Origin of the sequence: Vibrio sp. Y2-5, assembly GCF_014596725.1 — a bacterium.
Classification (GTDB): Bacteria; Pseudomonadota; Gammaproteobacteria; order Enterobacterales; family Vibrionaceae; genus Vibrio.
The window spans coordinates 172160-229830 of sequence record NZ_JACVEG010000006.1 but is presented as its reverse complement, the minus strand read 5'-3'; the positions used below and the strand labels follow the sequence as shown (position 1 = coordinate 229830).

Here is a 57671-nt window from a genome sequence, read left to right as displayed (position 1 = left end):
CACTAAGCCAAGACGAAGACGTTCTTGATACTTGGTTCTCTTCTGCACTTTGGACGTTCGGTACTCTTGGCTGGCCGGAGAAGACTGACGCACTGAAAGTATTCCACCCATCTGAAGTATTGGTGACAGGCTTTGACATCATCTTCTTCTGGGTTGCTCGTATGATCATGATGACCATGCACTTCATCAAAGATGAAGACGGCAAACCACAAGTTCCATTCAAAACGGTTTACGTTACTGGCCTGATCCGTGACGAAAACGGCGACAAGATGTCGAAATCGAAAGGTAACGTGCTAGACCCTATCGATATGATCGATGGTATTGATCTTGAGTCACTGGTAACCAAGCGTACCGGTAACATGATGCAGCCTCAGCTTGCTAAGAAGATCGAAAAGAACACACGTAAGACTTTCGAAAACGGTATCGAACCGTACGGTACTGATGCACTGCGCTTTACTCTTGCAGCAATGGCTTCTACGGGCCGTGATATCAACTGGGATATGAAGCGACTTGAAGGTTACCGCAACTTCTGTAACAAATTATGGAACGCGAGTCGTTACGTAATGATGAACACAGAAGAACAAGATTGTGGCTTCACTGCGGGTGCAGAACTTGAGTACTCACTAGCAGACAAATGGATCGAGTCTCAGTTTGAACTGGCAGCCAAAGCCTTCAATGAGCATATCGATAACTACCGCTTAGATATGGCGGCTAACACGCTATATGAGTTCATCTGGAACCAATTCTGTGACTGGTACCTAGAACTGACTAAACCAGTATTATGGAAAGGCTCTGAAGCGCAGCAACGTGCAACACGTCGCACGCTAATCACTGTGCTAGAGAAGACTCTGCGTCTGGCTCATCCAGTATTGCCATACATCACTGAAACTATCTGGCAAAGCATCAAGCCACTGGTAGACGGTGTTGAAGGCGATACAATCATGCTTCAAGCTCTACCTCAGTACGATGCAGAGAACTTCCATCAGGAAGCTCTGGATGACATCGAATGGGTGAAATCATTTATTACTGGTATTCGTAACCTGCGTGCAGAGTACGATATCAACCCGGGTAAACCACTTGAAGTTATGCTGAAAGCAGCAAGTGAGAAAGATGCTGAGCGTCTGGAAGCGAACAAGCAAGTACTGGTTTCTCTGGCGAAACTTGAAAGCGTACGCGTACTGGCAGCGGGTGAGACAACTCCAGCATGTGCGACTGCTCTTGTTGCTAAATCTGAGCTGATGATCCCAATGGCTGGTCTTATCGATAAAGATGCAGAATTGGCGCGTCTAGCGAAAGAAGTAGCGAAGACTGAAGGCGAAATCAAACGCATCGAAGGTAAGCTAAGTAACGAAGGCTTCGTAGCTAAAGCGCCTGAAGCGGTTATCGCAAAAGAGCGTGAAAAGCTTGAAGGCTACAAAGATACGCTAGCGAAATTGGAAGAACAGAAAGCGACTATCGCTGCTCTATAATCTCAGCTAGAACAAAAAATAGTAAGGCAGCCAATTGGCTGCCTTTTGTTTTTGAGAACGTTCACTTCTATATTATTGCTGTCATTCCAGCGAAGGTGGTTATGACAAATGTTGAACCTAAACCACTCGGTTCTGCTCTTTCCCTTCAACGAACGCTTCAATGTTACTGACCAGAATTTGTGCGAGCTGACTGATGGCAGAATCACTCCCCCACGCGACATGGGGTGTAAGTAATAAGTTGGGCAGATCCATATTCGCTAACAGCGGATTATCAATATCTGCTGGCTCTTGAGTAAAGACATCCACACCAGCCCCTGCTATTTGGCGTTTTTTGAGTGCATCCACCAGCGCAATCTCATTCACTAATCCACCGCGACCAGTATTAATCAGAATCGCGTTAGGCTTCATCTGAGCAAACTCTTGCTCGTCAATAATATTGCGCGTCTCTTCACTTAATGGACAATGCAGTGTTATCACATCCGCCTGCTTTAACACCGTTTCAAATGGTAGGTAGCCCTCTCGGCACTCTTCTGCACCTTTACGCTCTGCAAACACAACATTCATACCCAGAGCTTTGGCTAACTGAGCCGTTGCCTGACCTAAAGCTCCACCGCCAATAATGCCCATTGTTGAGCCCGCGATATCACCAATAGGATGAGTAAAGAAACAGAACTGCTTATTACGTTGCCATTCTCCCGCAGCAATATCGTGATGATAGCCCATCAGATTACGACGAAGAGAAAATATCATCCCCACGACATGCTCTGGCACAGAACGAGTGGCATAACCCTGAACATTACAAACAGCAATATTGTTCGCTCGGCAATACTCAATATCGACGTTATTCACACCTGTGGCAGAAACCGCAATCAGCTTAATATTTGGCAACAGCGCCAAAACATCACCGGAGATGACGACTTTGTTGGTTATGACGATATCTGCGTTGTATATGCGCTCAAATACCTGTTCAGGGCTAGTAAAATCGTACTCTTGCCACTCATGTTCTACGGTTAGGCGGGGTAACTCGATATGCTTGGGGATGGTTGCGCGATCTAGGAAGACAATTTTTGGGGCTGACATAGTTTCTCCTTTATTACCCTTTCTCGTTGAACCTGCAGCGTTCTAGCCTGCAACGCAAACGAGTTCGGGTAGCTACCTAGATTCAAGTTCTCGGTAGCGTTTTATAATCCGGTAATTTTCTCTCAGGATCGAAGTGCTGCAAAATTTCTTCCTGTGCTTCGGGATAAAAGTCACAAGGTACAAAAATACTTCGTAGCCAGTGGCTGCGAGGGTGATAGAAACTCAACTCAGCAGCGTGCAGTTCCAAACGGTCTGTAAAATCAATCGCTTCTTGAGGTGCGTAAAACTCATCGCCAACAATCGGGTGCCCCAATGCCATCATATGAACACGCAATTGGTGAGAACGACCAGTGATAGGAAGCAAACGCACTACTGTGGTTTTCTCTTCACGCTTCACGACATGGAACATGGTTTGAGAGGGCTTACCGTTTTCAAAACAAACCATCTGTTTCGGACGATTTGGCCAGTCGCAAATTAATGGAAGGTCAATCATACCCTCGTCCTGCTCAACAATACCCCACACACGGGCATAATAGATTTTATGCGTCAGGCGATATTGAAACTGCTTCTTCAAGGCCGATTCCATATAGGTATTTTTGCCAAACAGCATTAAACCGGATGTCGACATATCTAAACGATGCACGACTTTCACATCAGGATATTGTTCAACTAGGCGACTCCACATGCTGTCATAGTGCTCTTCCAGTCTACCCGGAACGGACAGCAATCCAGACGGTTTATTAACCGCAATAATGTAGTCATCCTCATATACCACATCAATCCACGGATCCGTTGGTGGGTGGTACTCAGTCATCGCCATGAAAGTCATCTCAAATAAAAAAAAACGCCGCATTATAGCAGCTAAACAGCCCGCTGTTAGCTGCAAAATGACGTAACCATTTTCACGCCAAATGTCTCAACCTTACGGAATACGAAAAAAGATCTAAAAGGTTTGTAAATATAAATTGACACAAAAAGTAGCTGTGATATTGATGTGTAGTATTGACATTAAAGTCATCCTGACCAGCCAAGCTGGCAGGCTATAAAAAATATTAAACACAACATCATAATTCTAAGGAATAACAAGAATGGAAAACGCCGTATCATATCCATCAGAACAACGGCTATCTTTGTCTCAATTAATGCGCTCATTAGGGCCAGGGATAATGATGGCTGCAGCGGCTGTTGGTGGCTCACATCTCGTTGCATCAACCAAAGCTGGCGCTATTTACGGTTGGCAATTAGCGATACTGATTCTGCTGGTAAACTTATTTAAATACCCATTTTTTAAAGCAGGCGTTCAGTACACAATGGGCACAGGTGAAAGCCTTGTCGAAGGTTATGCGAAGCTCGGTAAACCGTACCTTTGGGTATTCACTATCCTTGCTGTTTTCTCATCAGTGGTAAATACCGCAGCACTTCTGATGTTCAGCGCAAGTTTACTTAGCTACTTCGTACCGTTTGACCTGTCACTTCCAGTACTATGTGGCATCGTATTAGTGACTTGCTTAGTCATTCTTTTTGCTGGTCATTACAAAGCGTTGGACACGTTGTCAAAAGTCATCATGGCTGTGCTAACCATTGCTACCTTACTGGCAGTCGTTATTGCGGCGACAAATTCTGCCCCAGTAAGTACTGTAGCTGCGGAAACGCCTTCTCCATGGACGATCGCTGCGATTGGTTTCCTAGTCGTAACAATGGGTTGGATGCCGGCACCAATTGAAATATCAAGCCTTACTTCTGTATGGCTAAAATCTCAATGCCGCCATCAAAAAGTCACTGCTCAATCTGCACTGTTTGACTTCAACGTAGGTTACATCGGTACTGCTATTCTAGCGGTTGTGTTCCTAGCTCTAGGTGCGTTAGTACTGAATGGCACAGGTGTAGAACTCTCTAAATCTGGTGTTGGTTTCTCACATCAGCTTGTTGGACTTTACGCATCCACCATTGGTGAATGGTCTCGTTACCTGATTGCGGTTATCGCTTTCTTCTGTATCTTCGGTAGTACGATCACGGTGATTGATGGTTACTCGCGTGTTATAGCGGAATCTCAACGTCTGATCAAAGAAGATAAAGAGCAGAGCCCGAAAGTCCTTCAAGCTTGGATGATTGTTGTATCAGTAGCAGCACTGGCTATCATAGTGTTCTTCGCATCTGCACTCATGCCAATGTTGAACTTTGCAATGATCATGGCGTTCATGACAACACCGATCTTTGCTCTGCTGAACTACATTCTGGTCACTAAAACACCATTACCAAAAGAACTTGCGGTTGGTCCGAAACTGAAAGCTCTGTCGATTCTAGGTTTAGTCTACTTGTTTGGCTTCCTAGCACTGTTTGTTTGGTGGAAGTGGATCATGTAATTTATCTGCCCTCTTTACACCTTGGATTTCACACCCTTTAGGTAGAGAGCGATAAATAGAAAAAAGGCCTTCTGACGAAGGCCTTTTTGATTTTTGTGAATTTTTCTTAGTTGTGTGCAACCACAATCAATCGAAGAGAATCGAGCTGAAATTGAGCCTGAGTGATGTACCCAGAAAGCTCATTAATTTGCTGTTCGATCACTTCAATCTCTTCATCACGAATGTTCGGGTTGACTGCTTTCAACGCCTGTAAACGCTCAAGCTCAGAGTTAAGGCTGTGTTCCATCTCTTTCTGTGCTTGCTCACGAATCGATTTCACTTCTTCAACGGCAAACGCTTCACTTGCTGTGATTAGGTTATGTACATCATTTTGTACACTGCTGACCAGCTTGCTCGCCAAATGGCGATTCACAGGGCTTAGTTGACGGTTAAAGCCTTCAAACTCAACTTGGCTTGAAAGATTATTACCACGAGCATCCAAAAGAATACGAATCGGTGTTTTCGGTAAGAAGCGAGAAATACCGCTGCGTTTCGGTGCTTGGGCATCGACTACGTACACTAGCTCCAACAAAATCGTACCCACTGGCAGAGATTTGTTCTTTAGCAAAGATACCGCAGACGTACCCACGCCTTCACTCATCAGAAGATCAATACCACCTTGGATCATTGGATGCTCCCAACTGATAAAGTGCATATCTTCACGTGACAAAGCAGTATCGCGATCAAACGTGATCGTCGCACCTTCATAAGGCAGCCCCGGATAGCTTGGTACCATCATGTGTTCAGATGGCGTCACAACAAGCGCATTTTCACCATGGTCATCTTGATTCAAACCAATGGTATCAAATAGGCTTAAAGCGAAAGTCACTAGATTGGTATCACCGTCTGTCGCAGCAATTTTCTCTGCGATATCCAACGCTTTCTCACCGCCATTGGAGTGCATTTCTAACAGACGATCGCGACCATGTTCTAGCTGAGATTTCAGCGCTTTGTTCATTTTCGCTGATTCTTCGATGATCTCATCAAGATCATCGCTGCCGCCAGCAGCCAAAACTGGAACTAGGCGCGACACAAACTCATCATAAACGGCACGACCTGTTGGACACGTTTCAGCAAATGCATTCAAACCTTCATCGTACCAACGAGCCAGAATCCCTTGCGATGTGCCTTCAAGATACGGAACAAAAATATCAATGTCGCGCTGTTGACCGATACGATCCAAGCGACCGATACGTTGCTCAAGCAAGTCAGGGTTAAATGGCAGATCAAACATCACCAGTTGGCTTGCAAACTGGAAGTTACGACCTTCAGAGCCGATTTCGCTACAGATAAGAACCTGAGCACCGCCCTCTTCTTGCGCGAAATACGCAGCCGCTTTATCTCGTTCGATGATCGACATTCCTTCATGGAATACCGTTGCACGGATGCCTTCACGTTCACGAAGCGCTTGCTCTAATTGCAGTGCGGAACTTGCGCGTGAAGCAATCACTAGGATCTTCTCACTGCGTTTCTCTTTCACTTTTTCAATCAGCCAGTTAACACGTGAATCAAACTGCCACCAGCTTGAGTTCTCACCTTCAAATTCTTGGAAGATCTCTTCTGGATAAAGCATTTTCATCGCACGAGCTTCAGGGCTGATCTTGCCGCCAATCAGTCCGGACACACGCATAGACGTTTCATACTGCGATGGAATTGGCATCGGCATTAAATGCACATTACGCGTTGGGAAACCTTTCACTGCAGCACGAGTGTTTCTAAATAACACACGCCCCGTACCGTGGCGGTCCATTAAGTTATCGACTAACTCTTGGCTTGCAGAAGCTTTCTCTTCATCGCTTGCCTGACTTTCCAGAACGCGGAATAGCGGTTCTACGTCTTGTTCAGAGAGCAGTTCGGTGATTTGGTTTTTCGCTTCATCACTAAGCTTCTGACCTGAAAGCAAAGCACTCACTGCATCTGCGACAGGCGCATACTGCTCTTCTTCTTGAACAAAGGCGTCATAATCATAGAAACGGTCGGCATCAAGTAGACGTAAACGCGCAAAGTGACTTTCACGACCAAGCTGCTCAGGTGTTGCGGTTAGAAGAAGCACACCCGGTGTGCGTTCAGCTAAACCTTCAATAACCTGATATTCACGGCTTGGATTATCCTGAGACCACTCAAGATGGTGCGCTTCATCGACAACCAGTAAGTCCCACTCAGCTTCTAAGGCTTGTTCAAAACGCTGACGGCTCTTACGTAAAAAGCCCAGCGAGCATAATACGTACTGTTGAGTTTCGAATGGGTTATCAGCTTCAGCAAACGCTTCAACACAACGCTCTTCATCAAAGATAGAGAAATGCAGGTTAAAGCGGCGCATCATCTCTACCAACCATTGGTGCTGCAATGTTTCTGGAACCACAATCAGAATGCGTTCAGCACGACCAGAAAGTACCTGTTGGTGGATGATCATGCCGGCTTCAATAGTTTTACCCAAACCCACTTCATCAGCCAACAAAACACGTGGTGCATAACGACGGCCCACTTCATGAGCAATATACAGCTGGTGAGGGATCAAACCTGCGCGCATGCCACACAAACCACGCATCGGACTCTTGTGTTGTTGAAACTGATTAGTTAGAGAGCGGTAGCGCAACACGAAGTTATCCATACGATCAATCTGACCTGCGAACAACTTATCTTGTGGCTTGTTGAATCGAATTTGATTACTCAGGAAAATTTCACGCAGAGCAACACCTGACTCTTCCGTATCTTCACGAGTTCCGAGGTAGGTGAGCAAGCCCTGATCTTCAACCACTTGCTCAACTTTGAGTGACCAGCCTTCTTGGCTATCAATAACGTCGCCAACATTAAATGTCACTCGTGTTACTGGTGCGTCATTGCGAGCGTACACTCGGTTTTCTTCTGACGCTGCAAACATAAGAGTAACAGTTCGCGCATCCATTGCTACGACGGTACCTAAACCTAAATCGCTTTCCGTATCGCTAATCCAGCGTTGCCCCAAAGCAAAAGTCATTAATCGACTACCTCATCAATTTGGATTGGATAATTATAAATAGAAATCTGCCACATAGAGAATTCAGCTCCTAATTATGATCGCTTTAGGAGAGTGCAGCAGAAAAAGGTCGCTAATCTTACTTGATGGCGTGATGCAGGTCACGCTCAATCCCCGCATTTTTTATTCTAGTGTGTGCTGACATCAAACTGTAAGAAACCAGTGGCATTTCTTAGATAAGACGTTGCTATACTCAACTCAGATAAACAGATAAAACCGAGTGAAAATTTGGCACAAAGTCTGCTTATCAAAACAGTGAGTATCAACTCGGGTTTGCAGTAAGTCGCAAGAGATCGAAAGCCTACCCAAAGTGTACGATTCATTGCGACCTCTATTGCCGACATCCTATGAAAGCAAGCTATACGATAGCAAGGAGACGCTTATGGGCGATACCGATCGGAAACTGTTTGTACTGGATACCAATATCCTACTTCATGAACCTCTAGCCATTTACTCCTTCCAAGAACATGATGTGGTCATTCCTATGACCGTCCTCGAAGAACTCGACCGAATCAAAGACAGCAAACGCGACGTTGCGCGCGATGCTCGTGTGGCGATTAGAGCGTTGGAGAATTTGTTCCACGATGCAACACCAGATGAGATATCAGAAGGGATCCCTTTTACCAAACAAAGCAGTGCGACCGGCACCATTTCAATCTTAGCCGACTATGATGTCCACGAGAGCGTAAAAGCTTTCACCGACAAAGAAGGCGACAACCGTATACTTAACGCTGTACTCCATTTACAGAACAAACGCGCCCCTCGCTCAGTTGTTCTTATTACCAAAGACATCAACATGCGTCTGCGTGCCAAAGGCGCTGGCGTACGTTATGTTGAAGACTATCGTACTGACCAACTGATTGATGATGTCCAGTACCTCACCAAAGGTTTCCAGACCAGAACAGGTAATTTCTGGGATGATATTGAGAATGTAGATAGTTATGCACTCGAAGGCAAAACCTATCACAAACTCGATCGTGAACCGTTTGAACCTACTTATATCAACCAATATGTGATTGACGAAGAGAGTGATTTTGCTGCGCGAGTAGAAACCATCTCCGAAGACAAAATTACTCTGCTAGACAAGAGCCGCGAGCGCATGATGCATCGCAAAGCTTGGGATATCACACCAAAGAATATCTATCAGGCCATGGCGTTAGATGCTCTGCTCGATCCTGAAATTGATTTGGTGATTCTGACGGGGGCTGCAGGTAGTGGTAAAACATTGCTTGCGATGGCTGCGGCACTAGAGCAAACCGTAGAGAAGAAGATGTTCGATAAGATCATCGTCACTCGTAACACACCGGATATTGGCGAATCTATCGGTTTCTTGCCGGGTACAGAGGAAGAAAAAATGATGCCTTGGCTGGCAGCGGTCACCGACACGCTTGAGGCTTTACACAAGAATGACCACTGTACTGAAGGCTCTTTAAAATACATCGTTGATAAAGCCAATATTCAGTTCAAATCGATTAACTTTATGCGCGGACGCTCAATACAAGACGCATTTGTGTTACTGGATGAGTGTCAGAACCTTACTGCTTCACAAATCAAAACCATCATCACTCGCTGTGGTGAAGGCACTAAGATTGTGTGTTCAGGTAACCTTGCTCAGATCGATTCACCATACCTAACCCCTGTGACATCGGGGTTAACTTACATGGTTGAGCGCTTCAAAAACTTTGAAGGCAGCGCCAACATCCACCTCAACGGTGTCGTTCGCAGCCGCTTGGCTGAGTTCGCTGAAGAGAATTTATAAGCACATTTGGCGAGATGTTAAGCACGTCTCGCCACTTATTTAAAATAACTATTCACTTTTATAGCATTTCTATGTTTAACTAGCCCTACTCGTTATTTGTATCTAAGGACTGAGTCATGGCTTTCAATTTACGTCACCGCAATTATCTTAAACTGCTTGATTTTACGCAGAAAGAAATCCAATTCTTACTGGATCTCTCTGCTGATTTAAAACGAGCAAAAAAAGCGGGCACTGAGCAAAAAAAACTAATCGGAAAAAACATCGCGCTCATTTTTGAAAAAGCCTCTACTCGTACTCGCTGTGCCTTTGAAGTTGCTGCTTTTGATCAAGGCGCACAGGTCAGCTACCTTGGCCCTTCAGGTTCGCAAATTGGCGACAAAGAATCGATGAAAGATACCGCTCGCGTATTAGGCCGTATGTACGACGGCATTCAATATCGCGGCTTTGGTCAAGAAATTGTAGAAGAGCTCGGCAAGTATGCAGGCGTACCAGTCTGGAATGGCTTAACCGATGAGTTTCACCCAACTCAAATTCTGGCAGACTTCTTAACCATGCAAGAATACTCTCGCGGTAAATCACTCAGCGAAGTTAAGTTCGCTTACCTCGGTGATGCTCGTAACAACATGGGTAATTCACTGATGGTTGGCGCGGCGAAAATGGGTATGGATATCCGCTTAGTTGCACCAAAAGCGTACTGGCCAGATGCCGAGTTGGTGCAAACATGCCAAGACTTAGCAGCAGAAAGCGGCGCAAAAATCACGCTCACTGAAAATGTTGCGGAGGGCGTCACAGGTTGTGATTTTCTTTACACCGACGTTTGGGTCTCTATGGGTGAAGCACCAGAAGCATGGGATGAACGTGTCGCCCTAATGAAGCCTTATCAGGTCAATATGGATGTGATTAAAGCCACTGGCAACCCACATGTTAAATTCATGCACTGCTTACCAGCTTTCCACAACGATGAAACCACTATTGGTAAGCAAGTAGCTGAGAAGTTTGGTATGAAAGGCTTGGAAGTCACCGAAGATGTGTTTGAATCTGACTATTCAATTGTGTTTGATGAAGCAGAAAACCGCATGCACACCATTAAAGCAGTGATGGTTGCAACGCTGGGCGATTAGCGAGGTGATAAATGACGTAATCGCTTGCGTCACTAAAAACAAAGCGTATAATTCCCAGCAATTTGTCTAGGGGGACCCAATGAAATTGATGCATATTGACTATCGTGCAGCTAAAAATTTCGGTAAGCAATTACGCTTACAGGGCAAACTGTTTTCCCCCGTTGTTGAATTTTAAAGCCTCCCTTATTGGGGGGCTTTTTTGTACCAATACCGATAATTAGATATTCAAAATATTGCGCAGATAAAATCACTGAGAGCAAGGCAGAATTTGTGTAACTAGTCATGCTAATTACATAAATTCTAACGTAGCTATCGGTGATTTTAGCAAGTAAGAATGATTAGATAATTGTTGGTATTGGTACCGCCACTTTAAGAAAATGATAGGGAAGAAGATCATGGCTAACTCGCTTTATAATAAGCACATCATCTCCATTTCTGAGCTTTCAAGACAAGAATTGGAATTGATTGTTCAAACTGCCGGCCAGCTTAAAGCTGAACCAAAACCTGAGCTGATAAAAAACAAAGTCGTTGCAAGCTGTTTCTTTGAGCCGTCGACTCGTACGCGCTTATCATTTGAAACGGCGATTCAGCGTATCGGTGGCAGCGTCATCGGTTTTGACAATGGCGGTAACACCTCGTTAGCAAACAAAGGGGAAACACTGGCGGATTCCGTTCAGATTATTACCTCTTATGTGGATGCATTTGTTATGCGTCACCCACAAGAAGGTGCAGCACGTCTTGCTTCTGAGTTTTCTAATGGCGTTCCTGTCATCAATGCGGGCGACGGTTCAAACCAACACCCTACTCAAACGCTTCTCGATTTGTTTACTCTGTATGAGACTCAAGGTCGACTAGACAATCTGAACGTGGCTTTTGTCGGTGACTTAAAATACGGACGCACGGTGCATTCACTTGCTCAAGCTCTGGCTAAGTTTGATAACAACCGTTTCTTCTTTGTGGCACCAGACGCATTAGCGATGCCTGATTACATCTGTGAAGAACTGGATGAAGCGGGAGTGGAATACAGCTTACACAGTGATATGGAAAGCGTGATCCCAGAACTCGATATCCTATATATGACTCGCGTACAAAAAGAACGTTTTGACCCATCTGAATACTTACACATTAAGTCAGCTTTCGTTCTAACCGCTGCAATGCTTGAAAATGCCCGTGAGAACATGAAAGTTCTTCACCCGCTTCCTCGTGTTGACGAAATCACCACCGACGTAGATAAAACACCTCACGCTTATTTCTTCCAACAAGCGAACAACGGTGTTTATGCGCGCGAAGCACTGTTAGCCCTAGTTTTGAACGAATCACTGTAATCGGAGTCTGTCATGAGTAAAGAAACCAAACTACAAGTCGAAGCCATCAAAAACGGCACAGTGATTGACCATATTCCGGCACAAGTGGGCATCAAAGTTCTCAAACTGTTTGATATGCACAATACCCAGCAACGAGTAACTATTGGTTTAAATTTGCCATCGTCTGCTCTTGGGCATAAAGATCTGCTAAAGATTGAAAACGTGTTCATCAACGAAGAACAAGCGAACAAACTTGCGCTTTACGCTCCACACGCAACGGTAAACCAAATCGAAAACTACCAAGTGGTGAAAAAGCTTGCTCTGGAACTACCTGAGAAAATCAACAGCGTGTTTGCCTGTCCAAACAGCAACTGTATTTCTCACAACGAACCGGTAGAAAGCAGCTTCAGTATTGTTGAAAAAAATAACGATATTCGCCTGAAGTGTAAGTACTGTGAGAAAGTGTTCTCCCGCGAAATCGTGACTGAGCGCGAAGGTTAATCAAGCCTTTACCTATCAAGGTATAAAAGGCAAACTGCTAGGGTCTGTTATTTGGGTGATGTTCACACCGCAAGTAGACAGACCTTTTTAATTCGAATAATCAATGGAATAAGAACCATGACAAAAGTTTTGCACACAGAATCTGCTCCAGCGGCAATTGGTCCATACATTCAAGGTGTTGACCTTGGCAATATGGTTTTAACTTCTGGCCAAATCCCAGTTAACCCAGTAACGGGTGAAGTTTCTGACGATATCGCAGTCCAAGCGCGTCAATCTCTAGACAACGTAAAAGCTGTGGTTGAAGCTTCTGGCTTAACAGTTGGCGATATCGTAAAAATGACTGTATTCGTAAAAGACCTAAACGACTTTGGCACAGTGAACGAAGTTTACGGTAAATTCTTTGACGAGCACAACGTCGCTCACTACCCTGCTCGTTCATGTGTGGAAGTGGCTCGCCTACCAAAAGATGTAGGTATCGAAATCGAAGCGATTGCCGTTCGTAAATAATTTTATTTGAGCAATCAACACCGCGCTATAGGGTGTGATTGAACAAACAAAAAGGGTTGCCTAGGCAACCCTTTTTTACTCATCATTAATAAACGCTATTTTCTCGCGTTACGCTGAGCGATTTCTTTATCAAGCTCTTCCAGCTTCACTTTCATCGCTTCATGACACTGATTTGAAAGTGCACGAACTGACTTGTCTTTGTATTCTTCGACAGTCACAGGTGGCAGCATTTCAACAATCACGTGGCCGTTATCCCAACGATTTAAACGTAGTTTATGGGTTGAACTACAAACGATAGGAATCACAGGAACTTGAGCGCCCATTGCCGCATGGAACGCGCCAGTTTTAAATGGTAATAAGCCACGACCGCGAGAACGAGTACCTTCAGGGAACATCCACACTGATACGTCACTGTTTTTAATGCTATCAACCACTTGGTTGATTGTACCTTTCGCTTTTGTTTTGTTTGCTCGGTCAATCAGAATATTACCCGTCAACCAGTACAGTTGGCCGAACAGTGGCATCCACGCGAGGCTTTTCTTACCCACGGTAACCACTTTCGGTGTCACCGCAGCTGAAACAGTGAAAAGATCCCAGTTGTTTTGGTGGTTCGCGATGTAAATCGCCTGTCCACGCTTGTAAGCATCTTCTGGAATACGAAGTTCCAGCTTAATACCAAACACTTTCGACATCGCTGCAAACATGCGGCCAAAAGTGAATACATGCTTCGGGTTACGCGGGCTTAATAAGCAGTAACCACATCCGAATACAAACATCACTACAGCAAAAATAGCGACAGCAATGATACGAAATAATGCAATCATCTGTTTTCTCCAAAGGAGCTTTACAACCCAAGTTCGAACAAAAATCAAAGCTCAGGTCAAAATAAAAAGCCGAAATCAACAGACTTCGGCCGATATACCAAAATGAAAATTAGCTTGCGTCATGAACGCGCTGAATATTCGCGCCAAGTGCCGAAAGCTTATCTTCAATACGCTCGTAACCACGATCAATATGGTAAATGCGGTCAACAATGGTTTCGCCGTGAGCAATACAACCCGCAATCACTAGGCTTGCAGAAGCACGTAGGTCTGTCGCCATCACTTGTGCACCGCTTAACGATTCCACATCGCCGCAAATGACTGTGTTACCTTCGATTTCCGCTTTCGCGCCCATGCGCATCAGCTCTGGAACGTGCATAAATCGGTTTTCAAAAATGGTTTCAGTAATCACACCGCCACCCTTTGCCATCATATTAAGCAAAGTGAACTGGGCTTGCATATCGGTTGGGAAACCCGGATGAGGAGCTGTGCGAATAGATACCGCTTTCAACTCACGTTCCGTCATATCTAAGCTGATCCAATCTTCACCCGTTTCGATATCAGCACCCGCTTCTTCAAGCTTAGCAACAACCGCTTCCAGCAATTTGGCGTTGGTTTTACGACAAACGATTTTGCCTTTAGACACCGCCGCAGCCACTAGGAAAGTACCTGTTTCAATACGGTCTGCTACAACGGTATGCTTACCACCACCAAGAGACTCAACGCCTTCGATAGTAATAGTGTCAGTACCTGCGCCAGAAACTTTCGCACCAAGTTGATTTAAGAACTTAGCGGTATCGACGATTTCAGGTTCACGCGCTGCGTTATCTAAAATGGTTTTACCTTCAGCCAATGTTGCTGCACACATGATAGTGATCGTCGCGCCGACACTGACTTTATCCATGACAATGTGCGCACCTTTAAGGCGACCATCAACACTGGCTTTTACGTAGCCGTCTTCTAAAACAATCGTTGCACCCAACTGCTCAAGGCCATGAATGTGAAGATCCACAGGACGAGCACCGATAGCACAACCGCCAGGTAGTGATACTTGGCCTTCACCAAAACGGGCAACCAATGGACCTAAAGCCCAGATAGAAGCACGCATTGTTTTTACTAAATCGTATGGAGCACAGAATTGATTAATCTGGCTAGGATCGACGTGAACAGAACCATTGCGTTCTACTTTAGCACCCAAGCGCTTAAGCAGTTCCATTGTGGTATCAATATCACGCAGGTGAGGTACATTGCTCACCTCTACTGGCTCAGTAGCCAGAATAGACGCAAATAAAATTGGCAGTGCTGCGTTTTTAGCACCAGAAATGGTCACTTCACCTTGTAGCGGCTTATCTGACCCAATAACTCGAAACTTATCCATTCACTAACCTTAAAGTGACATCAATTTTTTATCGCGAGCCCACTCTTCAGGCGTGAACGCTTTAATAGAAACGGCATGAACATCGTTGCGCTTAATATATTCCATTAATGGACCGTATATTAGCTGTTGTTTCTTCACACGGCTCATTGATTCAAAGCATTCATCCACAGCGATAACTTCGTAGTGGCTGCCTTCACCTTTACAATGGATCTCTTGAAGGTTGAGTGCTTGATCTAAGATTTCTTTAAGTTGTGTGCTATCCACAATTCACCCCGTTGGAAATTTGTATATGTTGAGACATCAACTCTTCAATATTGCTCAACTGAAATAGTGTGCCCAGCTCTTCTGGCACAAAGCTGAGCATTATATGGCAATTTCGTTTTTTTGCATGCTCTATTAGGTGAATCAACATCACCATACCAGCAGAATCAATACGTTCGACATTCTGTAAAGAGACTTCAAACTGCTCAGATTCTGGCTGCCATTGCTGCAATGCTTGCCATAAGAGCGGCACCTTATCACGATCCAGCGCTCCGGTCAGCTTCGCTATTTCTGAATTAACCACCTGCCATTGCGGATGCATCATTGGGTTTTGCTCTCAAAACGAATCGGTTGTGTCGACAATTCTTGCAATTCTTTTGCAACAGCCAGGATACCTTCTTGGCGGATTTTTCCATTCCATTCAGATTGTTTGCTCGTCAGGAAACTGATGCCTTCAGCTATCATGTCGAATGCCTTCCAATCACCGGATTTTTCTTTGCGTAACTTAAATTCCAGCTTAATGTTTGGACGCGGAGCATCAATAATATCCACCTTAATACTTGAAATTCGGCGGCCATCTTCAAGCTGTGGCTCTGGGCCAAACTCGATTTCTTGGTTGGTATACTGAGTCAAAACCTGCGCGTAGTTTGTGACTAAATAAGCTCTGAATGCTGAAATAAACTCACCCACATCCTCTCTTTTCGCACCTTTCAAATTTGAACCAAGAAGTTTTAGTGCCGCATATTGCTCGTTAATGTAAGGCATCAGCTCTTCTTCAACGATCTCTTTTAAGTAATCTGGATTTTCTTGAATCTTTGGTTGCTCTGCTTTCAAACGTTTAAATGATTGCTCAGCAACTTGCTTCATCATTTTATAAGGGTCGGTGCGGTCAATTTCTTGGGCGTTCACTGTCCACGAAAAGAGTACTACCAACAATGTAGTGACATAACGTTTCAACATGTTTACTCCTTGCTCGCCTTACTTTCTGAACCGCCGACGCTATACAGCACCTGACCAATCAAATCTTCTAAAATGAGTGCTGATTTCGTATCTTCAATCAGATCGCCATCTTTCAACATCTCTTCATCTTCAAATATAAAGCCTGGAATGAGGCTGATGTACTGTTCGCCGATCAATCCCGCAGTCAAAATGTGTAAGCTCGAATTGTCAGGAAACTGATTGTATTGACTATCAATAGCCATAGTCACTACTGGAAGTAAGCTACTCTTGTTCAACACGATGGATGAGACTCGTCCCACCACAACGCCACCCACTTTGACTGGCGCTCGTACTTTTAAGCTACCAATGTTGTCAAACTCTGCTCGGAGTGAGTAAGTATCGTTTGAACCGAGACCTTTCACGTCAGCGACTTGAAAAATCATTACCAGAATTGCGCAAATCCCCGCTAGCACAAAACTGCCTACCCAAAATTCTAGTTTACGTGTTTGTTGCATGATTAGTTCCCAAACATCAATGCAGTCAATACAAAGTCTAGCCCTAATACAGCTAGAGACGAATGCACAACAGTTCTTGTCGTTGCTCGACTGATCCCTTCCGAAGTTGGAACCGCGTCATAACCATTAAACAGTGAGATCCAAGTAACGGTGATGGCAAACACCACGCACTTAATCAAACTGTTACCAATATCTTCACCCAGTTCCACCGATGCCTGCATAGTGGACCAGAAGCTACCGTGATCTATACCTTTCCAATCAACACCAACCAACTGACCGCCCCAAATGCCTACCGCCATAAAAATCATGGCGAGAAGTGGCATTGAAATCAAACCGGCCCATAATCTTGGTGCGATCACTCGCTTTAGAGGATCAACTGCCATCATTTCCAAGCTAGAAATTTGTTCAGTGGCTTTCATCAATCCAATTTCAGCCGTCAGCGCAGAACCTGCTCGGCCAGCAAATAAAAGTGCGGTCACCACTGGCCCAAGCTCACGTAACAATGAAAGTGCAACCATTTGTCCTAAGCTGGTTTCGGCTCCGTAATCAACAAGAATGACATAGCCTTGCAGACTGAGAACCATACCGATAAACAGCCCTGATACGACAATGATCGCTAAAGATTGAACACCAATGCTGTAGAGCTGTTTAACAAGAAGTGGGAAATTTTTGATCGGATGTGGTCGCCCAAACAGCGCCCCTGAAACCATTAAACTTGCTCGGCCAAATGATTCGCAAATGGCAAAAAAGCGGCGCCCTAATTGGCTAACTCGTTGTAGTAAATCAGCCAACATGGAAAAGATCCTTTTCGATTGGTTGAACAGGATAACGAAATGGCACAGGACCATCCGCTTCACCTTTTAAGAATTGCTGAACACGAGGATCTTCCGTTTTGTACAAGTCTTGCGGCGTACCTTGAGCGATCACTTTACCTTCGGCCAATAAGTACACCCAGTCTGCAATGCTCATGACTTCCGGTACATCATGGGAAACCACAACAGAAGTCACACCCAGTGCTTGGTTTAAATTTCGAATCAATTCAACCAATACGCCCATAGTGATAGGATCCTGACCAACAAAAGGTTCGTCATACATAATAAGTTCAGGATCGAGAGCAATAGCGCGAGCCAGTGCAGCCCGTCTTGCCATACCGCCGGAAAGTTCACTAGGCATCAAATAAGCAGCGCCCCGAAGTCCGACAGCTTCAAGCTTCAAAAGCACTAAGGTTCGAATCAAAGACTCATCGAGATCAGTGTGTTCTCGGATAGGAAAAGCGACGTTGTCGAAAACGTTGAGATCAGTAAACAGAGCACCAGATTGGAAAAGCATGCTCATTTTCTTACGCGCTTTATATAATTTATTTCGACTTAACGTTGGAATATTACTGCCATCAAACCAGATTTCCCCCGTTTCAGGGTACAGTTGACCGCCAATAAGTCTTAAAAGCGTTGTTTTACCAATTCCTGATGGCCCCATGATGGCGGTAATTTTACCTTTAGGGACTCGAAGACTGATGTCATCAAAAATGATTCGGTTAGATCGGGAAAAGGTTAGATTTTTTATAGTGACTAAGTCAGTGTCAGACATACTGGCTATTCGCTGCTGTAAGATTCTCATCCATGTGATAGGCCATGATAAGCATATTCATCCTAAATTAAAAGCACTGTTCAATTGCAGGTACATTGAAACCAAAATCAGACGTTAGTTCCAGTTTTATCGGTCAATTTATTGATAAATGGCTCATCTTTTCTTTTTACATCAAGCGTAGGCGCATTTTTTCATTACCTCTACATTTGTATACAAATTTGCCCAAGACGAAGAACAATAAATTAGAACTTCGACTTCCCTTTTCCCTATCAAAGCGTCAAAATCGGCGGTTAAACATTTTAGTCGCTGATTAAGTATAGGAATCACCATGATCGAAGCAGTTGCGTTTCTAATTGTAGGTCTAATTATTTTAGTTTGGAGTGCCGATAAACTTGTCTTCGGTTCTGCAGCTTTAGCGCGCAACTTCGGAATCTCACCACTGGTCATCGGTATGACAATTCTGGCCATGGGCTCTTCTGCTCCAGAAATGATGGTTTCAGCGACAGCGGCACTCGATGGAAAAACAGATACGGCTGTGGGTAACGTCCTGGGTTCCAACATTGCGAACATCGCCCTGATTTTGGGTATTACAGCATTGATTAAACCTCTTGCTATCAGCTCTCCAGTGCTTCGCCGAGAATTTCCTTTGATGATCGCCGTTACTCTGTTGGCGGGTGCGATCATGTGGAACAACCACCTAGGATTTTATGAGGGCGTATTGCTGTTCGTTCTGTTCGGTGTATTTATCCTCGCAATGCTAAAAATTAGCCGTAACGAACAGACAAATGGCGATACTCTACTAAAAGAACAAGAGTCTGAAGTTCCCGATGGCGTAAGCAATCCTAAAGCAGCCATGTGGATCGCGATTGGTTTGATTTTACTGCCTGTCTCGGCGGGTTTACTTGTCGACAATGCTGTTATTATCGCTAAATATTTTGGAATGAGCGATCTTGTGATCGGCTTGACGATTATCGCCGTCGGCACCAGTCTTCCTGAACTTGCCGCTTCTGTAGCCGGCGTTCTTAAAGGTGAAGACGATATGGCGGTGGGTAATATTGTCGGTTCAAACGTATTCAATATCTTAGCGGTAATGGGGATTCCGGGTATTTTGAACCCTTCCGTTCTGAGTGAACACGCGATGGGACGAGACTTTTGGGTCATGCTTGGCGTCTCTCTCCTGCTAGTAGTGATGGCGTTAGGCAAATCTCGCAGCATAAATCGCATTGAAGGTGCAATTCTTTGTATCACCTTTTTGGCGTACCAAACTTATCTATTTATGAATATGGCAGCGTAATTGGAGCATAATATGTCTAATAACTTTGACTACCGCAGTGTTGCTCAGCAAGTGCTGACAACGGAAATCGAAGCATTACAGCAGCTAGACCAATACATCAATGACGACTTTGTCCGCGCCTGTGAAATGATGCTGGACAACAAAAATGGCAAAGTTGTGGTTATGGGTATTGGTAAATCCGGCCATATTGGTAAAAAAATAGCGGCGACACTGGCCAGTACTGGCACTTCAGCATTCTTTGTTCATCCTGGTGAAGCTTCTCACGGCGATTTGGGTATGATCGAACATGGTGACATCGTTTTAGCGATATCAAACTCTGGAGAGTCAGCTGAAATTCTCTCCTTGTTTCCAGTACTGAAACGTTTAAACAATCGCATTATCAGTATGACTGGTAACCCTCAGTCAAACATGGCAAAACTGTCAGATATCCATTTACAAATCACGGTACCGAAAGAAGCTTGCCCTCTTGGTTTAGCGCCAACATCAAGTACCACAGCAACGTTGGTGATGGGTGATGCTTTAGCTGTCGCACTACTGCAAGCTCGCGGATTTACTGCGGAAGACTTTGCTCTTTCTCATCCAGGTGGTGCCTTAGGTCGTAAACTTCTCATGAAACTGGCCGATATCATGCATTTCGGTGACGCTCTGCCAAAAGTAAAACCGACAGCATTAGTCAGAGAAGCACTGTTAGAAATCAGCCAGAAAGGCTTAGGTATGACCGCGGTAACCGATGAAGACGATCATCTGATCGGTATATTTACGGATGGCGATTTACGTCGAATCCTCGATAAACGCATTGATATTCATACTGCGACCATCAGTGAAGTGATGACGAAGAACCCGACTGTCGCTTCACCAAACTTGCTGGCTGTTGAAGGTTTAAACCTGATGCAGGAAAAACGCATTAACGGCTTAATGCTGGTAGAAAACGGTAAAGTAGTGGGTGCACTAAACATGCATGACTTGCTGAAAGCGGGAGTGATGTAATGTCTCAGACGGTTGAAACTCTGTATGGCGATGTTGACGCTTCTATTCTGGCTATCGCAAAAGAGATAAAACTGCTAATTTGCGATGTCGATGGTGTGTTTTCCGATGGATTAGTCTACATGGGAAATGACGGCGAAGAATTGAAGACCTTCCACACCCGTGACGGCTATGGCGTAAAATCACTTATGAATGCGGGGATTGAAGTCGCCATCATTACAGGTCGCCAATCTAAAATCGTTGAAAACCGCATGAACGCACTTGGTATAAAACTTATTTATCAAGGCCAAGATGATAAAGTGAAAGCCTACAACGATATTTGCCAAAAATTAGCTATCGAACCGCAACATACAGGCTATATTGGTGATGACTTAATCGATTGGCCAGTCATGGAAAAAGTAGCGCTGAAAGTTTGTGTCGCAGATGGGCATCCACTGCTTGCCAAACGCGCTAACTATGTAACAACAATCAATGGTGGACGTGGCGCAGTACGTGAAGTGTGTGATTTGATTCTGCAAGCACGTAACGAGTTGGACGTTCATAAAGGCTTAAGTATATGAGTTTGTCTCGTATTCTTTATACGATACTTCTATTTGTCGCTTCATGGTCTGCTTATTACCTGTTCGACAAAGAGCAATCCGCTGATCTCCAAGTAGCTCCGAATATGGAACTACCAATGTTTAGTGGAATCAATTTAGATAACGTCTCTTACAACGAGAGTGGCGTGAGAAGTTATGTGATCACGTCTACACATTTGGATCACTATGCCAAGAGTGGCAATACCATTTTTGATACTCCGATATTAAAAATCTATCGCGAAGGAACCAATCAAGAGTGGGAGATCACAGCAAAGCGCGGTATTTTAGCTAAAGATAACGTCTTAACGCTGTATGATGATGTTATTGTGAAGAATTTACTCGACGATTCTGGTTTTGATAAGCTCACGACCACAAGAATGAGCATTCATCTAAAGAACCGTGATTTTTGGGCTGATAATCCCGTAGATTTAAACGGCCCGCAATTTGAAACAAATGGACAGGCGATGAAAGGTAACTTTGGTGACCATTCGGCTGTTCTTTATAACCATGTACAAGGTAGATATGAAACTCTCACACCTTAGTCTTATTGCTTGCTTACTGACTTCTGGTCAGGCTCTGGCTCTATCGACCGATAGCCAGCAACCTGTGTACATTGACTCTGACAGCCAACAGTTAGATATGAAAAGTAACCGAGTTACTTTCCTTGGTGATGTAAAGCTGAAACAGGGCAGCATAAATATCAACGCTGATAAGTTGATCGTCATTCGTGATGCAAAAACCGGACAGATTGAAGAAATAGAAGGCTATGGTGATGTAGCTACTTTTTCTCAGCTGACCGACGATGGCAAAACGCTGTACGGTGAAGCAAAAGAACTGTATTACAAAATGGCTGCCGATGAGTTGACCATGGTAGATAAAGCGCTGCTGTCCCAAGACGACAGTGAAATTCGTGGTAACAAAATTCGCTACCAAATTTCATCGCAAAAACTTATTGCTGACGGCAATGGCGGTGGTCGAGTATCCACTGTTCTTCAGCCACAAGCGGCACCAAAAGAATAACTATGGCGATCCTAAAAGCAGAACATTTAGCGAAAAGCTACAAAAAACGAAAAGTCGTTTCTGACGTAAGCCTAGAAGTAGAATCAGGCCAAATTGTTGGGTTACTTGGACCAAACGGTGCGGGTAAAACCACCTCTTTCTACATGATTGTCGGCTTGGTAGCGCGTGACGAAGGTACCATCAGTATTGATGATAAAGACATCAGTATTTTGCCAATGCACAGTCGCTCCCGTATGGGTATTGGCTATTTGCCACAAGAAGCGTCCATCTTCCGCAAACTGTCAGTGGAAGATAACATCATGGCCGTATTACAAACACGTGAAGAATTGAGCCGAGAAGAGCGTCAAGACAAACTTGAAGATCTGCTCGACGAATTCCATATCCAGCATATCCGAAGCAGCGCTGGTATGGCACTGTCTGGTGGTGAACGCCGTCGTGTTGAAATTGCCCGTGCTTTGGCAGCGAATCCACAATTCATTTTGCTGGATGAACCTTTCGCCGGTGTTGACCCTATTTCTGTTATCGACATTAAAAAAATCATTGAACACTTAAGAGATCGAGGGCTGGGTGTCCTGATCACTGACCACAACGTTCGAGAAACACTTGATGTATGTGAAAAGGCTTATATTGTAAGCCAAGGACAGCTCATCGCCGAAGGAACACCGCAAGAAGTGCTGAACAACGAACAAGTTAAGCAGGTATATCTCGGTGAACAATTCCGTCTATGATTAATATCATGGGCAATTCTAACAACAAGGTAGTCGTTACTGAATGAAACCCTCATTACAGCTTAAGTTAGGCCAACAGTTAGCTATGACACCACAGTTGCAACAAGCCATTCGCTTATTGCAACTGTCAACACTCGATCTGCAACAAGAGATTCAAGAAGCGTTGGATTCTAATCCCCTATTGGATGTTGAAGAACCCGGAGATGAACAGTCATCAGTTGAAAGCTTGACGAATGGTCATGAGGAAAAAGACAACAGTGCCGAAATCTTAGAGATTGAACCTCAAGATAGTTCGGAACTGATTGAAAAATCCGAAATCAGCGCTGAATTGGAAATAGACACGACTTGGGACGATGTTTACAGCGCGAATACTGGTAGCACTGGTATCGCATTGGATGATGATATGCCTGTGTACCAAGGCGAAACGACACAAACGTTGCAAGACTATCTTTTGTGGCAGCTCGACCTTACCCCCTTCAGCGAAAATGACCACTCAATTGCTCTCGCGTTAATCGATGCGATTGACGACTACGGTTATCTCACCGTTTCTTTAGAAGATATCCAAGAGAATTTCCACAGCGAAGAAATCGAACTAGACGAAATTGAAGCGGTACGAAAGCGCATTCAACAGTTTGATCCGCTCGGCGTTGCTTCTCTAAACCTCCAAGATTGCCTACTCTTACAATTGGCAACCTACCCTGAAGATACTCCTTGGTTAGACAGCGCTAAACAAATATTGGCTAATCATATCGATCAACTTGGTAATCGCGATTACAAACTCATATTGAAAGAGACTAAACTCAAAGAAGAGGATTTACGCGAAGTGCTTCAACTGATTCAGCAGTTGGATCCACGACCAGGTAGCCGCATTGCCTCAGAGCACGCAGAGTACGTCATTCCTGATGTTTCCGTGTACAAAGAGCATGGCAAATGGATTGTCACCATCAATCCAGACAGCGTTCCAAAATTGAAAGTGAACCAGCAGTACGCAAACCTTGGTCGCGGTAACAGTGCTGACAGCAATTATATCCGCACCAATTTGCAAGAGGCAAAATGGTTAATCAAAAGCTTAGAAAGTCGAAACGAGACTTTGCTCAAAGTTGCCAAATGCATAGTTGAACACCAGCGTGATTTCTTTGAATATGGCGAAGAAGCCATGAAGCCGATGGTCTTAAATGACGTCGCTTTAGCCGTGGAAATGCATGAATCAACCATTTCTCGTGTTACGACACAGAAATATATGCATACCCCACGAGGTATATTTGAACTGAAGTACTTTTTCTCTAGTCACGTCAGCACTGACAATGGTGGAGAATGTTCATCTACCGCGATTCGTGCACTGATCAAGAAACTGGTTGCTGCGGAAACCCCAGCAAAACCGTTAAGTGACAGTAAAATCGCGGCTCTACTTGCTGATCAGGGGATTCAGGTCGCAAGACGAACGATTGCGAAATACCGTGAATCATTAGGGATTGCCCCCTCTAGTCAGCGTAAACGCCTACTTTAAGGCCAAACAGAGAAGGAAAGTCTATGCAAATCAATATCCAAGGCCATCACATTGATCTTACCGATTCAATGCAAGACTATGTTCACTCCAAATTCGATAAACTAGAACGCTTTTTTGATCATATAAACAGCATTCAAGTGATTTTACGTGTTGAAAAATTACACCAGATCGCCGAAGCTACGCTCCACGTAAATCAAGGGGAGATCCACGCCACTGCGGATAACGATAACATGTACGCAGCGATAGATGGCCTAGTGGATAAACTCGTTAGACAACTCAACAAGCATAAAGAAAAGCTAAGTAGCCATTAATCATGCAATTAAGCGAAGTACTTTCATTGAACTGCACTAAAAGTGCAGTTCAATGCTCTAGTAAAAAAAGAGCCCTCGAAATCATCAGCGAAATCGCTGCAGAATACACCGGACAAAATGCAACTGAACTATTCGAATGCATGCTCAGCCGTGAAAAGATGGGCAGTACCGGTATTGGTAATGGCATAGCCATCCCACACGCCCGAATGGCATCTAGTGATAACGCTGTGGCGGTATTACTCCAATGTGAAGAACCTATCGAATTTGATTCTATCGATAACCGTCCTGTTGACCTTCTATTTGCACTGCTTGTTCCTGAAGAACAATGCAAAGAGCATTTAAAAACCCTTTCTTGCATGGCGGAACGCTTGAACGACAAACAAACGTTAAAACAGCTTCGTAACGCTCAAAGCGACGAAGAGCTGTACAACATAATGGTTCAGCCACCAATGGTTCAATAACCACACTAAGGTATGCCTTATGCGTTTAATCGTTGTTAGTGGTCAATCTGGCGCAGGCAAAAGCGTTGCGTTAAGAGTTCTGGAAGATTTAGGTTATTACTGTGTTGATAACCTGCCAGTGGTGCTGTTGGACTCATTTATCCAATCAGTACAAGGCAGTAAACAAAACGTTGCCGTCAGCATCGACATTCGTAACCTGCCAAAAGAACCGACCTTAGTTGAAGATATCCTTCACCAACTTAAGCAAAACAACGATGTGAGTGTACTGTTTCTAGACGCCAGTAAAGAAACTTTGCTCAAACGCTATAGTGAAACGCGTCGTATCCACCCTCTTTCACTCAGTGACAAAAAACCAACATTGGAACAAGCTATTGAGCTTGAAAAACGTTTGTTGGAGCCTCTGAAAGAACAAGCGGACCTGCTGCTAGACAGTACTGGGAAGTCGCTGCACGATCTGAGTGAAACAGTGAGAATGCGTATCGAAGGCCGAGAGCGTAAAGACCTCGTGATGGTATTTGAGTCTTTTGGCTTTAAATACGGCCTACCGAGTGATGCCGATTACGTATTTGATGTTCGCTTTTTACCGAACCCTCATTGGCAACCGGAGCTTCGCCCTCTTACAGGGTTAGATGCGCCGATTAAATCATTTTTAGAGAGCCACAGTGAAGTGATAGAACTGAAACAACAGATTCAGCACTTCTTTGAACAATGGCTTCCAATGCTAGAGAAAAATAACCGCAGTTATTTAACCATTGCCATTGGTTGTACCGGTGGCAAACACCGCTCAGTTTATTTGACGCAACAACTTGGGGAGTACTTCTCTCTGTTGGGGCATCAAGTACAAATCCGCCATACTTCACTGGAAAAAAATCACTCATAGAGGATGCCCTATGCCGCAATCTAGTCGTACTGTTCTTATCCAGAATCGCCTTGGTTTACACGCTCGAGCGGCAGTAAAGCTAGTGGAGCTAGCACAATCCTTTGACGCGATCCTTACCATTCAAAGCCAAGAAGGCAAAGAGGCAACGGCAGACAGTGTGATGGGGCTACTAATGCTAGAATCAGCGCAAGGACAGAACGTCACCATTTCAGCCGAAGGCTCCCAAGCAGAACAAGCACTTGATGCAGTTTGTCATCTAATTGAAGATAAATTCGACGAAGACGAATAACACGCCACAATGAATATTACCTGCGCATGCTCAGGAATATTTACCGAAGAAATCGATAAGTGAAAATAACTCTATGCGCACGGCGAATAGAATTGCGCCGTCCAATGTCAGCGTCGAGTTATGGAGAAACAAATAATTAATCTTTGCCAGCAAGTTACTATTAAATAAGACATAGAATTAAGTTACTATGCTGCGCATTGTAAATATTCATTCACGAGGAGGAAGCCATGGCCGAGCAAATCGAGTTTGACCAAGCACATAACACCCTCCAAGAAATCACAGAAGCATTAGAAAATGGTCGCTTCGTTCATGTCCGTAGACAATTACAGGACATGGAACCGGAAGACATTGCACATCTACTTGAAGCCTCGCCTCGCAAAGCACGTTACGTACTGTGGCAACTGACCGACCCTGAAGATTACGGTGAAATTCTTGATGAACTAAACGAAGACGTCAAAGATGCCCTCGTTTCGAAAATGGCACCGGAGAAGCTGGCAGAAGCTACCGAAGGTATGGACACCGATGATGTGGCCTACGTTCTTCGTAGCTTACCTGACGATCTCTCTCGTGAAGTTCTCGATCAGATGGACTCCGCAGATCGTCTGCGTGTAGAAACGGCGCTATCCTACCCAGAAGATACCGCTGGCGGCTTGATGAACACCGACGTTATCACCATCCGTGGTGATGTTGATGTCGATGTTGTATTGCGTTACCTGAGAATGAAAGGCGAGCTACCAGAAGCCACCGATGCTCTTTATGTTATCGACGCGGAAAGCCGTCTGATTGGTCATCTATCGTTAACAGCACTGATCACCGCTCAGGTGGATGTCTCTGTCAGCGACATCATGGAAGACGCAGACGAAGCGATTAAGGTCGATGCCAAAGACTCAGACGTAGCTAGTCTGTTTGAACGCCGTAACTGGGTTTCTGCCCCTGTGGTGGATGAAAATCAGCATCTAGTTGGCCGTATCACCATCGATGACGTGGTTGACGTTATCCGTGAAGATGCAGAGCACTCGATGATGAGTATGGCGGGTATGGATGACGACGAAGATACCTTCGCCCCGGTTGTTCAATCCGCGCGTAAACGCAGCATCTGGCTCGGTGCAAACGTACTGGCAGCATTAGCGGCCGCTTCTGTATCAAACATGTTTGAAGCCACTCTGGACCAAATGGCGGCAATTGCCGTGTTGATGACCATTGTGCCATCGATGGGTGGTGTGGCCGGTAACCAGACTGTCGCACTGGTCATTCGTGGCTTAGCTTTAGGTCACATCGGTGATAGTAACAAACGCGAGTTGTTACTCAAAGAAGCCTCTATCGGATTTCTAAACGGTATTCTTTGGGCGCTGATCATCGGTGCAATCGTGGTCGCTTGGAAAGGTGAATGGATGTTAGGTGGCATAATTTCCGCAGCCATGATGACCAACCTTTTTGTAGCTGGCGTCGCAGGCGTAATGATTCCGGTCATACTGAAGAAAATGAACATCGACCCAGCACTGGCTGGCGGTATGGCACTCACCACCATTACTGATGTGGTTGGCTTATCGGTATTTTTAGGTTTAGCCACCCTTTTTATCTGAAAAGTCTGTTTATCTGAAAAACAAACATAAAAAAAGCGCTGAAATTTCATCAGCGCTTTTTTGTTCTCTCAATTTACTCGCCTGCTACTTTCATCGACTCAAGCAAAATAGAACCCGTCTGAATTTGTGAACGCGTTTCTACATCGCTACCCACAGCGACGATTTGACTGAACATATCTTTCAGATTACCAGCGATAGTGATTTCCGATACCGGATATTGCAGCACACCGTTTTCAACCCAGAAACCAGCCGCTCCACGAGAATAGTCGCCTGTGACAACATTCACGCCTTGTCCCATAACTTCTGTCACTAGCAGACCAGTACCAAGCTCTTTCAGCATTTGTTCAAAATTCTGCCCTGTCGATTTCACAAAGCAGTTGTGAATGCCACCAGCATGACCTGTTGGTGTCATTCCCATTTTTCTCGCTGCGTAGCTGGTAAGAAGATAAGTTGAAAGGACACCATCAGTGATGATTTCTGTATCAACGGTTCTCACACCTTCACTGTCGAACGGGCTTGATGCAAGGCCTCGCAGAATATGAGGGCGTTCAGACACATTAAACCAGCTAGGAAGAATTTGCTTACCTAAGTGATCAAGTAAGAATGATGACTTACGGTATAGATTGCCACCGCTGATTGCCATTACTAAGTGACCAAGTAGCCCCGTAGCCACGTCGGCTGCAAACATCACAGGGAACTTGCCTGTTTGCAATTTCTGCGCATCAAGTCGGCTTACGGTTTTCTCAGCCGCGTCTTTACCCACGACTTCTGGTGACCACAAATCATCGCAATGACGAGCTACGGTGTAGCTGTAATCGCGTTCCATCTCACCATTTTTACCTTCACCAATCACACAACAACTAATGCTGTGACGACTGGACGCATAACTACCCAGTAGGCCATGACTGTTTCCGTACACTTTAACGCCGTAATGGCTGTCATAACTTGCGCCATCACTTTGCTTAATTCTGTCGCTAACATTCAGTGCAGCTTGCTCAGCGGCTATTGCAATCTTCGCCGCGCTGTCTGGATCAATCGCATTTGGGTGAAACAGATCTAAATCGGGGATCTCTTTTACCATAAGCTCTTTAGGTGCAGGTCCAGCGAATGGATCTTCCGAGGTGTATTTCGCGATATCTAACGCTGCCAATACAGTCTGCTGAATCGCTTTTTCGCTTAAGTCAGAAGTTGAGGCGCTACCTTTACGTTGTCCACGATATACAGTGATACCTAAAGCACCATCACTATTAAATTCAACATTCTCTACTTCACACATGCGAGTAGAAACACTTAAACCAGTGCTCTTGGTAATGGCAACTTCAGCTGCATCTGCACTGGCTGATGCCATCTCTAGCGCTTTCGCAACTGCGGCTTCAAGTTCGGTGCGCTGCATAGCGACTTGCTGTTTTACATCCATATCTCATCCAACTATTGAGCTTTCGAAATAATTACTTCGCTATAGAGTAACAAGAATTTCGCTTTCTCCCCACGATTCTTGCTAAAATAGCTGACATATACACCTCAATAGTTGAAGAAAATGGCACGTAAAAACCAAAAAGCTCCTTGGGAAGAAGAAGAGGAGATCATTTGGGTTAGTAAAACCGAAATGAAAAATGACATGACTGCGCTGCAAAAGCTTGGTGAAGAACTGGTTGGTTTGAAATCATCACAGTTATCAAAAATACCTATGCCTGAAGATCTGCTACTGGCGGTCAAAGATGCGCAACGTTTCAACATGGAAGCTAGACGTCGTCAACTGCAATACATCGGTAAAATGATGCGTACTATTGATCCTGAGCCAATCCAAGCGGCGCTGGACAAATTACGCAACAAACACTCACAAAATACAGCGGTATTACACAAGCTTGAACAGATGCGTGATCGTATCGTTGAGCAAGGTGATGATGCTATTAACGACGCAATGGTTTTATATCCAGAAATGGATCGCCAACGCTTACGCCAACTTGCTCGCCAAGCGAAGAAAGAGAAAGCAGCGAATAAGCCACCAAAAGCGTCTCGTGAAATCTTCCAAGTGTTGAAAGAGCATAACGACGCATCAATTTTGTAACGCAATTTTCTGCATCAAAAAAGCCTCACCAATTTTTATTGTGTGAGGCTTTTTATTATTCTCCAGCTCTGACGAAGTCGCTGAGCAAAGGGTGAGGATGTGAAGATGACAACGCATCAACCTCGCCAAACACTTGTACCTGCCCCTCAGCCAGAAATGCAAAATGTGAAGCTATCGCTTTCGCATCACTCAGATGGTGAGTCACCATAACCACGGTAATATTGCGCTCCGTTGCTAAGCGTTTAACTAAGCTGAGCATCTCCTCACGTAGCAAAGGATCCAACGCTGAAAACGGTTCATCAAGCAGCCAGATGGGATGCGACTGTACAAAACATCGAGCGAGAGCCACTCTCTGACGCTGACCACCCGAAAGACTTTGAGGCAGACGATTCATAAACTCCTCAACCCCTACCTGTTTTGCGGCAACATCAACTTGCTCTTTTTGCTGAGCGGTTAACTTCAGGCTTGGATTCAAACCCAACGAGATGTTTTCTCGTACCGTTAAATGGGCAAACAAGTTGTGCTCTTGGAACAACATTGAGAATGGGCGCTGATAGGGCTCTTTACCCAGAAGTGACTCGCCTGCAACACTCACATTTCCACTATTCGGCGCGATGAATCCAGCCACCAAGCTGAGCAAAGTTGATTTGCCTGCGCCACTTGGTCCCATTAAAGAAACAATCGCGCCTTGTGGGACATTCAAACAAAACTCAAACCACTCATTTTGATATTCATAACGTACGTTTTCTAAAACTAACATTCACGACCTCTGGAAGAATGAGCAATAAAGAGTTTTTCGATCACAGCAAAGCAGCCAACACTCATCACCAACAGCGTGAGTGACACCACCGCGGCAGACTCCATTTGATAACTACCGAGTAGCTGGAATAAATACAGCGGTAGAGTTCGGAAATCTTGGCTGCCAAATAAAGCTATCGCGCTGAGATCACCCATAGAGAGCAAAAAGCTGATTGCAAAAGCATGCGCCATCGGCTTACTCAAGGCTTTTCCTTCTATCAATCTAATACGATGCCAGCCGCGAATGCCCAACGATGCACAAAGAAACTGATATTGTTGCTCGGTATGCAACATTGGTTGAGCCAGTGTTTTTAACACGTAAGGCAAAGCCATCAGAGCATTAACGGCCACCACAACCCAAAATGCAAAGCTGAATGCATCAGTAATGCTGCGTAGCAACAAAAATAATCCAGTACTGACCACCAGCCCCGGAGTAACCAAAATGATAGTTCCGGTTAACTCAAGCGTGGTCGCTTTTTTGGTTTGATATCGGATGCGCCAAAAACGCGTTGTGATAAGAATTGCTATCCCTGCAACCAAAGCAAACGAAGAAGCCAACAACGCCACCTGTATGGATGCAGAAAACGCATGCCAGAATTTGCTATCGGTTAATACAGTAAAAGCCTGCCCGTTAATACCACTCATCACCACCATAAAGAGCGGCGGTACCACAAGTAGAATAACAAACAGTATCCAGAATCCATCCCAACAACGTGCCTTGTTTGAATCTCGGCTAACCACGTGATGCGTTGCCACATTGCCCGCCGTTACGGCTATCGGCTTGGCGAGCTTCTGAATCGATAAATACAAAATGCTGCAAAGAATGATCTGCCATAGCGCCAATAGAGCACCGGCTTGTAGGTCGAAATCAAACTTGATCGCTTGGTAGATGGCGAGTTCAATAGTGGTCGATTTTGGCCCGCCCCCAAGTGCCATCACAGTGGCAAAACTGGTGAAACACAACATGAAGACTAAGCCACAAACATGGGGTAATTGCTGACGAATTCGTGGCCACTCAACCCAACGAAATTTATGCCAGTGACTCATCCCCAAATGCGCACACAACTTATGCTGCTCTTCAGGAATCGACTCTAATGCTTGTAATAACAAACGACTGGCGTAAGGAAGGTTAAAGAAAAAATGTGCCAGTAAAATGCCGTTCAATCCGTAGATAGAAAAAGGCAAGTTCAATTCAAACCAACTCAGTACCTCCGCCAGCAATCCACTATTGCCGTATATTGCCAACAGCCCAAATACGCCCACAAGTACTGGAAGCACCAATGTTGTGGCAAACAGTTTGATCAGCAGGCTTCTGCCCCTAAATCGCCTTCTGTATAACGCATGGGCGACCGGAACCGCGAAGCCGACACTCAATAACATCGAGAGACTGGCCTGATAAAAACTGAACTGAGTGACGTGACGGTAATACGGATCCTGCCAGACCTGAGCAAAATTCAGGCTAGGCGCATGGAGAAGTAATGCACACAATGCAGAAATGACAAAGGTCGCGACCAATATCGCGACCCCAATGCCTATTTTAGGTACAGAGTTCAAACTCACTTAAACCTTAGACGTTAAAAAGTTAGGGCGTTTTGCCATTCACGAACCCAAGCTTTACGCTCTTTCGCCACTTCGTCTGCGGTGAAAGTTAAAGACTTTTGCGGTACTGAAAGGGTATCAAAACCTTCTGGTAACTCAATGTTTGTCACCGGATACATCCAGTTGCCTGTAGGAATCACAGACTGAAAATCATTGCTAAGAATAAAGCTCATAAACTCATCAGCGAGTTTTTGATGCTGACTTGTCTTCACCTTCGCGGCCACTTCAACTTGCATATAATGGCCTTCAGAGAAGTCAGCCGTTGCAAAGCGAGCGTCATTTTCAGCAATCAGGTGGTATGCAGGAGAAGTAGTGTATGAAAGAACTAGGTCAGACTCGCCTTTCAAGAACATAGAATAAGACTCAGACCAACCTTTCGTCACAGTCACAGTTTTCTTCGCTAACTTCTTCCATGCCTCAGTGGCTTTATCGCCATAGACAGATTTCATCCAAAGCAACAGACCTTGCCCCGGTGTCGAAGTGCGTGGATCTTGATAGATAACTTTCAGATCATCACGACTTTCAACCAGTTCTTTGAGGCTCTTTGGTGGGTTCGTTAATTTTTCTTTGTTGTAAACAAAAGCAAAATAGCCATAGTCGTAAGGAACGAAAGTATCGTCGCTCCAGCCGTTCGGTACTTGAAGAGACTGTGTATCAACTGAGTGTGGTGCCAACAAACCGGTTTGTTTCGCTTCTACCATAAGGTTGTTATCAAGACCCAGCACGATATCCGCTTTGGTTTTGTCACCTTCTAGACGCAGACGGTTCAAGATAGACACACCGTCATCCAGAGCGACAAAATTCAAATCACAACCACATTGAGCTTCAAATGCTTTCTCAATAGCAGGACCTGGTCCCCACTCAGCAGCAAATGAGTCATAGGTATAGACAGTTAGAGTGTTATCGGCAGCGAAAGCTGTACTAGATGATGTTGCAATAAACGATACAGTTGCCAAAGCAATGGCAGAAAATTTGGTGTTCAAGGCTCGCTCTCCTCAGAGCTGACAGGCTTGAGGGAGGACAGGAATAATCTGGTGTGTGATTATAACATTCCCAACTCAATTCCTACGCCAGCATTATCTGGTTCAGGTAAATACCACTATCAGAAGGATAATGGACTGCGGGTCCCAAGCTCTGCTTGATCTCAGCACCATTCATCTAGTGAATGGTTAGCCCCCCGTGAGTAAAATGGATTGTAAATGTAAACGAAAATAGATGCTACTTATACTCTTCCTACTTGAAGCTGCAGCGGTGTTGGCTGGGTTCGTTCATCCCCATGAACATAGTTTATCTATGTTCATGGGGATTCACTTACTTGCCGCCTACCTGCAACTCCAAGTAGTTTGAGTATCTACGTTAACTGCGTTGATCATACCCCCAGCGCGGTACAAGAGTTTGCTCAATGCCCAAATGATCCAATATACGAGCAACCATGAAATCAATCAGATCATCGATCGATTTAGGCTGATGATAAAATCCCGGTGCAGCAGGCATAATCGTAACGCCCATTTGTGAAAGCTTATGCATGTTCTCCAAATGCAAAGTAGAGAATGGCGTTTCTCGCACCACCAGCAGAAGCTGACCACGCTCTTTCATCACCACGTCAGCTGCTCTCTCAATCAGGTTATCAGACATACCGTGAGCAATAGCGGCCACACTGCCTGTGGAGCAAGGACAAACGATCATCTGTTTTGGTGCCGCAGATCCTGACGCAACTGGAGAGAACCAATCTTCCTTACCACAAACGATCAACTTCTCAGCATCGCACTGCAGATGTTCGACTAATGCCGCTTTCGCTGCATCAGGACCACTTGGGAGCTTAAGATCATGCTCTGTCGCTAACACCACGCGAGCCGCTGACGAGATCAATAGATACACGGTGTAATCCGCTGCGAGCAGACATTGCAGCAGACGCAGTCCATATGGCGCACCAGATGCCCCCGTCCACGCTAAGGTAATCGCTTTGCTTTGGTTCATATTGTTCTCATACTCTACTGTTTAGCTTTGAGTGCTGTGAGTAACTTATCGTGAATACCATTAAAGCCACCGTTACTCATCACCAGAATCTGATCGCCGGCTTGCGCTTCAGAACAGATCATTGCAACGAATTCATCAATATTATCGCTGACCTTAGCCGGTTGTGCACACTGCTCAGCCACATCCTGAACAGACCAAGGAATCGTGGCAGGCTGGAACAAATAAACCGAATCTGCCGCATGAAGTGACTGAGCCAAGGTTTCTTTATGTACACCCAGCTTCATTGTCGCTGAACGAGGTTCCAATACCGCGATGATCTTCTTATCACCCACTTTATTACGTAGGCCGTCCAAGGTCAGTTCTATCGCCGTTGGGTGGTGAGCAAAATCGTCGTACACAGTAACACCAGCTTCTTCGCCTTTTAGCTCTAGACGGCGTTTGGTGTTAACAAAAGACCCCAAGGCTTCACAAGCCAGATCAGGCGTCACACCCACATGACGTGCCGCAGCGACAGCCATCAGAGCATTGCTGACGTTGTGATCGCCCACTAAATCCCACTTAACCGTACCAACTCGTGTATTTTTAAACACAATATGGAATTGAGAGCCATCTTTAGTGATTTTTTCTGCTTGCCAGTCAGCATGGTCACCACTGAACTCTGTTTCACTCCAACAACCACGTTGTAAAACATCTTGTAGAGCTTCATCTTGCGCTGGTGCGAAGATGCGCCCATTGCCTGGCACTGTTCTCACCAAATGATGAAATTGACGCTTTATGGCTTCAAGATTGTCGAAGATGTCTGCATGATCGAACTCCAGATTATTCATCACCAATGTTCTAGGATGATAATGAACAAACTTAGAACGTTTGTCGAAAAAAGCACTGTCATATTCATCGGCTTCTACGACAAAAAACATGCTTTCGCCCAAGCGAGCTGAAATGCCAAAATTACCCAGTACTCCGCCGACCAAAAAACCCGGTTTGTAGCCACAGTGCTCAAGCACCCATGTCAGCATGCTGGAAGTCGTCGTTTTGCCGTGCGTTCCCGAAACAGCAAGTACCCAACGGTCATGTAAAAGAAACTCTTGCAACCACTGTGGGCCAGATACATAACGTAAATTGTTGTTTAGTACATATTCAACACACGGATTACCACGACTCATCGCGTTACCAATCACCACCAGATCAGGTCGCGGTTCAAATTGGGCAGTGTCAAAACCTTCAATGATTTCGATCCCTTGCGACTCGAGCATGGTGCTCATCGGCGGATAAACATTGGCATCGCTACCGGTAACTTTGTGACCCAACTGACGCGCTAACATCGCAACGCCACCCATGAAAGTGCCACAAATGCCTAAGATATGAATATGCATAGAGTTTAATCTCTTCACGCTTTACTGTATTGGCTCCCATTATCCTCATTCGCATCCTAAAAGCGAGCATCGAAGATCAGAGCAATGTAATTTGTAATAATTCGACATAAGAAATGAGATATCAAACAGTTAGTTCAGTACCCGTAAAAAGATAAAAGACCTACACTCATTGCGGGCGCGCGTGTCAATAAAGTTCCAACAGAGAACACTTCACAGCCCCACTAAAAAATCCCCCCGAAAATATAGTGTTAAGGAAATAACATGTCTGAGATGCGCACCCTTGGTGAGTTCATTGTTGAGAAACAACACGACTTCCCCCATGCAAGTGGTGAACTATCTTCCTTACTGGCTTCAATTCGTCTTGCGGCAAAGATTGTAAACCGAGAGATCAACAAGGCTGGCCTTGCTGATATCACAGGTGCATCTGGTCAGGATAATGTGCAAGGTGAAGAGCAACAAAAGCTAGATGTTTATGCCAACGACAAATTTAAAGCCGCGCTTGAAGCGCGTGACCAAGTTTGTGGCGTAGCCAGTGAAGAGGAAGATGAAGCTGTAGCCTTTAATAAAGACCTCAACAAAAATGCGAAATACGTTGTCCTGATGGATCCGCTTGATGGATCGTCAAACATTGATGTGAACGTATCCGTAGGTACAATTTTCTCCATTTATCGTCGTATTTCTCCGGTCGGCGCTCCGCCAACAGCAGAAGACTTCTTACAGCCGGGCCACAAACAAGTTGCCGCGGGTTATGTGATTTACGGTTCTTCAACCATGCTGGTTTACACCACAGGTAACGGTGTAAATGGCTTTACTTACGACCCTTCGATTGGTTCTTTCTGTTTGTCGCATGAAAATATGCGAATCCCTGACAACGGTAAGATCTACTCAATTAATGAAGGTAACTACATTCGTTTCCCAACTGGCGTGAAGAAATACATCAAGTACTGCCAAGAGAATGTACCTGAAGATAATCGCCCTTACACATCACGCTATATTGGTTCTCTGGTTGCTGACTTCCACCGCAATCTGCTGAAAGGTGGTATCTATATGTACCCAAGTACCGAAAGCCACCCTAACGGTAAACTGCGTCTTCTGTACGAGTGCAACCCTATTGCGCTTTTGATGGAGCAGGCTGGTGGTATCGCCTCTGATGGTAAGAATCGTATTCTGGATATCAAACCAACCGAACTACACCAACGAGTACCTTTCTTTGTTGGTAGCCCAAGTATGGTCGACAAAGTCGAAGAGTTCTTAGAGAACAACCCAGACTAAGAATAATCAAGCAATAACTGACTGACGAGAAAGCGCCTGACAAAGGCGCTTTTTTTATCTCTCTTTCATCAATCAATTACGCATTTTTTGACCTACAATTGCATCAATTAGACTTAGGTTTGCTTGGGGATCGACTCATTTACGGGTAAACTCTAGCCTTTGCTATGCCGTGGCTCTTTGATGCCCACGCATAACATGTATAACAATAAGTCTTGATTCTTGAAGTCCGGCTAACGAAAAGGAAACCTTTAATGAGCTTAAACAATGTGCCAGCAGGCAAATCTCTTCCAGACGATATCTACGTTATCATCGAAATCCCAGCTAACGCAGACCCTATCAAATACGAAGTAGACAAAGATTCTGGCGCTGTATTCGTAGACCGTTTCATGTCTGCTCCTATGTTCTACCCATGTAACTACGGTTACGTAAACCACACTCTATCTCTAGATGGTGACCCAGTAGACGTATTAGTACCAACACCATTCCCACTAATGCCTGGTTCAGTTATTCGCTGCCGCCCAGTTGGCGTGCTAAAAATGAGCGATGAGTCTGGTGAAGATGCGAAAGTTATTGCGGTACCACACGAGAAACTTTCTAAAGAATACAGCCACATTCAAGATGTGAACGACCTTCCAGAGCTTCTAAAAGCACAAATCACTCACTTCTTCGAGCGTTACAAAGACCTTGAAGCGGGTAAATGGGTGAAAGTTGAAGGTTGGGAAGACGCAGCAGCAGCTCGTGAAGAGATCAAAACTTCATACGAGCGCGCACAGCAAAAATAAGCGTACCGAACGAATTGAAAAGCCAGCACATTTCGCTGGCTTTTTTTTGGCTAAAACAGGGGGAATTAAAATGTCCAAAACTTGTGAAACCTTACACTCGTTGGCACCAATCCCCAGAATCAATGAGAGCTTCTTGTGAAGTCACTTCTTGGTAAATGTATATCCATGCAGTGCCAAAAGGGGTTTCAATGGTCTCTCGACGATATTCCACTGGAACATCCTCCAGAATATCTAACTTTGCCAGTGTCTCGTCATCAATTAAATACACTTCACCAGCAATAGTATGATGCCCATCCACTAAACCCGGATAAGGCCCCAGATCGTAGAGAGAATACTCAGGTTTGGTAATATATTGCCCCAGCAATTGACTACTTTCTAAAAAGCAATGATTGCTTTCTCCTTGGCGTAAAGTGCCATAAACAAAAACTAAATGTTGCACTTACTTCTCCTTAAGATATACACCCAATTAATTGAACATTTATTGGATATAACAGCCTCAATTCAATTCAAATTGATACAGCAGATCAACCGCACTATCTAAGCCAGATACCGCTTCCACATACAAATCCGTCATTAAACGATAGCGAACGGTAAATTCCCCTACCGAGTTAAAAATACCTACCCCGTATTTTACTTGCAGACCCGGACGAATGTAACCACTCACCGTCACCTGAGAATCGTCCCCCGAGCCCGCTGTATCAAGTGTTAAATCTTGAACGCCAAAAGCACTACCGATTTGGCTGACCACTTTACCACTTTTTGCAAGACTCAAACCAATCAATGCCGTTGTCATCGCATCACCACCAGTTTCACTGTCAATATCTTGCCCACGTAGTAAGTACGACAAAGCATTTGCTTGTGGCATGCTCGGCTCTGAGAATATCGAAACAAGTGGCTCGTTCGCAGGTCCTGTCACTTGCACACCCGCAATGACGTCATCTTGAGTGTTTTCTGGATTACGAATCGCTTTTATAGACAGATATGGCTGATCCACAGGACCATTCATTAGAATCTTACCTTCTTGAATCACTAAATCCTGACCAAAGGAGCGATACTTACCGTTCTGGATATTGATCTCACCGTTAACCAGTGGCCCCTTATCCTTTTGAACAACGTTGACACGACCAACCAAACCGCCTTCCAGTCCAAACGCCTCTAACTTGAAGTCATCACCAATAGTAATCGACACATCCGTTTCAATATCAAACGGCAGCGTATTCTGCTCACTTACTGGCGTTAAGTCCTCATTCAGTAAAACCTGATCTTTTGACACACTCACCGCACTTGGTGGTAATTCTTCGACAACGATTCGCCCCCAAGGAAGCGCGATATTCCCAGTAACTTTAGCCAACTTTGGCTGCATGTTCAGTGTCAGATCTGGTACAACTTTAACTTTGACTATTGGTGGCAAATCCACCAGCAACGATTTGGCAAAGACGTGACTATTCACTTTCCAATCATCAAGATTTTGCCAGTCTGCATCTCCTGTGATCTCGAGTTCACCATCTTGTGTCAGCACATTGGCATTTAAACTTGCCTGATAACCTTTGAAGGTCAAAGTGACCAGACCTGAATCTACTTCTACCGGAGAAATATCGCCTTTCACCTGAATACCATCGACGCTGAGCACACCATCAACCCGTGGATGAAGCATGTCGCCTTTAAACTTGAGGTCAGATTCAATATTCGATTTCAGGGAACTGTATTCACCCACCAACGGCGAAAGAAAATCGAGGTTAAACGTGGAGAGCTTAAGATCTCCTTCCATACGTTTGTTTTCTTTGGTGACGTCCGCAATGATAATTTTCCCAGACAAGTCACCGTTGTCCGTCATATCGACATTCCAATAAGCTTGAAGCCGATTGCGAATCAAGGAAGCTTGTAGAGAGACCTTATCCCAGCCCACGGTCAACGGTTGATCAAGATTCTGTATCACTGCTCCCTGAGATAAATTCAATTCTAATTTTGCTTGAGGAGGCTGGTTGGCTTGCCATTTTGCCCAAACTTTTGCATTTGCCTCTCCATCGATATTGGTATCTGGCGGCATGAATGCTTTAACTTGAGAGAAATTAAACTGGTTTACAGAAAGCTGAACTTCACCGCTTTCACCAATGGTGGATGACTTGTCCAAACATACCGATGAACTACTCTGAGTCCAGCAGTGCGCCGTGATCGTGGCATTCTGTTTATCAATATCCACATTGGCCTTCATCGGCTTGTCTAATGCCCAGATACCTTGCTCGGTTTCTACCGTCATGCGGTTTAACTGACCATTCCACAACAGCGAAGGTTTATCTTTCAGACCGCCTTGAATATTTAAACTGGTTGATAGAATGTCGGATTTCACATCCAGTGTAAGTTCGTGCTTTTGCTGTTCACCACTAAAATGCATCGCAATAGAGTTGATCAATTGATCCTGATAAGCAGCATCAGTGACCTTAAGACGCAACTCTGCTTGCGGTTTAGGCAATGGCTTCACATTGCCCGTTAAAGTAACGTGCTTCACCTTGGCGTCTTGCTGCCAAGCGATAGAGTCTGCATCCAAAGACAGTTTGATTTTCGGCTCGCTCATTGCGCCACGCAGCAATACATCACCAATCACTTTGCCTTTAAGATCCGGCACGCTTTTAGACAAATCCGGTAAGTTAAGTGACAAAGACATTCGCCACTCTTTATCTAGCTTACCTTTAGCCGTAACCTTATTCGGGCCGTGAGCGAGATTGATTCCCTGAGTAGTCACCTCATATTGCCCTTTGCCTGAAATATCTGAGGCATCTATTTGTCCATCCAAATGCAACGGATAATCACGCACTAAACCATTCACGGATAGTTGAGGCACTTTCACTATCCAACCACCTTGGCTAGTCAACTCGCCCGAGGTTTCTATTTCACCACCGACAACACCTTCCGCTTCCGGCCACTGCAGACCAGGCTGAATTTGATTCATATTCAGCTTGGCTTGCCAATTAATCGGCTGCTCCCAGTTGGTTTTTATCTCACCGAGAACACGTCCACCGAGTGTATCAATTTGGATATGACTTAAGGCAATTTCACTTAAATTCCCCTCACCTTTGGTGTCAATCGCAACATCTGGCAGCTCTTTCCCCTTCAGTTGCCCGACTAGGCCAAGCTGATAGTGCTCTAGCGAACCTTTACTATAGAGATGGGAAGCATCAATAAAGTAATCCCCTTTACCAACCAGAGGCCATTGCCCGTGCAGATCTTTGATGTCGATATCAAACGGTAATTGAGGATCAAGAGGCTGCAATTTTGCTTTAATACTGGCTTTGGCCAGTTCGGTCAGTTCCGCTTGTACACTTAAATCCGCCACACTGCCTGATGCTCTCAAGCTCAGAGCTTGTCCTTTTGCTTCCGCTAACTTGACTTTCGAAGTCAAATCTAACGACAGAGAGTAGCTATCTTTAAGTTTTACTTTTGTTTTTAACTGCGCATCCACCTCTGGCGTATCAAGTTCCAGTGTGTCGACAGAGACATCGTATTGATAAGCCTTAGCTTTAAGACCAAGATGATTCACCACCACTGGTGTTTCTTGGTGAAGAGTGAAGTGATTGATGTCCAAGCGCGACAAATCAATTCTCAGCGGTATCAATACATCCGGTAATTCGATCTTCTGTGGTTCATTTGGGGATGCTGGCTCTGCTTTTTCTTGGGGTTCAGCTTTTTCAGTCTGTGGCTCGTCTTGGCTTTGCGCCAACGTCACATCAATATCATTCCATAAGGTTTTGCCAACGGTGAGGTTGTTCCCCTGAAACGATGCTTGAGTGGAGAAGTGCTGCCAAGCAATATGGTTACCTAACACATTCAGCTGAATATCTTTTAGAGATAGGCGATTAAGCCGAATAGGAACAGGCGTTGTGATGTTGGTTAGCGGCTCTGAACTCGCTTCCTCTTCCGAATCTGTTGTTTCAGGTAAAGTAGGTAATGAGAATCTCAAACCGGAAAGGCTGATGTCATTGATGCAAATCGAAGGCTCTAAAAAACAGTTCGCATTAATGGCGAGCGTCGCACTTTGCAGTTGCATATCAACATTCAAAGTGGGATCAACAAAGCTCACTTCATTTAGAGTAAATCTTGGAAACAAAGAACCTTGGGTTGATTTGACTTCGAGCTGTGGAACAAATTGATTCACACCCCACAATGCGAAATTTAAACCAGTATTGGTAAACAGAAGTCCAGCGATAGCGAATACCAGTATCACTACCAGTGCTATCAAACTAAGCGATATCCATTTGCTCCATTTCAGAGCCAGCTTCATCATAACTCTGGCCCTAATGAGAAGTGGATTCTGAAACGCTCACCGGGGTCAGATTCTAGCCCCCATGCGAAATCGAGACGAAGTGGCCCCACAGGTGATACCCAGCGAACACCAAACCCCGTACCCGTTTTCCATCTGGGCGTGTAATCAAACGCATCACCGCCATCGACGAATACGGCTCCCCACCAGTTACCTGTTAAGCGGTATTGATATTCCACCGAACCAGTTGCCATATATTTGGCACCCGCAAGCGCGCCGCTAGAATCCCGAGGCGAAATCGACTCATATTCATAACCACGTAAGTTATTGTCACCACCGGCGAAGAAACGTAATGAAGGTGACAGTTTATCGAAGTCCTCAACAAAGTTTGCTCCCCCACCCATTCGGAATACACCACGATGATTTTCACCAGCAGTGCGAATCCAAGACGTGCCAGCCAACACCCGTACCACATTAGTTTCTGACACAAACGAATCTGAACCATATTCAATAGTAACGGTTTGCTTGTCACCCCATGTAATCAGTGAACCACTGTTGCGGGTTCTGGTTCGACTAAAAGTAAAACCGGGTAACACAAACTGTCCCACATCATCAAGCACACCTTGTTCATAGCTTTCGAGAAGGTAACGAACAAACATGGTTCGGTGCCAACCACTGTCCACTAGCCAATGTCTTTCTACAGATAAATTGGACTCCAAGCTTTGCGTATCGCGGTTATCGACTTTTTTCAAACCATACTGAATCCGGTAATACTCATGCAGAACATCTTCCAGCGGAATTTTATAACCCGCGGTAATGTACTGCTCTGGTTCTGAAATAGAGAAACTGCTGTCAAAGCTGTGTCCGCGTGAGTTGATCCAAGGTTTCTTCCATTTGAATGTACCTCGAGGGCCAACGTCTGTGGAGTAACCAATACCCGTTTCAAATTTATTTCGCGCTTGCGGTGAAACTGAGACTTTCATCGGCAGCTCTCGGCCACCGTCCAAATTATTTAAGTCAGGCTCAACAAATACTGAAGAAAACCACTCGGTACTCGATAGGTTCTGGTTGTGCTCCCCAACTTTAGAAACCAAATAGGGATCGCCTTCTTTGTATGGTTGCAAAGAAGCAACACGATTTTCATCGATTTGACTGCCTTCTATGCTCGTCGCGCCAAATTGATAACGAATACCACTGTCGTAATGCAGTCGCACAAACGCTTGGTTTAATTCGGGCGCGACCTCCAGACGGCTAGTCATATACTTGCCGTTGAAGTAGCCTTTTTGTAGAGCAAGATTACGTAATGACGATTTTAAACTGTCGTATTTACCGTGATTTAGCGGCTCGCCCTGCTTAAGACCACTTTGACTAATGACACGAATAAAATCAGGGTCGTTTTCGGCTTCACCAGTGATGACAATATCAACCAACTCTAATCGAGTGACTTCACCAGCATAGACATGAACGGCCAGCACGTCCTCCGACGGTTTCACTTCAAAACTAATTTTTGGGTGGTAATAACCAAGTGCGTTGAGTGCTTCTACGATGTTTTTTTGCAGGCGAGATTGAAAACGCAACTGAGTCGAATACTCAGATTCTGGAATTGAAGAGAGATAAGCATCGACGTTATCTTTTAGCTCATTTTCTAAGCCATCAATCTCCAAGCTAACCTTGGCGAAAGAAGCAGCAGAAAAGAGTAAAGCGGCGAATAGCACTGGTAATGATTTTCGTCTCATGCTTAATTATGGCGTCGTATACTAGGCTTATTGTTGAGCAATAATGAAATCATACCGCCAATGCTCATAATAGTCTGTATGAAATCAGTCAATTATCAGGTCTATAGCTATTAATTAAAAAATAATCATCGCAAGCCTGTATTTTCAAACCCAGCGTTTAAAACAAAGGAAGTTCCATGTTAGACAAACAAACTATGGTCTCGGCAGATTCAGCACTGCCTGGACGTGATACTCCAATGGCTATTGAAGACACTCACTTTGTCAATCAATCAAGCTTAAGCGCAGCACCAAAAAATGGCGAAGAGCAAATCTTAATTGGCATGGGCTGTTTTTGGGGTGCTGAACGCCTGTTTTGGGGCTTAGAGGGTGTCGTTTCAACTTCCGTGGGCTATTCAGGTGGTTTCACTCCAAACCCAACCTATGAAGAGGTTTGCACTGGACATACTGGTCACACTGAAGTTGTGCGTATCGTTTACAACCCTAGTATTCTGCCGCTAAAACAGCTGCTTAATCATTTCTGGGAGCGCCATGACCCTACTCAAGGTATGCGACAAGGCGGCGACTTAGGTACTCAATACCGTTCTGCAATTTATGTGTACAACGAAGAGCAAAAGTCTGTTGCGGAGCAAAGCAAAGCCGAATATCAAGCTCTTCTATCAGAGCAAGAGCAAGCGCAGATCACCACAGAAATTCTTCCAGCTGGTCCGTATTACTATGCTGAAACTTACCACCAGCAATACCTAGCGAAAAACCCTCAAGGCTACTGTGGTTTGGGTGGCACTGGAGTGTGTTTCCCGCCAAGTTTGAGTGAGTAATTACTCTTTTCAGACCAAAAAATTGCAGGCACCGTCCTGCAATTTTTACTTCTGCTTAAAATAGACTCAAAATTCTATGCTATACATTCTGTGCTTATTATAAAGGAATCAAACACATGAAAATGAAAGCACTACTGCCGTTTATCCTAGCTTGCTCTCCAGCGATCGCGTTTGCACACAACATTCAACTGAATAGCTCTGTGCCAAACGTGAAGGTAGAAAAATACGGTGAAATACTGGTTGAAGGTAAAGACACCACTTTCCAAGCTTGGAATAGTGAACAAATGAAAGGTAAGGTTCGCATCATCCAAGCCATCGCAGGCCGAAGCGCAGCAAAAGCGATGAACGCGGATCTTATGGCGGCAATTACCGCTGCTCATTTTCCAGAGCAAGCGTATCAAACCACCACCATCATCAATCAGGATGATGCTATCTGGGGAACGGGCTCTTTTGTTAAATCTTCAGCACAAGACAGCAAACTTGAGTTTCCTTGGTCATCAATTGTTTTGGACGAATCTGGCAACGTAGCGAAGAGCTGGGATCTTCAATCTGAGTCATCCGCAATCATCGTTCAAGACAAGCAAGGTAATGTTCTGTTTGTTAAGGAAGGCGCGTTAAACGAACAAGAGATCCAACAAGTTTTAGAGCTTGTAAAAACATCCCTTTAATTCTTACCAAGCTGATATCTCCCTACCATTAGGTGAGAAGATTTGTCTTCTCACCTAAATCATCGCTTGCCTGATTTTTTAACTGTTATATTATAACAATTAATTATTTTAACACTGTGATGTCAATGTTCTCGAACCTGCACTCTTTGCGTATCAAAGCCAAGATAGTCGCTATTCCGGCTATCTTGCTAATGGTGTGGCTAAATATTGCATTTATTGAACATCAGCTAGACGCCTCTCCTGCCCATCACAGTGAGCATCATTGCCAACTTTTTGCTTGCGCAAACCAAGCGTTAGCGCAACACATTCCCGAGTTACCCGTTTGGGTTTCTCATAACTACCTTGAATCGGTAACTCAACCTTCCAGACTTTCGATTCTGCATCTAGCATATCTTGCACGTTCACCACCTACTCCAGCTTAATCATTCACGTTTAAAGAAAATCATTACTGAATTTATTATTTTGGAGTTCCCAATGTTTACTAAACCACTATTAGCCGTAAGCATCACTGCAGCATTAACCACAACCGCTTTCGCTCAAGAAGAATTTCGCCAACATGAAGCCCATGTACATGGTCATGTTGAGCTGAACATTGCTCAAGACGGCCACGATCTCCTGATGGAAATCACCGCTCCAGGTGCGGATGTCGTCGGTTTTGAGCATGCTCCTGAAAATGACGAACAAAAAACGGTTCTCGCTAAAGCGTTAGAAACGCTGGGTCAAGCGGATACCGTATTCACCTTGGCTCCCGCAGCAAAATGCCATATCGAAAGTTCGAATGTTAAACACACATTAGGTGGCGAACATGACGATCATGAGCACGAAGGACATGATGAGCATGCTGGACACGACCACGATGAACACAAAGACCATGCTGACCATGACCACGAACATGAAGAAGGGCATCAACACGGTTCATTCACTGCGCAATACAGCTTCCATTGTGATGACATTGCAAAACTGAGCCAAATCGAAACTCAATGGTTTAAGTTATTCCCTGCGACTCAGGAAATTGATGTGAACTTACTGACTGACAAAGTGCAGACCGCTTTGGAGCTCAAACCAAGTAACACCATCATTTCTTTGTAAAGAATCCTTTATAAAATTCGAAATATGGGTAAGCGCTTACTTACCCATTTTTATAGGGAGCAGTGATGTCCAGTATTCAAATCGATTCAAACCAAACGGTAATTGAACTTAATAAAGTGATCTTTCAGTGGCCGAATAGTGATAGCGCAACACTCGACATTGAACAGTTAAACGTAAAAGCAAATGAGCACGTATTTATCAAAGGTCCTAGTGGCTGTGGCAAGTCTACTCTGCTCAGCCTATTAACTGGAATCAATGTCGCGACTCACGGTGAAGTACAGCTACTTGATAACAACCTTACTCAGCTATCTTCCAGCCAAAGAGACCGCTTTCGCGCCGACAACATCGGCTATATTTTTCAGCAATTCAATTTGTTGCCTTACCTGTCTGTGGTGGAAAATATCATTCTTCCTTGCCAGTTTTCCCGTCAGCGTAAAAGCAATGTCACCGGTAGTCTCACTCAAAGAGCCCACGAGTTATTAGACAAACTCCATCTACCCAAATCAGTGCGCGAAAAGCCGGTCATTGACCTCAGTATTGGTCAACAGCAGCGCGTTGCAGCGGCAAGAGCATTAATTGGTGAGCCAAAAATTGTTATTGCGGACGAGCCTACTTCCGCTCTCGACTACGATAACCGCAGCGCTTTCATTGAACTGTTGATGGAAGAAGCCAACCGTGTTGGTTCAACACTGGTATTTGTTAGCCATGACCCGACATTAGAAAGTCTGTTTGAGCGCGTTATACACCTGCCAACACTCAACCGAGCAGGAGGCCAACAATGAAAGTCATCGCTAGCTTAGCGTGGAAAAGTTTACTCAATCGCAAAACGACGGCTCTGCTCACCATTATGACGGTGGCGATTTCCGTTATTCTGCTCATGGGTGTGGAAAGAATTCGTACTCAAGCCAAAAGCAGCTTTGCCAATACAGTGTCGGGAACCGATCTTATTGTCGGAGGCCGCTCGGGTCAGGTGAACTTACTGCTCTACTCAGTATTTCGTATTGGCAATGCCACCAACAATATTGACTGGAAAAGCTACCAAGAATTTAGCCAGCATAAATCCGTAAAGTGGGCGATTCCTATTTCATTAGGTGACTCTCACAAAGGGTTCCGAGTAATGGGAACCAACCAGAGCTATTTTGAACACTTCCGCTATGGAAGTAAGCAACCACTTACTTTTACCCAAGGTAAAGAGTTTAAAGGCTTATTTGAAACGGTGTTGGGCTCTGATGTTGCTAAGAAACTGGGTTATCACATCGGTAGCGAAATTATTATCGCTCACGGCATCAGTGATGTCGGCTTTAGCCGCCACGATAACTTACCTTTCAAAGTGGTAGGAATTCTCGCGCCAACGGGTACCCCCGTAGATAAAACGGTGCACGTTTCTCTGCAAGCCATTGAAGCAATCCATGTAGGTTGGGAATCAGGTGCTCACTTAGGTCATTCACCAGACCAAGCACAACTAGAGCATCGCGATTTTGAGCCGAAACAGATCACCGCAATGATGATCGGTCTAAAGTCCAAAATTCAGACCTTTGCTTTGCAAAGACAGATCAACGAATACCGCAAAGAGCCGCTTAGCGCGATTATGCCAGGTGTCGCGTTACACGAGTTATGGGGCATGATGTCCGTGGCCGAACAGGCGTTAATGGCAGTATCGATTTTCGTTGTTATTGCTGGCTTACTTGGCATGCTAAGCAGCCTGTTAACCAGCTTGCAAGAGCGCAGACGTGAAATGTCGATACTGAGGGCTATGGGCGCGAGACCAAAACATGTATTCTCCCTGCTCGTCAGTGAAGCGAGCGTGTTAACTTTACTCGGAATTACTGTTGGTCTTGTCGGTTTATATGGCTTGCTGGGTCTCGCAGCACCACTGATTGAAAGTCAATACGGTATTCAGATCGAACTCAATGGAATTACCAGCTACGAATGGCAGCTTCTTGCTTATGTGCAGAGTGCTGGCATCTTAATTGGGTTTATTCCAGCAATCAGAGCTTACAGACAATCGCTCAGTGATGGTATGACAATAAGGCTCTAGTCTAGGAACAAATATGAAACAACTGCTTTTAAGTTTTATGCTGGTGCTGCTACCAGCTTTTACAGCAACCGCTCAAAGCGCTGAGGATGTTCTAACTTTAGATTGGATTGACTTGGTTCCCGAAAGTGAACGTAACCAGTTCAATCAACAAGGCATGCCAGCCGCAAATCATGATGGAAATGCTCCAGCACAACAGTCTCAGTTAGGAGCTGTTCGCCCTGAGCTAAATGGCAGCACGGTAAAAATTCCGGGCTTTGTGATCCCTTTAGAAGGGGATGAGAATACGGTGACAGAGTTTTTGTTAGTCCCGTATTTTGGCGCCTGTATTCATGTACCGCCACCGCCGCCAAATCAAATTATTTACGTGAAATTTCCACAAGGTGCACCAATCCAACAACTTTGGGACGTGGTGTACGTGATAGGAACGCTCAAGACGGAATCTGTGAGCGTTGAACTGGCGGACACAGGTTATGTCATTGAAGGCACAGAAATTGCCGAATACGATGACATGTAAATTTTGTTAAAAAATTGAGCACCTGTTTAGTGACTAAACTCTAAGAAATATAGGTAGACAAATATCCCAATACCGATATGTATACCGCAAAGAGTAAAGCTGTCGACAGGTGCTTTTTAAATCTATTATCTTTCCAATACTTCATAAGCACCTCACAAACGCAATAACAATTTTAACAACTTATTATCATTTGTGGTAGCGCAAATTTATGCACATTATTCAATAGTTTCACTAGCCGACTCTACTTTTACAGAGTACATTTTATTCCATGTCTGAAAGTAGCAGCCTCAGGGACCCCATGGCCGAACAGAAACAACCTGTTGTTATTGAACACGAAGCAACAACAGAAAACAGCCAAGACAAAAAATCTAACTATGTAAAAGACAGCGCAAGCCGTATATACGCGATCGCCCAGCAACATGGTATTGATGCTCTGCTACACAAAGTTCCTCCGCAAAAAACACCTTTAGAACGCGCATTAAAGCGTGAACAAGAGATCAAAGCTCAGAAGCAGAAGAATCTGGAACAAATTGTAAAGCTGGCGCATGTTTCTTGTAGAAACGAAACCGCTGGCGATCCAGATCAGGACTGGCTCTACCGTTTCTTTGAAATGGCACAAGACATCCACAACTCCTCGATGCAACGGCTTTGGGCACAAGTACTTAAGCGAGAAACCACTAATCCGGGTTTCACCTCAATGAAGGCGCTAAAAATCCTCAAAGATATGACGCCAAAAGAGGCGCAAATTCTTCAGCGAGCAGCGGCACTTGCATGCAGTTTTGGTACAGATTCAAGTTTGAAGCTTCTGTTTGGGATGAAAGTACCCAGTGGTATGTTCAGCCTCAGCAAAAGAGACTCGGTGACAACCATTAATATCGGTAACCACCATCTTCCCTACTCCAGTTTACTGGTGCTAATCGAGCTGGGACTTGTGCATGCAACAGAGTTGGAATCCGGTGAGATTGAACTAGACCCGCCACTATTGCTCACTTATCAAGGCACCAGCTTATCCTTGCAAGCGTCAACCAAAGGTGTGAGGTTGCTCTACTACCGTTTCAGTCCAACTGGTAATGAGCTGTGTCGACTGCTCGGTCACAAGCCGAACTCCCAGTATTACGATCAGGTGGTCGCAATGTTGAATCAGAAATTTACGGTACATACCGACGTGAAAAGTTCCATTCACCACACCGTATAAAAGAAAAAGTCAGGCTCTAGGCCTGACTTTTTACTTAATGCGATTTCTATTGAAAGATGATTTTTCGTTTTGCCATCTCAGCAATGCATAAATCAACCAGCGTATCGATATTCTCGTCACCTGCGGGTAAGTCAATTTCTGGATCTAAAGGCGCTTCATAAGCGGAATCAATGCCAGTGAAATTGGCAATTTCTCCAGCTCGGGCTTTCTTGTACAAGCCTTTCGGGTCGCGCTGCTCACACACTTCCAGTGAAGTATTCACAAACACTTCCATAAACTCACTTTCAGGCAGCAAATCACGCACCATTTGGCGCTCTACTCGATGAGGAGAAATAAACGCCGTCAATACGATAAGGCCGGCATCCGCCATCAGCTTAGCCAGTTCTCCGATACGACGAATGTTCTCACGACGATCTTGCTCAGAAAAACCAAGGTCTGAGCACAACCCGTGACGAACATTATCACCATCCAGTAAGTAGGTGTGATACCCCAACTGAGCGAGACGCGTCTCTAGTGCACCCGCAATCGTTGATTTACCCGCGCCAGAAAGTCCGGTAAACCAAAGAACGGCGGGCTTTTGCTGCTTTAACTCCGCACGCAGGTTTTTATCTACCGAGTGCTGATGCCAAACGATATTCTCATCTTTAGCACTTGATGAAGAGTCCATAACTTTTTCCTTATTCTTCTGACTGTTATGACTTTAGCAGCTGAGTTAAATCTTTCGCATCCCAATGTGGGAAATGTTTGCGAATCAATGCGTTAAGTTCTACTTCAAATGCAGAGAACTGACCTTGTTGTTGCGCTACATTCTGTAAACTGTCACGAACTAATCCAGCACCAACGGTAACGTTAGTCAGACGGTCAATCACGATGAAACCACCGGTATCCGCACAATCCAGATATTTGTCTAAAGCAATCGGAGCGTTAAATGTCCATTCACACAGACCAATGCCATTCAGTGGTAATTCTTCAGTCTGGAAAGTAGACAGGTTATTGATATCGTACTGATGACGAATAGAGGTAATCTGACCTACGCTCTTCTTACCTGCGATCTTAATATCGTATTCGCGGCCAACTTTGAGTGGCTGCTCAGTCATCCACACCACATCAGCAAGCAGATGGTTGGTTGATTCAACCTGTGCGTTTTCAAGCACGATCAAATCACCACGGCTGATATCAATTTCATCAGCCAGAGTCAGTGTGACTGCTAAACCTGCCTGTGCCGTTTCCAAATCACCATCAAAGGTTACAATGCGCTTAACGGTAGAAGTTTTTCCTGATGGCAACGCTTTGATTTTGTCACCAACACTGACTGAACCTGATGAAATCGTTCCTGCAAAACCACGGAAATCGAGATTTGGACGGTTAACGTACTGCACAGGAAAACGGAATTCACCGCTGCCTTTTTCATGGTCGATATCTACTGTTTCCAATAGCTCAAGCAGCGCAGGACCTTTATGCCAGCCGAGGTTTTCACCTTTCTCAACAACGTTATCTCCCTCTAAAGCGGAGATAGGAATGATTTGAATATCTGTCTCGCCTTGCAGATGTTTAGAAAACTCCAGATATTCTGCTCGAATCTCTTCAAAACGTTGCTGTGAGTAATCCACGAGATCCATCTTGTTGACTGCAACGATGAAATGTTTCAAGCCCAGCAAGTTAGAGATAAACGAGTGGCGACGAGTCTGATCCAACACACCTTTACGCGCATCAATCAAGATAACCGCCAAATCACAGGTTGAAGCGCCTGTAGCCATATTGCGGGTGTATTGCTCATGTCCCGGAGTATCCGCGATGATGAACTTACGCTTCTGAGTTGAGAAATAACGGTAAGCCACATCAATAGTAATACCCTGCTCACGCTCAGCTTGCAGACCATCCACCAGCAATGCGAGATCTGGGCGGGAACCGGTTGTGCCAACGCGCTGGCTATCAGAGTGAACCGCCGCAAGTTGATCTTCATAAATCTGTTTTGAGTCATGTAGCAGACGACCAATTAAGGTACTTTTACCGTCATCAACTGAACCACAGGTTAGGAATCTAAGTAGCGATTTGTGTTGGTGTTGACTCAGGTAACCTTCGATACCGAGCTCTAAAAGCTCTGCTTGAACTGCACTATTCATTCTATTTCCTTAGATCCTTAGAAATAACCTTGGCGTTTTTTCAATTCCATTGATCCAGACTGATCATGGTCGATCGCACGTCCTTGACGTTCACTAGACGTTGCGACTAACATCTCTTCGATGATCTCAGTCAGCGTGTTGGCTTCTGATTCGATGGCTCCCGTCAGTGGGTAACAGCCTAAAGTACGGAATCGAACACTCTTATGTTGAATCTCTTCATGAGGTTGAACTTCCATACGCTCGTCATCCACCATGATCAGCATGCCGTCTCTTTCCACGACTGGGCGAACCGCAGCAAGGTAGAGAGGAACGATTTCGATATTTTCCAGATAGATGTATTGCCAGATGTCCAGCTCAGTCCAGTTTGAAAGTGGGAACACACGAATGCTCTCACCTTTGTTAATCTGACCGTTGTAGGTTTTCCACAACTCTGGACGTTGATTTTTTGGGTCCCAGGTATGGTTCTTGTCTCGGAACGAATACACACGTTCTTTTGCGCGGGATTTCTCTTCATCACGACGTGCGCCACCAAAGGCAGCGTCAAAACCGTACTTATTTAACGCTTGTTTTAAGCCCTGAGTTTTCATGATGTCGGTATGTTTTGAAGAACCGTGCACGAACGGGCTGATGCCCATTTCGATACCTTCTGGGTTCTTATGAACCAATAGCTCAAAGCCGTATTTTTCTGCTGTCGCATCTCGGAACGCGATCATGTCGCGGAATTTCCAGTCAGTATCAACATGGAGAAGAGGGAATGGGATTTTGCCCGGATAAAACGCTTTACGTGCCAAATGAAGCATCACGGATGAATCCTTACCGATGGAATACATCATCACTGGGTTTGCAAACTCCGCAGCAACTTCACGAATAATGTGAATGCTTTCGGCCTCAAGCTGTTTTAAATGGGTTAAGCGTTGTTGATCCATTTTGCGTGCTTCCTTTTAGCTGCCTTATGGCTTGGCGGACTTTTGGTTTATAAAATTAAACAGCCCGACCAATAATTGTATTTATGCGTATTGATACTGTTCTTGACGTGTTGAGCTGTCGTTAAACCATTGAAGTTTGTCTGCCAAGGCCACCACTTCACCAATCACAATCAACGAAGGAGACTGGGCATGAGTGGCAAGCTGAGGTAATTCACTTAGTTGACCGCGAAACACTTTCTGGGATGACTGAGTACCACGTTCAATAATCGCGATCGGTGTTGATGCATTTCGACCATGTTCGATAAGCTGCTGAGCGATGGTGCTCGATTTCATCAACCCCATGTAAATCACTAAAGTCTGATTACCTCTTGCGAGCGTAGACCAATCCATATCTGCCGCTTCAGCTTTGAGATGACCAGTGACAAACAGAGCAGACTGAGCAAAATCACGATGGGTGAGAGGTATGCCAGCATAAGCGGTTGCTCCTGCTGCTGCGGTGATTCCCGGAATGACTTGAAACTTGATTCCCGCTTCAAACAACACTTCCAGTTCTTCACCACCGCGCCCAAACATAAATGGATCGCCACCTTTAATGCGAACCACTCGGTGACCTTGCTTAGCAAAATCCACTAACAGTTGATTGGTTTTTTCCTGAGGAACACTGTGGTGACCAGCACGCTTACCAACACAAACCAAGATGGTGTCCGTTGGCACTAAAGCCATGATGTCGTCAGAGACGAGGTAGTCATACAACACCACATCAGCCTGTTGCAGTAAGTTAAGCGCTTTAATCGTCAGCAGTTCTGGATCTCCCGGACCCGCACCGACTAATGCCACTTCACCCGCCTGAAGCTGGCTGCGAGAAAGACTCGTCCATTTGCTTTCTGGTGCAGCGCCATCAACAGCGACTAAGCGTGTTGTTTTCTGCTTTGGCAGCGTTGAAACGTTTTCTGAGCCAGCCATGATTGTCATCCTTTACCAATTGATGAAAGCATTATGGTGGCTTCTTCTTATTACCTGAAATTCTAAAATTTCATTTTTTATTCGAAAAACTGATAAGTAGTTGGCATGGGGAGGCGGCAAAGGGGAAAAGAGCTTCTATATTAAGAAACTAGAAATGTGACATCTTGGGGCGAAATGGTGACAACTGGCACCATTTCGCAGCATTTGAATGCTCAACCTCACACTTTTATAGAATATGAAATCATTGTTTCATAATAACTTGATACATTTATCGAGTTATCACTTTCCTAATCAATTGGAGTACACAATGACAGTTGCAGTCAAACCTCTATCTATTGCCATTTTAGGTGGTTTGTTGACCATGGCCGGTCCCTCTATGGCTGATACCATCAAACTACGTATTATCGAGACAACTGATATTCACACTAACGTGATGGATTATGACTATTACAAAGACAAACCATCTCAAAAAATTGGTTTGACTCGAGCAGCAACGTTAGTCAAGCAAGCACGCCAAGAAGCAACCAACAGCATTCTGGTTGATAACGGTGACTTGATCCAAGGTAGCCCAATGGGTGACTACATGGCAGCAAAAGGCATTAAAGCTGGCGAAGTTCACCCTGTCTACAAAGCGATGAACCAACTCTCTTACGATGTGGGTAACATCGGTAACCACGAATTTAACTATGGTTTAGATTTCCTGAAAGAAACCATCAACGATGCCAAATTCCCTTATGTCAACGCCAACGTTTACAACGCATCGAATGGTGAGCATCTGTTCCAGCCATACATCATTAAAACGCATACTTTCAAAGATACGGATGGCAAAGCGCACGAAGTTAAAGTCGGTTACATCGGTTTCGTTCCACCACAAATCATGGTGTGGGATAAGAAAAACCTTGATGGACGTGTGATTGCTCGCGATATCAAGAAGACAGCTGAAAAGCTGATCCCAGAAATGAAAGCGAAAGGCGCAGACATCATCGTTGCGATTCCACACTCAGGTATCTCAACTGAAGAGTACCAAGAAGGCGCGGAAAACTCGGTTTACTACTTAACCAAAGTAAAAGGCATTGACGCTATTGCATTCGGTCACTCGCATGCGGTGTTCCCAAGTAAAGAATTTGCAAAAGTTGCTGGTGCAGACATTGAGAAAGGCACCATCAATGGCGTAACTGCGGTAATGCCGGGTCGCTGGGGTAGCCACGTAGGGGTAATGGATCTGACGCTTGAGCAAAAAGATGGCAAATGGGCAGTAACCAATGGTCAATCTGAAGCTCGTCCAATCTTTGATAAAGCGAGTAAGAAAGCTCTGGTTGAAGCGGATGCAGGTATCGTAAAAGCACTTGAAGCAGACCACAAAGGTACTCGCGAATTCGTTAACCAGCCAATTGGTAAATCGAATGACGTAATGTACAGCTTCCTAGCGTTAGTACAAGATGACCCGACCATTCAAATCGTCAGCTTGGCACAAAAAGATTACGTAGAACGCTTTATCCAAGGCGATCCAAACCTTGATGGACTACCTGTCCTTTCTGCTGCTGCACCGTTCAAAGCGGGCGGTCGTAAGAATGACCCATCTAACTTTACTGAAGTAGAATCGGGTGAACTTACGTTCCGTAATGCAGCGGACTTATACCTATACCCTAATACGCTAGTCACATTGAAAGTATCAGGTAAAGAAGTTAAAGAGTGGCTGGAATGTTCAGCGGGTCAGTTTAAGCAAATTGACGTGAACTCTAGCAAGCCTCAATCACTTATCGACTGGGATGGCTTCCGAACTTACAACTTCGACGTGATCGATGGCGTAAACTACCAGATCGATATCACTCAACCTGCGAAATACGACGGTAACTGTAAAGTTATCAATCCTGATTCTCAGCGTATTGTTAACCTGACTTACAAAGGTAAGCCAATTGATACTGCGCAGACGTTCCTGATTGCGACAAACAACTACCGTGCGTACAGCAACAAATTCCCAGGCACAGGTTCTGATTTCATCGCATTTGATTCACCGGATGAAAACCGTACAGTGGTAGCGGATTACATTGCTCGCGTAAGTAAAGAGCAAGGCGAAGTAACACCAAGCGCTGACAACAACTGGTCATTTGCGCCAATTAAGTCTAAGACCAAACTGGATATTCGCTTCGAAACTTCACCAAGTGAAAAAGCAGCGAAATTTATCAAAGAGAAAGGTCAATACCCGATGGAGTTAGTGGGAACTGACGACGCAGGTTTCGGTATTTACCGTATCAATCTACAAAAATAAACGTAGATTGCTGTAAAATATCAGCCGCAGCACACGCTGCGGCTTTTTTATTTGCAGTGAACAAGCGATGGCAACGCAAGGACAGGAAATGACTCCACAAGAACAGGCTATCTATCAAGACTTTATTCTTCAGATGCAAGATTACAGACTGGATGAAAATGAGGCTTTAGAACTATTCGAAGCATCATCGATACTTGAACTACCGACGCGCCATATCTTAGTCAATCAAGGTGAGCAACTAAGTCATGTGTATTTTGTTTTTGAAGGTGTATGTCATGCCAGTTACCTGACATCTCAAGGTGACACTCTAAGTAAAGAGTTCGTCTGGGGACAAGAGTGGATTTTAGACTGTGAAGCTATAACTCAATATTCACCCATTCCTTATTTGCTCGAAACCCTTAGCCCTGTGACACTCATTTGTTTGCCTGTAGAGGTCTTTCAGCATTGGCGGACAACACTGCACCCAATGTACGTAAAGCTACTAGAAGTACAGCTGATTCATAAAGAGAATAAAGAAAGGTTTTCGTTGCTCTATACACCTGAACAACGTTATCAAATCATTGCTCAGCAATTTCCGGATTTGATAGAGCGGCTTAGTGACCATCACCTCGCCGCCTATTTAGGTATTACGCCAGAGACATTAAGCGATATCATCGCTTAATCAGCGTATAAGAATATTACTTAACGAAACGAGCTCGGAACTGACGCCCTTTCATTTTGCCGTTAGACAATTTGCTCAATGCCTTTTTCGCGATACCTTTCTCAACTGCCACATAAGAACGCATGGCAGATAAGTTAATTTTGCCGATGTGAGCGGCAGAGAGTTCACCGTCAGATGTCAGCGCACCTAAAATATCTCCGGCACGAACTTTTTGCTTCTTACCACCATCAATTTGGATCGTCACCATTGCAGCTT

57 protein-coding genes (2 of these 57 running past the window's edge) are annotated in these 57671 nt (G+C 44.8%); 32 read left to right on the top strand and 25 right to left on the bottom strand.

The window, feature by feature from the left end; translation table 11 throughout:
* On the top strand, nucleotides 1-1469 hold the 3' portion of the coding sequence (locus HUO09_RS15765; RefSeq protein ID WP_188234529.1) for a valine--tRNA ligase. 1393 nt of this gene lie to the left of the window's left edge; 1469 of the gene's 2862 nt are visible here — the last part of the coding sequence; its start codon lies beyond the left edge, outside the window; the stop codon is at nucleotides 1467-1469.
* Nucleotides 1470-1586: 117 nt separating this feature from the next.
* Here the strand turns inward: HUO09_RS15765 and HUO09_RS15760 are convergent, their stop codons facing one another.
* Entirely contained in the window at nucleotides 1587-2549 is a 963-nt protein-coding gene (locus tag HUO09_RS15760) for a D-2-hydroxyacid dehydrogenase (protein WP_167412822.1), read from the bottom strand.
* Nucleotides 2550-2631: 82 nt separating this feature from the next.
* Nucleotides 2632-3369, bottom strand: coding sequence for a pseudouridine synthase (locus HUO09_RS15755; RefSeq protein WP_167412823.1), 738 nt, complete (start codon nucleotides 3367-3369; stop codon nucleotides 2632-2634).
* A gap of 268 nt (nucleotides 3370-3637) precedes the next feature.
* On the opposite strand from HUO09_RS15755, the gene HUO09_RS15750 reads away from it, so the two are divergent.
* Nucleotides 3638-4912: an Nramp family divalent metal transporter gene (locus HUO09_RS15750; protein WP_188234528.1), complete on the top strand. Its 1275-nt coding sequence runs from the start codon at nucleotides 3638-3640 to the stop codon at nucleotides 4910-4912.
* Nucleotides 4913-5018: 106 nt separating this feature from the next.
* On the opposite strand, the gene rapA is transcribed toward HUO09_RS15750, so the two are convergent.
* A complete protein-coding gene (gene rapA / locus HUO09_RS15745) occupies nucleotides 5019-7928 on the bottom strand; it encodes an RNA polymerase-associated protein RapA (protein WP_188234527.1) in 2910 nt (969 codons plus the stop codon).
* Nucleotides 7929-8349: 421 nt separating this feature from the next.
* On the opposite strand from rapA, the gene HUO09_RS15740 reads away from it, so the two are divergent.
* The 5 genes from HUO09_RS15740 (at nucleotide 8350) to HUO09_RS15720 (ending at nucleotide 13159) form a co-directional block, all read left to right on the top strand.
* Entirely contained in the window at nucleotides 8350-9726 is a 1377-nt protein-coding gene (locus tag HUO09_RS15740) for a PhoH family protein (RefSeq protein ID WP_167412826.1), read from the top strand.
* Nucleotides 9727-9842: 116 nt separating this feature from the next.
* The gene (gene argF / locus HUO09_RS15735; protein ID WP_188234526.1) at nucleotides 9843-10847 is read left to right on the top strand and encodes an ornithine carbamoyltransferase; all 1005 of its coding nucleotides are present in this window, start codon (nucleotides 9843-9845) and stop codon (nucleotides 10845-10847) included.
* A 395-nt stretch (nucleotides 10848-11242) separates the two neighbouring features.
* Nucleotides 11243-12172 carry an aspartate carbamoyltransferase gene (gene pyrB / locus HUO09_RS15730; RefSeq protein ID WP_167412828.1) on the top strand — a complete coding sequence of 310 codons (930 nt, stop codon included), beginning with the start codon at nucleotides 11243-11245 and terminating at the stop codon, nucleotides 12170-12172.
* A gap of 12 nt (nucleotides 12173-12184) precedes the next feature.
* Complete coding sequence (pyrI, locus tag HUO09_RS15725) at nucleotides 12185-12652, top strand: aspartate carbamoyltransferase regulatory subunit (protein WP_167412829.1); 468 nt, start codon at nucleotides 12185-12187, stop codon at nucleotides 12650-12652.
* A gap of 117 nt (nucleotides 12653-12769) precedes the next feature.
* The gene (locus HUO09_RS15720) at nucleotides 12770-13159 is read left to right on the top strand and encodes a RidA family protein (RefSeq protein WP_042485372.1); all 390 of its coding nucleotides are present in this window, start codon (nucleotides 12770-12772) and stop codon (nucleotides 13157-13159) included.
* A 95-nt stretch (nucleotides 13160-13254) separates the two neighbouring features.
* Here the strand turns inward: HUO09_RS15720 and HUO09_RS15715 are convergent, their stop codons facing one another.
* The 8 genes from HUO09_RS15715 to mlaF form a co-directional block, all read right to left on the bottom strand.
* The gene (locus HUO09_RS15715; RefSeq protein WP_167412830.1) at nucleotides 13255-13983 is read right to left on the bottom strand and encodes a 1-acylglycerol-3-phosphate O-acyltransferase; all 729 of its coding nucleotides are present in this window, start codon (nucleotides 13981-13983) and stop codon (nucleotides 13255-13257) included.
* A gap of 109 nt (nucleotides 13984-14092) precedes the next feature.
* On the bottom strand, nucleotides 14093-15358 hold the full coding sequence (gene murA / locus HUO09_RS15710) for a UDP-N-acetylglucosamine 1-carboxyvinyltransferase (RefSeq protein ID WP_188234525.1): 1266 nt from the start codon (nucleotides 15356-15358) through the stop codon (nucleotides 14093-14095).
* Between the two features lie 9 nt (nucleotides 15359-15367).
* The gene (gene ibaG, locus HUO09_RS15705; protein ID WP_167412832.1) at nucleotides 15368-15622 is read right to left on the bottom strand and encodes a BolA family iron metabolism protein IbaG; all 255 of its coding nucleotides are present in this window, start codon (nucleotides 15620-15622) and stop codon (nucleotides 15368-15370) included.
* Nucleotides 15615-15944, bottom strand: a complete 330-nt coding sequence (locus HUO09_RS15700) for a lipid asymmetry maintenance protein MlaB (protein WP_167412833.1) — start codon at nucleotides 15942-15944, stop codon at nucleotides 15615-15617. Before HUO09_RS15700 ends, ibaG begins: the two co-directional genes overlap by 8 nt.
* Nucleotides 15941-16579 (bottom strand): phospholipid-binding protein MlaC, encoded by a 639-nt coding sequence (gene mlaC / locus HUO09_RS15695; protein WP_188234524.1) that lies wholly within the window; start codon nucleotides 16577-16579, stop codon nucleotides 15941-15943. Before mlaC ends, HUO09_RS15700 begins: the two co-directional genes overlap by 4 nt.
* Before the next feature lie 2 nt (nucleotides 16580-16581).
* Complete coding sequence (gene mlaD / locus HUO09_RS15690; RefSeq protein WP_167412835.1) at nucleotides 16582-17073, bottom strand: outer membrane lipid asymmetry maintenance protein MlaD; 492 nt, start codon at nucleotides 17071-17073, stop codon at nucleotides 16582-16584.
* Nucleotides 17074-17075: 2 nt separating this feature from the next.
* On the bottom strand, nucleotides 17076-17867 hold the full coding sequence (gene mlaE, locus HUO09_RS15685; protein ID WP_188234523.1) for a lipid asymmetry maintenance ABC transporter permease subunit MlaE: 792 nt from the start codon (nucleotides 17865-17867) through the stop codon (nucleotides 17076-17078).
* Nucleotides 17857-18660 (bottom strand): phospholipid ABC transporter ATP-binding protein MlaF, encoded by an 804-nt coding sequence (gene mlaF, locus HUO09_RS15680; RefSeq protein ID WP_188234522.1) that lies wholly within the window; start codon nucleotides 18658-18660, stop codon nucleotides 17857-17859. The genes mlaE and mlaF overlap by 11 nt, the downstream gene beginning before the upstream one ends.
* 328 nt (nucleotides 18661-18988) lie before the next feature.
* On the opposite strand from mlaF, the gene HUO09_RS15675 reads away from it, so the two are divergent.
* From HUO09_RS15675 to mgtE, 12 genes are all read left to right on the top strand, one after another.
* Entirely contained in the window at nucleotides 18989-19954 is a 966-nt protein-coding gene (locus HUO09_RS15675; RefSeq protein ID WP_188234521.1) for a calcium/sodium antiporter, read from the top strand.
* 12 nt (nucleotides 19955-19966) lie between these two features.
* Nucleotides 19967-20941 (top strand): arabinose-5-phosphate isomerase KdsD, encoded by a 975-nt coding sequence (kdsD, locus tag HUO09_RS15670; protein WP_188234520.1) that lies wholly within the window; start codon nucleotides 19967-19969, stop codon nucleotides 20939-20941.
* On the top strand, nucleotides 20941-21498 hold the full coding sequence (gene kdsC / locus HUO09_RS15665; RefSeq protein WP_167411867.1) for a 3-deoxy-manno-octulosonate-8-phosphatase KdsC: 558 nt from the start codon (nucleotides 20941-20943) through the stop codon (nucleotides 21496-21498). The genes kdsD and kdsC overlap by 1 nt, the downstream gene beginning before the upstream one ends.
* Nucleotides 21495-22058 carry an LPS export ABC transporter periplasmic protein LptC gene (gene lptC, locus HUO09_RS15660; RefSeq protein ID WP_167411868.1) on the top strand — a complete coding sequence of 188 codons (564 nt, stop codon included), beginning with the start codon at nucleotides 21495-21497 and terminating at the stop codon, nucleotides 22056-22058. The genes kdsC and lptC overlap by 4 nt, the downstream gene beginning before the upstream one ends.
* Nucleotides 22039-22536: a lipopolysaccharide transport periplasmic protein LptA gene (gene lptA / locus HUO09_RS15655; protein WP_042485338.1), complete on the top strand. Its 498-nt coding sequence runs from the start codon at nucleotides 22039-22041 to the stop codon at nucleotides 22534-22536. Before lptC ends, lptA begins: the two co-directional genes overlap by 20 nt.
* 2 nt (nucleotides 22537-22538) lie before the next feature.
* Nucleotides 22539-23264 carry an LPS export ABC transporter ATP-binding protein gene (gene lptB, locus HUO09_RS15650; protein WP_167411870.1) on the top strand — a complete coding sequence of 242 codons (726 nt, stop codon included), beginning with the start codon at nucleotides 22539-22541 and terminating at the stop codon, nucleotides 23262-23264.
* A gap of 43 nt (nucleotides 23265-23307) precedes the next feature.
* A complete protein-coding gene (locus HUO09_RS15645) occupies nucleotides 23308-24771 on the top strand; it encodes an RNA polymerase factor sigma-54 (protein ID WP_167411871.1) in 1464 nt (487 codons plus the stop codon).
* A 23-nt stretch (nucleotides 24772-24794) separates the two neighbouring features.
* Nucleotides 24795-25082, top strand: coding sequence for a ribosome hibernation promoting factor (hpf, locus tag HUO09_RS15640; protein ID WP_167411872.1), 288 nt, complete (start codon nucleotides 24795-24797; stop codon nucleotides 25080-25082).
* 2 nt (nucleotides 25083-25084) lie between these two features.
* Nucleotides 25085-25543 (top strand): PTS IIA-like nitrogen regulatory protein PtsN, encoded by a 459-nt coding sequence (gene ptsN, locus HUO09_RS15635; RefSeq protein ID WP_188234519.1) that lies wholly within the window; start codon nucleotides 25085-25087, stop codon nucleotides 25541-25543.
* Nucleotides 25544-25562: 19 nt separating this feature from the next.
* Nucleotides 25563-26423 carry an RNase adapter RapZ gene (gene rapZ / locus HUO09_RS15630; protein ID WP_167411874.1) on the top strand — a complete coding sequence of 287 codons (861 nt, stop codon included), beginning with the start codon at nucleotides 25563-25565 and terminating at the stop codon, nucleotides 26421-26423.
* Between the two features lie 10 nt (nucleotides 26424-26433).
* A complete protein-coding gene (locus tag HUO09_RS15625; protein WP_042485320.1) occupies nucleotides 26434-26712 on the top strand; it encodes an HPr family phosphocarrier protein in 279 nt (92 codons plus the stop codon).
* Between the two features lie 227 nt (nucleotides 26713-26939).
* Nucleotides 26940-28295: a magnesium transporter gene (gene mgtE, locus HUO09_RS15620; RefSeq protein ID WP_188234518.1), complete on the top strand. Its 1356-nt coding sequence runs from the start codon at nucleotides 26940-26942 to the stop codon at nucleotides 28293-28295.
* Between the two features lie 73 nt (nucleotides 28296-28368).
* Here the strand turns inward: mgtE and pmbA are convergent, their stop codons facing one another.
* Nucleotides 28369-29712, bottom strand: a complete 1344-nt coding sequence (pmbA, locus tag HUO09_RS15615; RefSeq protein WP_188234517.1) for a metalloprotease PmbA — start codon at nucleotides 29710-29712, stop codon at nucleotides 28369-28371.
* A gap of 120 nt (nucleotides 29713-29832) precedes the next feature.
* On the opposite strand from pmbA, the gene yjgA reads away from it, so the two are divergent.
* Nucleotides 29833-30363 carry a ribosome biogenesis factor YjgA gene (yjgA, locus tag HUO09_RS15610; RefSeq protein ID WP_167411877.1) on the top strand — a complete coding sequence of 177 codons (531 nt, stop codon included), beginning with the start codon at nucleotides 29833-29835 and terminating at the stop codon, nucleotides 30361-30363.
* 55 nt (nucleotides 30364-30418) lie between these two features.
* Here the strand turns inward: yjgA and thiQ are convergent, their stop codons facing one another.
* From thiQ to mpl, 5 genes are all read right to left on the bottom strand, one after another.
* Nucleotides 30419-31123, bottom strand: a complete 705-nt coding sequence (thiQ, locus tag HUO09_RS15605) for a thiamine ABC transporter ATP-binding protein (RefSeq protein WP_188234516.1) — start codon at nucleotides 31121-31123, stop codon at nucleotides 30419-30421.
* A complete protein-coding gene (gene thiP / locus HUO09_RS15600; RefSeq protein WP_188234515.1) occupies nucleotides 31117-32715 on the bottom strand; it encodes a thiamine/thiamine pyrophosphate ABC transporter permease ThiP in 1599 nt (532 codons plus the stop codon). Before thiP ends, thiQ begins: the two co-directional genes overlap by 7 nt.
* A gap of 20 nt (nucleotides 32716-32735) precedes the next feature.
* Nucleotides 32736-33743, bottom strand: coding sequence for a thiamine ABC transporter substrate binding subunit (gene thiB, locus HUO09_RS15595; RefSeq protein WP_167411880.1), 1008 nt, complete (start codon nucleotides 33741-33743; stop codon nucleotides 32736-32738).
* A 373-nt stretch (nucleotides 33744-34116) separates the two neighbouring features.
* The gene (locus HUO09_RS15590) at nucleotides 34117-34737 is read right to left on the bottom strand and encodes a flavin prenyltransferase UbiX (RefSeq protein ID WP_167411881.1); all 621 of its coding nucleotides are present in this window, start codon (nucleotides 34735-34737) and stop codon (nucleotides 34117-34119) included.
* Nucleotides 34738-34751: 14 nt separating this feature from the next.
* Nucleotides 34752-36110 (bottom strand): UDP-N-acetylmuramate:L-alanyl-gamma-D-glutamyl-meso-diaminopimelate ligase, encoded by a 1359-nt coding sequence (gene mpl / locus HUO09_RS15585; protein WP_188234514.1) that lies wholly within the window; start codon nucleotides 36108-36110, stop codon nucleotides 34752-34754.
* A gap of 261 nt (nucleotides 36111-36371) precedes the next feature.
* On the opposite strand from mpl, the gene fbp reads away from it, so the two are divergent.
* Together fbp and ppa are read left to right on the top strand one after the other, a co-directional pair.
* Nucleotides 36372-37382 carry a class 1 fructose-bisphosphatase gene (gene fbp / locus HUO09_RS15580; RefSeq protein ID WP_188234513.1) on the top strand — a complete coding sequence of 337 codons (1011 nt, stop codon included), beginning with the start codon at nucleotides 36372-36374 and terminating at the stop codon, nucleotides 37380-37382.
* A gap of 251 nt (nucleotides 37383-37633) precedes the next feature.
* Nucleotides 37634-38164 carry an inorganic diphosphatase gene (gene ppa, locus HUO09_RS15575; protein WP_167411884.1) on the top strand — a complete coding sequence of 177 codons (531 nt, stop codon included), beginning with the start codon at nucleotides 37634-37636 and terminating at the stop codon, nucleotides 38162-38164.
* A gap of 91 nt (nucleotides 38165-38255) precedes the next feature.
* Here ppa and HUO09_RS15570 read toward each other — a convergent pair whose 3' ends face one another.
* From HUO09_RS15570 to HUO09_RS15560, 3 genes are read right to left on the bottom strand one after another with little or no spacing between them, the layout of a single operon-like run.
* Nucleotides 38256-38603: a gamma-glutamylcyclotransferase gene (locus HUO09_RS15570; protein WP_167411885.1), complete on the bottom strand. Its 348-nt coding sequence runs from the start codon at nucleotides 38601-38603 to the stop codon at nucleotides 38256-38258.
* Between the two features lie 57 nt (nucleotides 38604-38660).
* Nucleotides 38661-42443: a translocation/assembly module TamB domain-containing protein gene (locus HUO09_RS15565; protein WP_188234512.1), complete on the bottom strand. Its 3783-nt coding sequence runs from the start codon at nucleotides 42441-42443 to the stop codon at nucleotides 38661-38663.
* Nucleotides 42440-44155 (bottom strand): autotransporter assembly complex family protein, encoded by a 1716-nt coding sequence (locus HUO09_RS15560; RefSeq protein ID WP_188234511.1) that lies wholly within the window; start codon nucleotides 44153-44155, stop codon nucleotides 42440-42442. Before HUO09_RS15560 ends, HUO09_RS15565 begins: the two co-directional genes overlap by 4 nt.
* A 176-nt stretch (nucleotides 44156-44331) precedes the next feature.
* Between HUO09_RS15560 and msrA the strand changes: the two genes are divergently transcribed.
* From msrA to HUO09_RS15520, 8 genes are all read left to right on the top strand, one after another.
* A complete protein-coding gene (gene msrA, locus HUO09_RS15555; protein ID WP_167411888.1) occupies nucleotides 44332-44970 on the top strand; it encodes a peptide-methionine (S)-S-oxide reductase MsrA in 639 nt (212 codons plus the stop codon).
* Nucleotides 44971-45086: 116 nt separating this feature from the next.
* Nucleotides 45087-45638 carry a YtfJ family protein gene (locus tag HUO09_RS15550; RefSeq protein WP_167411889.1) on the top strand — a complete coding sequence of 184 codons (552 nt, stop codon included), beginning with the start codon at nucleotides 45087-45089 and terminating at the stop codon, nucleotides 45636-45638.
* A 125-nt stretch (nucleotides 45639-45763) separates the two neighbouring features.
* Complete coding sequence (locus HUO09_RS15545; RefSeq protein ID WP_188234510.1) at nucleotides 45764-46060, top strand: DUF2607 family protein; 297 nt, start codon at nucleotides 45764-45766, stop codon at nucleotides 46058-46060.
* A gap of 52 nt (nucleotides 46061-46112) precedes the next feature.
* Entirely contained in the window at nucleotides 46113-46727 is a 615-nt protein-coding gene (locus HUO09_RS15540) for a DUF2796 domain-containing protein (RefSeq protein WP_188234509.1), read from the top strand.
* A gap of 65 nt (nucleotides 46728-46792) precedes the next feature.
* The gene (locus tag HUO09_RS15535; protein ID WP_188234508.1) at nucleotides 46793-47509 is read left to right on the top strand and encodes an ABC transporter ATP-binding protein; all 717 of its coding nucleotides are present in this window, start codon (nucleotides 46793-46795) and stop codon (nucleotides 47507-47509) included.
* Complete coding sequence (locus HUO09_RS15530) at nucleotides 47506-48765, top strand: ABC transporter permease (RefSeq protein ID WP_188234507.1); 1260 nt, start codon at nucleotides 47506-47508, stop codon at nucleotides 48763-48765. The genes HUO09_RS15535 and HUO09_RS15530 overlap by 4 nt, the downstream gene beginning before the upstream one ends.
* 13 nt (nucleotides 48766-48778) lie before the next feature.
* Complete coding sequence (locus tag HUO09_RS15525) at nucleotides 48779-49279, top strand: DUF3299 domain-containing protein (protein ID WP_167411894.1); 501 nt, start codon at nucleotides 48779-48781, stop codon at nucleotides 49277-49279.
* 298 nt (nucleotides 49280-49577) lie between these two features.
* A complete protein-coding gene (locus HUO09_RS15520; protein WP_167411895.1) occupies nucleotides 49578-50474 on the top strand; it encodes a TIGR03899 family protein in 897 nt (298 codons plus the stop codon).
* 46 nt (nucleotides 50475-50520) lie between these two features.
* On the opposite strand, the gene cysC is transcribed toward HUO09_RS15520, so the two are convergent.
* From cysC to cobA, 4 genes are all read right to left on the bottom strand, one after another.
* Entirely contained in the window at nucleotides 50521-51141 is a 621-nt protein-coding gene (gene cysC / locus HUO09_RS15515) for an adenylyl-sulfate kinase (RefSeq protein ID WP_167411896.1), read from the bottom strand.
* 25 nt (nucleotides 51142-51166) lie between these two features.
* Nucleotides 51167-52597 carry a sulfate adenylyltransferase subunit CysN gene (cysN, locus tag HUO09_RS15510; protein ID WP_042485257.1) on the bottom strand — a complete coding sequence of 477 codons (1431 nt, stop codon included), beginning with the start codon at nucleotides 52595-52597 and terminating at the stop codon, nucleotides 51167-51169.
* Between the two features lie 17 nt (nucleotides 52598-52614).
* Nucleotides 52615-53523 (bottom strand): sulfate adenylyltransferase subunit CysD, encoded by a 909-nt coding sequence (cysD, locus tag HUO09_RS15505; RefSeq protein WP_167411897.1) that lies wholly within the window; start codon nucleotides 53521-53523, stop codon nucleotides 52615-52617.
* Between the two features lie 81 nt (nucleotides 53524-53604).
* On the bottom strand, nucleotides 53605-54486 hold the full coding sequence (gene cobA / locus HUO09_RS15500) for a uroporphyrinogen-III C-methyltransferase (RefSeq protein WP_188234506.1): 882 nt from the start codon (nucleotides 54484-54486) through the stop codon (nucleotides 53605-53607).
* A gap of 307 nt (nucleotides 54487-54793) precedes the next feature.
* Between cobA and cpdB the strand changes: the two genes are divergently transcribed.
* Nucleotides 54794-56755 (top strand): 2',3'-cyclic-nucleotide 2'-phosphodiesterase, encoded by a 1962-nt coding sequence (cpdB, locus tag HUO09_RS15495; RefSeq protein WP_188234505.1) that lies wholly within the window; start codon nucleotides 54794-54796, stop codon nucleotides 56753-56755.
* 109 nt (nucleotides 56756-56864) lie between these two features.
* Nucleotides 56865-57416, top strand: a complete 552-nt coding sequence (locus tag HUO09_RS15490) for a Crp/Fnr family transcriptional regulator (protein ID WP_373563703.1) — start codon at nucleotides 56865-56867, stop codon at nucleotides 57414-57416.
* Nucleotides 57417-57432: 16 nt separating this feature from the next.
* Here the strand turns inward: HUO09_RS15490 and dbpA are convergent, their stop codons facing one another.
* Nucleotides 57433-57671 carry the end of an ATP-dependent RNA helicase DbpA gene (gene dbpA / locus HUO09_RS15485; protein WP_188234504.1) on the bottom strand. It continues 1144 nt past the right edge of the window, so 239 of the gene's 1383 nt are visible here — the last part of the coding sequence; its start codon lies off the right edge, out of view; it ends in the stop codon at nucleotides 57433-57435.

Bases quoted from the DNA above. Each gene is read 5' to 3' on its own strand.
- mlaD (WP_167412835.1), bottom strand. From the start codon at position 17,073: ATGCAACAAACACGTAAACTAGAATTTTGGGTAGGCAGTTTTGTGCTA.
- pmbA (WP_188234517.1), bottom strand. From the start codon at position 29,712: ATGGATGTAAAACAGCAAGTCGCTATGCAGCGCACCGAACTTGAAGCC.
- thiQ (WP_188234516.1), bottom strand. From the start codon at position 31,123: ATGTTAGTTTTAGAAAACGTACGTTATGAATATCAAAATGAGTGGTTT.
- lptA (WP_042485338.1), top strand. From the start codon at position 22,039: ATGAAACTCTCACACCTTAGTCTTATTGCTTGCTTACTGACTTCTGGT.
- hpf (WP_167411872.1), top strand. From the start codon at position 24,795: ATGCAAATCAATATCCAAGGCCATCACATTGATCTTACCGATTCAATG.
- HUO09_RS15625 (WP_042485320.1), top strand. From the start codon at position 26,434: ATGCCGCAATCTAGTCGTACTGTTCTTATCCAGAATCGCCTTGGTTTA.
- HUO09_RS15740 (WP_167412826.1), top strand. From the start codon at position 8,350: ATGGGCGATACCGATCGGAAACTGTTTGTACTGGATACCAATATCCTA.
- rapA (WP_188234527.1), bottom strand. From the start codon at position 7,928: ATGACTTTTGCTTTGGGGCAACGCTGGATTAGCGATACGGAAAGCGAT.
- msrA (WP_167411888.1), top strand. From the start codon at position 44,332: ATGTTAGACAAACAAACTATGGTCTCGGCAGATTCAGCACTGCCTGGA.
- cysN (WP_042485257.1), bottom strand. From the start codon at position 52,597: ATGAATAGTGCAGTTCAAGCAGAGCTTTTAGAGCTCGGTATCGAAGGT.
- mpl (WP_188234514.1), bottom strand. From the start codon at position 36,110: ATGCATATTCATATCTTAGGCATTTGTGGCACTTTCATGGGTGGCGTT.
- HUO09_RS15760 (WP_167412822.1), bottom strand. From the start codon at position 2,549: ATGTCAGCCCCAAAAATTGTCTTCCTAGATCGCGCAACCATCCCCAAG.
- argF (WP_188234526.1), top strand. From the start codon at position 9,843: ATGGCTTTCAATTTACGTCACCGCAATTATCTTAAACTGCTTGATTTT.
- mlaC (WP_188234524.1), bottom strand. From the start codon at position 16,579: ATGTTGAAACGTTATGTCACTACATTGTTGGTAGTACTCTTTTCGTGG.
- pyrI (WP_167412829.1), top strand. From the start codon at position 12,185: ATGAGTAAAGAAACCAAACTACAAGTCGAAGCCATCAAAAACGGCACA.
- mlaF (WP_188234522.1), bottom strand. From the start codon at position 18,660: ATGTCTGACACTGACTTAGTCACTATAAAAAATCTAACCTTTTCCCGA.
- yjgA (WP_167411877.1), top strand. From the start codon at position 29,833: ATGGCACGTAAAAACCAAAAAGCTCCTTGGGAAGAAGAAGAGGAGATC.
- cobA (WP_188234506.1), bottom strand. From the start codon at position 54,486: ATGGCTGGCTCAGAAAACGTTTCAACGCTGCCAAAGCAGAAAACAACA.
- HUO09_RS15645 (WP_167411871.1), top strand. From the start codon at position 23,308: ATGAAACCCTCATTACAGCTTAAGTTAGGCCAACAGTTAGCTATGACA.
- fbp (WP_188234513.1), top strand. From the start codon at position 36,372: ATGTCTGAGATGCGCACCCTTGGTGAGTTCATTGTTGAGAAACAACAC.
- cpdB (WP_188234505.1), top strand. From the start codon at position 54,794: ATGACAGTTGCAGTCAAACCTCTATCTATTGCCATTTTAGGTGGTTTG.
- kdsD (WP_188234520.1), top strand. From the start codon at position 19,967: ATGTCTAATAACTTTGACTACCGCAGTGTTGCTCAGCAAGTGCTGACA.
- HUO09_RS15565 (WP_188234512.1), bottom strand. From the start codon at position 42,443: ATGATGAAGCTGGCTCTGAAATGGAGCAAATGGATATCGCTTAGTTTG.
- HUO09_RS15520 (WP_167411895.1), top strand. From the start codon at position 49,578: ATGGCCGAACAGAAACAACCTGTTGTTATTGAACACGAAGCAACAACA.
- cysD (WP_167411897.1), bottom strand. From the start codon at position 53,523: ATGGATCAACAACGCTTAACCCATTTAAAACAGCTTGAGGCCGAAAGC.
- HUO09_RS15540 (WP_188234509.1), top strand. From the start codon at position 46,113: ATGTTTACTAAACCACTATTAGCCGTAAGCATCACTGCAGCATTAACC.
- cysC (WP_167411896.1), bottom strand. From the start codon at position 51,141: ATGGACTCTTCATCAAGTGCTAAAGATGAGAATATCGTTTGGCATCAG.
- HUO09_RS15755 (WP_167412823.1), bottom strand. From the start codon at position 3,369: ATGGCGATGACTGAGTACCACCCACCAACGGATCCGTGGATTGATGTG.
- HUO09_RS15675 (WP_188234521.1), top strand. From the start codon at position 18,989: ATGATCGAAGCAGTTGCGTTTCTAATTGTAGGTCTAATTATTTTAGTT.
- HUO09_RS15560 (WP_188234511.1), bottom strand. From the start codon at position 44,155: ATGAGACGAAAATCATTACCAGTGCTATTCGCCGCTTTACTCTTTTCT.
- mlaE (WP_188234523.1), bottom strand. From the start codon at position 17,867: ATGTTGGCTGATTTACTACAACGAGTTAGCCAATTAGGGCGCCGCTTT.
- HUO09_RS15750 (WP_188234528.1), top strand. From the start codon at position 3,638: ATGGAAAACGCCGTATCATATCCATCAGAACAACGGCTATCTTTGTCT.
- rapZ (WP_167411874.1), top strand. From the start codon at position 25,563: ATGCGTTTAATCGTTGTTAGTGGTCAATCTGGCGCAGGCAAAAGCGTT.
- murA (WP_188234525.1), bottom strand. From the start codon at position 15,358: ATGGATAAGTTTCGAGTTATTGGGTCAGATAAGCCGCTACAAGGTGAA.
- ptsN (WP_188234519.1), top strand. From the start codon at position 25,085: ATGCAATTAAGCGAAGTACTTTCATTGAACTGCACTAAAAGTGCAGTT.
- ppa (WP_167411884.1), top strand. From the start codon at position 37,634: ATGAGCTTAAACAATGTGCCAGCAGGCAAATCTCTTCCAGACGATATC.
- HUO09_RS15550 (WP_167411889.1), top strand. From the start codon at position 45,087: ATGAAAATGAAAGCACTACTGCCGTTTATCCTAGCTTGCTCTCCAGCG.
- HUO09_RS15700 (WP_167412833.1), bottom strand. From the start codon at position 15,944: ATGATGCATCCGCAATGGCAGGTGGTTAATTCAGAAATAGCGAAGCTG.
- lptB (WP_167411870.1), top strand. From the start codon at position 22,539: ATGGCGATCCTAAAAGCAGAACATTTAGCGAAAAGCTACAAAAAACGA.
- mgtE (WP_188234518.1), top strand. From the start codon at position 26,940: ATGGCCGAGCAAATCGAGTTTGACCAAGCACATAACACCCTCCAAGAA.
- kdsC (WP_167411867.1), top strand. From the start codon at position 20,941: ATGTCTCAGACGGTTGAAACTCTGTATGGCGATGTTGACGCTTCTATT.
- HUO09_RS15545 (WP_188234510.1), top strand. From the start codon at position 45,764: ATGTTCTCGAACCTGCACTCTTTGCGTATCAAAGCCAAGATAGTCGCT.
- HUO09_RS15535 (WP_188234508.1), top strand. From the start codon at position 46,793: ATGTCCAGTATTCAAATCGATTCAAACCAAACGGTAATTGAACTTAAT.
- HUO09_RS15530 (WP_188234507.1), top strand. From the start codon at position 47,506: ATGAAAGTCATCGCTAGCTTAGCGTGGAAAAGTTTACTCAATCGCAAA.
- lptC (WP_167411868.1), top strand. From the start codon at position 21,495: ATGAGTTTGTCTCGTATTCTTTATACGATACTTCTATTTGTCGCTTCA.
- HUO09_RS15715 (WP_167412830.1), bottom strand. From the start codon at position 13,983: ATGATTGCATTATTTCGTATCATTGCTGTCGCTATTTTTGCTGTAGTG.
- HUO09_RS15720 (WP_042485372.1), top strand. From the start codon at position 12,770: ATGACAAAAGTTTTGCACACAGAATCTGCTCCAGCGGCAATTGGTCCA.
- HUO09_RS15525 (WP_167411894.1), top strand. From the start codon at position 48,779: ATGAAACAACTGCTTTTAAGTTTTATGCTGGTGCTGCTACCAGCTTTT.
- HUO09_RS15590 (WP_167411881.1), bottom strand. From the start codon at position 34,737: ATGAACCAAAGCAAAGCGATTACCTTAGCGTGGACGGGGGCATCTGGT.
- pyrB (WP_167412828.1), top strand. From the start codon at position 11,243: ATGGCTAACTCGCTTTATAATAAGCACATCATCTCCATTTCTGAGCTT.